This window comes from Thiosulfatihalobacter marinus, from assembly GCF_016019955.1.
Lineage (GTDB): Bacteria > Pseudomonadota > Alphaproteobacteria > Rhodobacterales > Rhodobacteraceae > Shimia > Shimia marinus_A.
Window position 1 is genome coordinate 46,892 of sequence record NZ_JAECRZ010000003.1, and the last position, 57,671, is coordinate 104,562.

Below are 57,671 nucleotides of genomic sequence, written 5' to 3' on the forward strand. Positions count from 1 at the left end.
GGGCGGGGCGGCAGAGCCGCCGGTGCCTTACTCGATGATCTTCGACACGACGCCCGAACCCACGGTGCGGCCGCCTTCGCGGATGGCAAAGCGCAGGCCCTGCTCCATCGCGATCGGGGCGATCAGTTCAACGTTGAACTTCAGGTTGTCGCCCGGCATCACCATCTCGGTGCCCTCGGGCAGCTGAACCGTGCCCGTCACGTCCGTCGTGCGGAAGTAGAACTGCGGGCGATAGTTCGCGAAGAACGGCGTGTGGCGACCACCTTCATCCTTCGTCAGGATATAGGCTTCGGCTTCGAACTTGGTGTGCGGTGTCACCGAGCCCGGCTTGCACAGAACCTGACCACGCTCAACCGCCTCACGGTCGATCCCGCGCAGCAGCGCGCCGATGTTGTCGCCCGCCTCGCCGCGATCCAGCAGCTTGCGGAACATTTCAACACCCGTACAGGTCGTGGTCTGCGTGTCCTTGATGCCAACGATCTCGATGTTGTCGCCAACATTGATCACGCCGCGCTCCACACGACCGGTCACAACCGTGCCACGGCCCGAGATCGAGAACACGTCCTCGATCGGCATCAGGAACGGCTCGTCAACCGCGCGCGGCGGCTGCGGGATGAACTCGTCAACCGCTTTCATCAGCTCGGCAATCTTGTCCTTGCCAATCGCGTCGTCGCGGTCTTCCAGAGCCGCCAGAGCCGACCCGGCGATGACCGGAATGTCGTCGCCCGGATAGCCGTACTCGGTCAGAAGCTCGCGGATTTCCATCTCGACAAGCTCCAGAAGCTCTTCGTCGTCAACCTGGTCAACCTTGTTCATGAACACGACCATCGCGGGAATACCCACCTGGCGACCCAGAAGAATGTGCTCGCGCGTCTGCGGCATCGGGCCGTCGGCCGCGTTCACAACCAGGATCGCGCCGTCCATCTGCGCCGCACCCGTGATCATGTTCTTCACATAGTCCGCGTGGCCGGGGCAGTCCACATGCGCATAGTGGCGCGCGTCGGTTTCATACTCCACATGCGCCGTCGAGATCGTGATCCCGCGCGCTTTCTCTTCCGGCGCGCCGTCAATCTCGTCATAGGCCTTGAAGTCACCGAATTGCTTGGTGATCGCCGCCGTCAGAGTCGTCTTGCCATGGTCAACGTGACCGATGGTGCCGATGTTGCAGTGCGGTTTGCTGCGTTCAAACTTTTCCTTGGCCATGAATAGGCTCCTCTTTTCCTGATCGGATGGTGCGTGCCTGCACGCACCCTGCGGGGTGTAGGGTGCGTGGTTGCCCACGCACCTGTTTTTTATGCGTATTTCGCCTGAATCTCGTCCGAGATATTCTGCGGAACCGGATCGTAATGGTCGAACTGCATCGTGAACTGGGCGCGGCCCGACGACATCGAACGCAAGGTATTGATGTAGCCGAACATGTTGGCCAGCGGCACGAACGCATCGATCGCCACGGCATTGCCGCGCGGTTCCTGCCCTGTCACCTGGCCCCGACGCGAGGTCAGATCGCCGATGATCCCGCCGGTATATTCTTCCGGGGTAATCACTTCGACCTTCATGATCGGCTCCAGCAACTTGGCACCTGCCAGCTTCATGCCTTCGCGCATACCCATGCGGGCCGCGATCTCAAAGGCCAGAACCGACGAGTCCACGTCGTGGAACTTGCCGTCGATCAGCGCCACCTTGAAGTCGATCACCGGGAAGCCAGCCAGCGGACCGGAATCCATGACCGATTTGATGCCCTTTTCGACGCCCGGAATGTATTCCTTGGGCACGGCACCGCCCACGATGCGGCTTTCGAACGAATAACCTTCGCCGGGCTCTGTCGGGGCGATCTCCAGCTTGACTTCGGCGTATTGACCGGACCCACCCGACTGTTTCTTGTGGGTGTAGGTATGCTCGATCTGACGCGAGATGGTTTCACGATACGCCACCTGTGGCGCGCCGATATTGGCTTCCACCTTGAACTCACGCTTCAGACGATCCACCAGAATGTCCAGATGCAGTTCGCCCATGCCCTTCATGATGGTCTGACCCGACTCGATGTCGGTCTCAACCCGGAACGAAGGATCCTCGGCGGCCAGACGGGCCAGACCCTGAGACATTTTCTCCTGGTCGGCTTTGGTCTTGGGCTCAACCGCAATTTCGATCACGGGATCGGGGAAGGTCATGGTTTCCAGAACCACCGGATCGTTGACCGCACACAGCGTGTCACCTGTCGTGGTGTCCTTCAGACCTGCCAGCGCAATGATGTCGCCAGCGAACGCTTCCGTGATTTCCTCACGGTTGTTCGAGTGCATCATCATCATCCGGCCAACGCGCTCTTTCTTGCCCTTGGTCGAGTTCAGGAGCGTGTCACCCTTGTTCAGAACGCCCGAATAGACGCGGGTAAAGGTCAGCGAGCCAACGAAGGGGTCGTTCATGATCTTGAACGCCAGGCCCGAAAACGCCATGTTGTCGTCCGCCCGGCGCGGAATGTTCCGGGTTTCGGTCTCGTCGCCGGGTTTGAAGCCCATGTAATCAACAACGTCCAGCGGGCTGGGCAGATAGTCGATCACGGCATTGAGCAGCGGCTGAACACCCTTGTTCTTGAAGGCCGAGCCGCCCAGAACCGGCACGAACGACAGCGACAGGCATCCCTTGCGCAGCAATTTGCGCAGGGTCGGCACGTCGGGCTCGTTGCCTTCCAGATATTCCATCATCGCGTCGTCGTCCATTTCGACGGCCGCTTCGATCATCTTACCGCGCCATTCGTCGGCCATGTCCTTCAGGCTGTCACGAATCGGGGCCTTGACCCACGATGCGCCAAGGTCTTCGCCCTGCCACAGCCATTCTTCCATGGTCACCAGGTCGATCAGGCCTTCCAGCTCGGTCTCGGCGCCGATCGGAATGCCAACCGGAACCGGAAGCGCACCGGTGCGGTCCTGGATCATGTTGACACAGTTGAAGAAGTCGGCGCCGATCTTGTCCATCTTGTTGACGAACACCATGCGCGGCACCTTGTAGCGGTCAGCCTGGCGCCACACGGTTTCGGTCTGGGGTTCCACACCGGCATTGGCGTCCAGCACACAGACTGCGCCATCAAGCACGGCCAGCGAACGTTCGACTTCAATGGTAAAGTCGACGTGGCCGGGGGTGTCGATGATGTTCAGACGGTGCTTGGGCGTGTCGGCGGTGGCGCCATCTTCGGTGCGTTCCCAGAAGGTGGTGGTCGCAGCCGACGTGATGGTGATGCCGCGTTCCTGTTCCTGCTCCATCCAGTCCATGGTGGCCGCACCGTCGTGCACCTCACCGATGTTGTGGGATTTGCCGGTGTAATACAGGATGCGTTCCGAACAGGTGGTCTTGCCTGCATCGATGTGCGCCATGATACCGAAGTTGCGGTATAGTTCGAGCGGATATTCGCGTGCCATTGGTCTAATGTCCTCTGGGGATTACCAGCGATAATGGCTGAAGGCTTTGTTCGCCTCGGCCATCTTGTGAGTGTCTTCCCGCTTCTTGACAGCGGTGCCGCGGGAATTCACGGCGTCCAGAAGTTCGCCGGCCAGGCGTTCTTCCATGGTGTTTTCGTTGCGGTTGCGCGACGCGGTGATCAGCCAGCGGATGGCCAGGGCTTCGCGGCGCTCGGGGCGCACTTCAACCGGAACCTGATAGGTGGCACCACCCACCCGGCGCGAACGAACCTCGACGCTGGGCTTGATATTGTCCAGGGCCTCGTGGAACACCTCGACGGGGGCGCGTTTGATCTTGTTCTCAACGCGATCCAGCGCATTGTAAACGATCGTTTCCGCGACCGACTTCTTGCCGTCGATCATCAGGTTGTTCATGAATTTGGTCAGAACCCGATCGCCATATTTGGCGTCGGGCAGAACTTCGCGTTTTTCAGCGGCGTGACGACGTGACATGTGTCGTACCTCATTTCTTGTCTCAACATGCTCCGGATCTGATCCGGGGCCTCATGGAATTCGATATTCCGGGTCAGGCCCGGAATGGTGCCGATTGCATCACTTGGGACGCTTGGCACCGTATTTCGAACGCCGCTGCTTACGATCCTTGACGCCCTGTGTATCCAGAACACCGCGCAGGATGTGGTAACGAACGCCGGGAAGGTCTTTCACACGGCCGCCGCGGATCAACACAACCGAGTGTTCCTGCAGGTTGTGGCTCTCGCCGGGGATGTACGAAATCACTTCGTAGCCGTTGGTCAGACGCACCTTCGCCACTTTCCGCATGGCCGAGTTCGGCTTTTTCGGGGTGGTGGTGTAAACGCGGGTGCAAACGCCGCGTTTCTGGGGGCACTGCTCAAGGTGCATCGACTTCGAGCGCTTGATTTTGGGCTGACGCGGTTTGCGGATCAGCTGCTGGATCGTTGGCATAGGGTCTCTTTCCCGTTTTCCTACATGTGCTGCATGAAGGCACACGGGCCCCATGCGGGTTTCAGTTCATGCGCCCGGCGTTGCCACAAGCGCAAAAACCGCAATCGTTCCCATTCCGAGGCGAACGACGCGGTGTGTTCTCAGAGGGTGCGGGCTTCAAAACAGCCCGGACCTTGACCACTACAGTTATGATATCGGCTCACGAGGCTTAACCCACTCGCCGGATAGGCGGGCGTATAGGCGGAGTCGCCCGCCTTGTCAACAGCACCCCCCGGTTGCACCCCGCCACACGCAATGCCATGCTCGAAACCGGGTAACAGGGGTGAAATTCTCATGCACAGCCGCGACATGCAGGTGATCGGCATCTGCCGTTTCTCCTACCCCGCCCTGGGCGGTTTCCAGGTCGATCACGCCTCCCCCGAAGAGCGCATGGCCTTTCTCTACGCGCCCGACCGGATGGAGGAACGCTTCCGCCTGTTCGAATGCTTCACCCTGCCCCCGCTGCGTGCCCAAAGCGATGCCGACTTCACCTTTCTGGTGGTGATCGGCGATGCCATGCCCGCGCGCTGGCGCGACAGGCTGATGGATCAACTGGCCGACATTCCCCAGGCGGTCGTGCAGGAACACGCCCCCGGCCCGCACCGCCAGGTGATGAAACAGGCCGTCAATGCGGTGCGCGATAACCGTGACGCGCCCTGCCTGCAATTCCGCATGGATGACGACGACGCCGTCGCCATCCGCTATGTCGAACGCCTGCGCGAGGCCGCCGACGACCTTGTCCCGCTGCTGCGCAAGAACCGCCATATCGCCATCGATTTCAACCAGGGCTATATCGCCGCGCCCAGCGCGCGCGGCATCCTGGGCAAACCCACGATCGAACATCTCTGGACCGCCGGTCTGGCCATGGCCGTGCGCCCGGGCGTCGATCTGTCGATCCTGAATTTCGGCCATTCCAAACTGGCCCGCTTCATGCCCGTCACCAGCTTCACGGGCGAGGACATGTTCATTCGCGGCCATTCCGACCACAACGATTCGCGCCAGAAAAAGAACGTGCGCCCGGTGCAACTGGACCTGCTCGACGCCAGGACCGAAACGCATCTGCGCCGCGTGTTCAACATCGATGCCGATCAGGTGCGCGCGCACTATGCCTGAGCCAGGCGCCGCCCCCGGATCAAGGTGAACACCCCGGCCACCACCACAACCGCGCTGCCAATCAGGGTGAGCGTATCCGGCCAATCGCCAAACACCACCAGCCCCAGAACCAGCGCCCATAACAAACCGGTATACCGGAACGGCGCGGTGAACGAGATATCGCCGCTGCGCATCACCAGCACCGAAAACAGATAGCCGCCCAGGATAAACACTGACGCGCCCGCCAACAGCCCTGCCTGCCGCCCATCCAGCGCCACCCAATCCACCCCCAGGCTGGCCACCCCGGAAAACACCGTCACCCCCAGCGACGCCGCCAATGTTACCGTCATCGACGGCACCTGCGCTGACATCCGCCGCGTCGACAGGTCCCGTACCGTCACCGCCCCCACCGCCGCCAGCGCATATACCGCATAAATGTCAAACCCGTCCGGCCCCGGCCGAACAATCAGCAACATGCCGAAAAACCCGGCCAGAATGGCGCTCATCCGCCGCCAACCCACCGCCTCGCCAAAAAACAGCGCCCCCCCCAGCGTCACGGTCAGCGGCAGCACCTGCAAAACCGCCGTCACATTGGCAATCGGCATGTGATACAGCGCCGTGATAAAGAAATAGGCCGCCGCGATCTCGGCGCCCGTGCGCAGCGACACAAGGCCCCAATCCCGCGCCGGAAACCAAAGCCGGATCGGCCCCAGCGCCCGCGCCAGCCCAAAGATCAGCACCGTCGAGGCAACGCCCCGCAGAAACAGCATCTGGAACAGCGGCACCTGCGGCCCCAACAGCTTCACGAACGTGTCGTTCAGCGTAAACGCTGCCATGGAGCACATCATCAACAGCGCGCCCTTTAAATTGTCGGACAGGTTCAACAGCCTCACCCCGGATTGATGCAACCGCGCGACCTTACGCGCTGGCAGGTTTGGCGAACAAGGCCGAACATGCCGCCGGGACGCGCCGTTATGGCGATACGACTACAACAACGTCAGACCGCACTCGTCGCTCGGCAAGGCGATCCCACCACGCCGGCTCCGAATCGGCGATCCTTTTTCCAATACCCCGGGCCCAGTTCATGCACATTGCTGTAACAGCGTTCATCACCAGGGCAGCGTCGGGATTGGGCGACCCGCGCAACCGCACGCCTCCCTTCGACTTCATTTTGCCACAAATACTCTCGCCAAAGGCAGAAAAGCCCCCGGCTCGATGCCGGGGGCTTTTCTTGTTCCTTCAGATCTGACGCTTAGTCCAGATCGCGGCTTTCGGGCGTCTCAACCAGCCCGCTGCCGAACACGTCATCCGCGTCAAGATCTTCCACCGGCGCTGCCAGGGCAGCGGCGGCTTCCGCCTCTTCGCGGCGTGCCTCGATCACGACATTGTCGCGCTCCTGGGCCACGCGGCGCACATTCTGCGTCGCGCCACCGGTGCCCGCCGGGATCAGACGGCCGACGATCACGTTTTCCTTCAGACCAACCAGCTTGTCCTTTTTGCCCTGCACCGAAGCTTCGGTCAGAACGCGGGTTGTCTCCTGGAACGAAGCTGCCGAGATAAAGCTGCGGGTTTGCAGCGACGCCTTGGTGATCCCCAGCAGGATCGGCTCGCCCTGGGCCGGGCGTCCGCCCTTGCTCAGCGCCTTTTCGTTGGCGGCGTCAAACTCGGACTTCTCGACATGCTCGCCTTTCAGCAGCGTCGTGTCGCCCGAATCCTGGATCTCCCACTTCTGCAACATCTGGCGAACGATCACTTCGATGTGCTTGTCGTTGATCTTCACGCCCTGAAGACGATAGACCTCCTGCACCTCGTTGATCATGTAATCCGCCAGCGCCTCGACACCCATGATCGACAGGATGTCATGCGGCGCCGGGTTCCCGTCCATGATATAGTCACCCTTCTGCACGAAGTCGCCTTCCTGCACCGGGATGTGCTTGCCTTTCGGCACCATGTACTCGACGGGTTCCATCGACTCGTCGCTCGGCTCGATCGAGATCCGGCGCTTGTTCTTGTAGTCGCGGCCGAACCGCACATAGCCATCGATCTCGGCGATGATCGCGTGATCCTTCGGACGGCGCGCCTCGAACAGTTCGGCCACACGCGGCAGACCGCCGGTGATGTCCTTGGTCTTGGCACCCTCGCGCGGAATACGCGCGACCACGTCACCGGCGCTGATATCCTGGCCTTCCTCGATCGACAGGATCGCATCCACCGACATCGGGTAATGCACCGGGTTACCGGACTCGTTGCGCACCGGCTCTCCGTCGCCATCGACCAGGATGATCTCCGGCTTCAGCTCGTTGCCACGCGGCGCCGCACGCCAGTCGGACACGATCTTCTGGGTCATGCCGGTGGCTTCGTCGGTCTCTTCACGAACAGAAACCCCCGAAACCAGGTCCACGAATTTCGCGGCGCCCGATTTCTCGGCGATGATCGGCAACGTGTAGGGATCCCATTCGAACAGCTTGTCGCCACGCGCCACGCTCTGCCCGTCCTTGACATGCAGCTTGGAACCATAGCCCACCTTGTGGCTGGCCCGTTCCTCACCATTCTCGTCAAGGATACGCAGCTTCATGTTGCGGCCCATCACCAACGGTTCGCCCGAAGCATTTTCCAGGATCGAGGCATTCTCGAATTCAACCTTGCCGTTCTGACTTGCCTCAAGGAACGATTGCTGGCCACCTTGCGCAACGCCGCCGATGTGGAAGGTCCGCATCGTCAATTGCGTGCCCGGTTCGCCGATGGATTGCGCCGCGATGATGCCCACGGCCTCGCCCGTATTCACCATCGTGCCGCGCGCCAGGTCGCGCCCGTAGCACTGGGCGCACACGCCTTCCTCGGCCTCGCAGGTCAACGGGCTGCGGATCCGCGCGATCGCAACGCCGGCCTCGTCGATCATGTCGGCCATACGCTCGTCAATCAACTGACCGGCAGACACGATCACCTCATCCGTACCCGGACGCAGGATGTCATCCGCCGCCACACGGCCCAGAACACGTTCCGCCAACGAGGCCACAACCTCGCCGTCATTCACGGCCGGTTCGGCGGTGATCGCATTGTCGGTGCCGCAATCACGCGACCGCACGATGCAATCCTGTGCCACGTCCACCAGGCGGCGTGTCAGATACCCCGAGTTCGCCGTCTTCAACGCGGTGTCGGACAGACCTTTCCGCGCGCCGTGGGTCGAGTTGAAGTATTCAAGAACGGTCAGGCCCTCCTTGAAGTTCGAGATGATCGGCGTTTCGATGATGTCGCCGTTCGGCTTGGCCATCAGGCCGCGCATCCCGCCCAACTGTTTCATCTGCGTAACCGAACCACGCGCGCCGGAATGCGCCATCATGTAAACCGAGTTCGGTTCCGACTCGGCGCCATTTTCGTCACGCTTGGCGGCCGAGATGGTGTTCATCATCGCGTCCGTGACCTTGTCGTTACATTTCGACCATGCATCGACGACCTTGTTGTACTTTTCGCCCTGGGTGATCAGGCCGTCCATGTACTGCTGTTCAAAGTCCTTCACCTGCTCGCGGGTCTCGTCCACGATGGTCCATTTGCCATCCGGGATCACCATGTCGTCCTTGCCGAACGAAATGCCCGCCTTGAACGCCTCGCGAAAGCCCATCGACATGATCTGGTCACAGAAGATGACGCTCTCTTTCTGGCCGCAATAGCGATACACGGTGTCGATGACGTTCTGCACGTCCTTCTTGCGCAACAGCTTGTTGACCAGGTCGAACGGCGCCTTGGCGTTCTGCGGCAGCAGCGCGCCCAGCCGCACGCGGCCCGGCGTGGTCTCGTAGCGCGTGAACACTTCCAGACCGTTCTCATCGATTTGCGGAACCCGCGCGGTGATCTTGGCGTGCAGATGAACGGCACCCGAGTCCAGCGCATACTGGACTTCCTCGATCGACGAGAACACCATGCCCTCGCCTTTCATGCCTTCGCGCATGATCGTCGTGTAATACAAGCCCAGGATCATATCCTGCGACGGCACGATGATCGGCGCGCCATTGGCTGGCGACAGCACGTTGTTGGTGGACATCATCAGAACACGCGCTTCCAGCTGGGCCTCAAGGCTCAGCGGCACGTGCACGGCCATCTGGTCGCCGTCAAAGTCGGCATTGAAAGCCGAACAGACCAGCGGATGCAACTGGATCGCCTTGCCTTCGATCAGGATCGGTTCAAAGGCCTGAATGCCCAGACGGTGCAGCGTCGGCGCGCGGTTCAGCATGACCGGGTGTTCGCGGATCACCTCGTCCAGGATGTCCCAAACTTCGGGACGTTCCTTTTCCACCAGCTTCTTGGCCTGCTTCACGGTGCTGGACAGGCCCTTGGCCTCCAGCCGCGAATAGATGAACGGCTTGAACAGCTCCAGCGCCATCTTCTTGGGCAGGCCGCATTGATGCAGCTTCAGCTCCGGACCGGTCACAATCACCGAACGGCCCGAGAAGTCGACCCGCTTGCCCAGAAGGTTCTGACGGAAGCGGCCCTGCTTGCCCTTCAGCATGTCGCTTAGCGATTTCAGCGGGCGCTTGTTGGCACCGGTGATGACCCGGCCGCGACGGCCATTGTCAAACAACGCGTCAACCGATTCCTGCAACATCCGCTTTTCGTTGCGCACGATGATGTCGGGCGCGCGCAGTTCGATCAGCCGCTTCAGACGGTTGTTCCGGTTGATGACACGGCGGTACAGATCGTTCAGATCCGAGGTCGCGAACCGGCCCCCGTCCAGCGGTACCAGCGGGCGCAGTTCCGGCGGGATCACCGGGATCACCGTCAAGACCATCCACTCCGGGCGGTTGCCGGATTCCAGGAAAGACTCGACCACTTTCAGACGCTTGATAATCTTCTTGGGTTTCAACTCGCCGGTGGCTTCGGCCAGATCGGCGCGCAGTTGGTCGGCTTCGCTCTCCAGGTCGATCGCGGCCAGCATCTCACGGATTGCCTCGGCACCGATATTGGCGGTGAACGCGTCCATGCCATAGGCATCCTGGGCGTCCATGAATTCTTCTTCGGTCAGCATCTGACCGTATTGCAGGTCGGTCAGGCCCGGCTCGATGACGACGTAGTTTTCAAAATACAGGACCCGCTCCAGATCGCGCAGCGTCATGTCCAGCATCAGACCGATACGGCTGGGCAGCGACTTCAGGAACCAGATATGCGCCACCGGCGCGGCCAGTTCGATATGGCCCATACGCTCGCGACGCACCTTTTGCAGCGTGACTTCCACACCGCATTTCTCGCAGACGACGCCGCGATACTTCATGCGCTTGTACTTGCCGCACAGGCATTCGTAATCCTTGATCGGGCCAAAGATACGCGCACAGAACAGGCCGTCACGCTCGGGCTTGAACGTGCGGTAGTTGATGGTTTCGGGCTTCTTGATCTCGCCATAGGACCAAGAGAGAATCCGCTCGGGCGATGCCAGCGAAACGCGGATCTCGTCAAAGACCTTGGGCGGGGTCAGCGGGTTGAACGGGTTGTTCGTCAGTTCCTGGTTCATTTTGATACCTCAAAGGTTAGAGGGTGCAGGGGGGACGGTGCGCAATGAATGCGCACCTGTGTAGGGTGTGCCCTTTCGGGCGCACCGTTACTCGTCCACCTCCGCATCCAGGAGTTCCATGTTCAGGCCAAGGCCACGGACTTCTTTGACCAGAACGTTGAACGATTCCGGTACGCCCGCTTCAAAATTGTCCTCGCCCTTGACGATGCTTTCATAAACCTTGGTCCGGCCCGCCACGTCATCCGACTTGACCGTCAGCATTTCCTGCAAGGTATACGCGGCGCCATAGGCTTCCAGCGCCCAGACTTCCATCTCACCAAAGCGCTGGCCACCGAACTGGGCCTTACCACCCAGCGGCTGCTGCGTGACCAGGCTGTAAGGTCCGGTAGACCGGGCGTGGATCTTGTCATCCACCAGGTGATGCAGCTTCAGCAGGTATTTCACACCCACCGTCACCGGGCGGCTGAACTGTTCACCGCTCCGACCGTCGAACAATACCGACTGGCCGCTGGTGTCGAACCCGGCCCGCGTCAGCGCGTCGTTCACGTCACCTTCCTTGGCACCGTCGAACACCGGCGTCGCGATCGGCACACCGCGGGTCACGTTGCCCGCTGCCTCGATCAGCTGGCCTTCGTCCATGCCGGTGATGCCTTCTTCATAGACATCCTCGCCATAGGCCAGCTGCATTGCCTCGCGCACCGGGGTCAGATCACCCGAGCGGCGATACTCTTGCAGCGCCTCGTCCACGTTCAGCCCAAGGCCGCGCGCGGCCCAGCCCATGTGGGTTTCCAGAATCTGCCCAACGTTCATGCGCGACGGCACGCCCAGCGGGTTCAGACAGAAATCCACCGGCGTCCCGTCAGCCAGGAACGGCATGTCTTCCATCGGCACGACCTTGGAAATCACACCCTTGTTGCCGTGACGGCCGGCCATCTTGTCACCCGGTTGCAGCTTGCGCTTCACCGCGATGAACACCTTGACCATCTTCATCACACCCGGCGGCAGGTCGTCGCCACGGCGCACCTTCTCCACCTTGTCTTCGAACCGGTGCTCCAGCGCGCGCTTCTGAACTTCGTACTGTTCGTTCAGCGCCTCGACAACCTGCGCGTCGGCCTCGTCGGCCAGTGCCAGCTGCCACCACTGACCACGGCTCAGGCTGTTGAGCAGCTCTTCGGTGATTTCCGAATTCGCCTTGACGCCCTTGGGGCCCTTCACAGCCACCTTGCCCAGGATCATGTCCTTCAGACGGGCATAGATATTGCGGTCCAGGATCGCCAGTTCGTCGTCACGGTCACGTGCCAGACGTTCGATCTCTTCCCGCTCGATCTGAAGCGCACGTTCGTCCTTTTCCACACCGTGGCGGTTGAACACGCGCACTTCCACGACCGTGCCGAAATCGCCCGGCTTCACCCGCAACGAGGTGTCACGCACATCGCTGGCCTTCTCGCCAAAGATCGCGCGCAGCAGCTTCTCTTCCGGGGTCATCGGGCTTTCGCCCTTGGGCGTGATCTTGCCCACCAGAATATCGCCCGGCTCCACATCCGCGCCGATATACACGATGCCCGCCTCGTCAAGGTTGCGCAGCGCCTCTTCACCGACGTTGGGAATGTCGCGGGTGATCTCTTCCGGCCCCAGCTTTGTGTCACGGGCCGCGACTTCGAATTCCTCGATATGCACCGAAGTAAACACGTCATCGCGCGCGATACGTTCCGAGATCAGGATCGAGTCCTCGTAGTTATAGCCATTCCACGGCATGAACGCGACGACCACGTTCTTGCCAAGCGCCAGTTCCCCCAGATCGGTCGACGGGCCATCGGCGATCACTTCGCCCTTGGTCACGGTGTCGCCCACCTTCACCAGCGGGCGCTGGTTGATACAGGTGTTCTGGTTGCTGCGCTGGAACTTGCGAAGGCGATAGATGTCCACACCCGCGTCACCCAGCTCCAGATCCGAAGTGGCGCGCACAACAATCCGCTGTGCATCCACCTGGTCGATGATCCCGGCGCGTTTCGCCTGAATCGCCGCGCCCGAGTCAATGGCAACCTTTTCCTCGATGCCGGTGCCGACCAGCGGCGCCTCGGCGCGCAACAGCGGAACCGCCTGACGCTGCATGTTCGAACCCATCAGGGCGCGGTTGGCGTCATCGTTTTCCAGGAACGGAATCAGCGAGGCCGCCACCGAAACCAACTGCTTGGGCGACACGTCGATCAGATCGACAGCGCCAACAGGGGCCATGGTGTAATCGCCCGACTGGCGGGTGTTGACCATCTCGTTCTCGAACCGGCCATTGGCGTCCAGATGCGCGTTGGCCTGGGCCACCGTGTGGCGCATTTCCTCGGTCGCGGACATGTACTGAACGTCATCCGTGACCTGCCCGTCCACAACCTTGCGATACGGGGTCTCGATGAATCCGTACTTGTTCACACGCGCAAAAGTGGCCAGCGAGTTGATCAGACCGATGTTCGGGCCTTCCGGCGTTTCAATCGGGCACATCCGGCCGTAATGGGTCGGGTGCACATCGCGCACTTCGAAACCGGCACGCTCGCGGGTCAGACCACCCGGCCCAAGCGCCGACAAGCGGCGTTTGTGGGTGACTTCCGAAAGCGGGTTGGTCTGGTCCATGAACTGCGACAGCTGCGACGAACCAAAGAACTCACGCACGGCGGCGGCGGCCGGCTTGGCGTTGATCAGATCCTGCGGCATTACCGTGTCGATCTCGACACTGGACATGCGCTCCTTGATCGCGCGCTCCATGCGCAAGAGACCAACGCGATACTGGTTTTCCATCAGTTCGCCAACCGAGCGCACCCGGCGGTTGCCCAGATGGTCGATGTCGTCGATGTCGCCCTTGCCGTCGCGCAGCTCCACCAGCGCCTTGATGCAGGCGATGATGTCTTCCTTGCGCAGCGTGCGCTGGGTGTCTTCGGCGTCCAGCGCCAGGCGCATGTTCATCTTCACGCGGCCGACCGCGGACAGATCATAGCGTTCGCTGTCAAAGAACAGCGTGTCAAACAAGGCGCTGGCGGCATCCACCGTGGGCGGCTCGCCCGGGCGCATGACGCGGTAGATATCCATGAGCGCGGTTTCGCGGTTCATGTTCTTGTCCAGCGCAAGGGTGTTGCGCATGTAGGGTCCGACATTGATGTTGTCGATGTCCAGAACGGGAATCTCGGTGATCCCGGCATCCACCAGATCCTTGGCCGTGCCGCCGATCAGCGTGCCGTCCTTGTCGTATTCCAGCGTCAGCTCGTCACCGGCTTCGACATAGATCGCGCCGGTTTCCTCGTTGATGATGTCCTTGGCCACGAACTTGCCCGCGATCATGTCGAACGGCACCAGCAGATCGGTGATCTTGCCTTCGTCGATGATCTTCTTCACCGCGCGCGGCGTCACCTTCTTGCTTGCTTCGGCAAAGACTTCACCGGTTGCCGCGTCCACCAGATCATAAGTCGGACGGGTGCCGCGTACACGCTCGGGGAAGAACTTGGTAACCCAACCCTTGTTCTTGTCCAGCTTGTAGTTCACCGTTTCGTAATAGGCATCCATGATGCCTTCCTGGTCCAGACCCAGCGCATACAACAGCGTCGTCACCGGCAGCTTGCGGCGCCGGTCGATGCGGGCGAACACGATGTCCTTGGCGTCAAACTCGAAATCCAGCCACGAGCCGCGATAGGGAATGATGCGGCAGGCGAACAACAGCTTGCCCGAGGAATGTGTCTTGCCCTTATCGTGATCAAAGAACACGCCAGGCGAGCGGTGCATCTGGGACACGATCACGCGCTCGGTGCCGTTCACCACAAAGGTGCCGTTGGGCGTCATCAGGGGCATGTCGCCCATGAACACGTCCTGTTCCTTGATGTCCTTGACCGATTTGGCCCCGGTATCCTCGTCCACATCAAACACGATCAGCCGCAGCGTCACCTTCAGCGGCGCGCTGTAGGTCATGTCGCGCTGCTGGCATTCCTCGACATCGTATTTCGGCTTTTCCAGCTCATAGGACACGAATTCCAGCACGCTGGTCTCGTTGAAATCCTTGATCGGGAACACCGACTGGAACACGCCCTTGATGCCCTCGCCGTCGCTCGGCGCGGGCGCGTCGCCCGAATTCAGGAACAGATCATACGAGGATTTCTGCACCTCGATCAGGTTCGGCATCTCCAGCACTTCGCGGATCTTGCCGTAATACTTGCGCAAACGTTTCTGGCCTAGGAAGGTCTGAGCCATGGTCGATGTCACCTTTCATTTCTCACCGGTCGCGGCTGCCGTCGGGTCCCCGGCACCACGCCCATACGAGAGGGTCGAAGCTTGAACAATTCCCGGCCACCGTCCCAAAGGCAGCCTCCCGTTTACAACCTCGCCTGAGAAAGGGCTTTCCTCAAAAGCCCTCTCTGAGACAGGTTCGGCTGGGCCCGGAAAAACCGGACCCAGCCTTGAAAATCACGCCCGGGGAAACCCCGGCACGGATTACTTGACCTCGACCTCGGCGCCAGCTGCTTCCAGCTTGCCCTTGATCTCTTCGGCTTCTTCTTTCGAAACGCCTTCCTTGACAGCCTTGCCACCGGCTTCGACCAGCTCCTTGGCTTCCTTGAGGCCCAGGCCGGTGATGGCGCGGACTTCCTTGATGACGTTGATTTTCGAAGCGCCGGCCGATTTCAGGATCACGTTGAATTCGGTCTGCTCTTCTTCAGCAGCACCACCGGCGTCGCCGGCAGGACCAGCCACCATCACAGCGCCGCCAGCGGCGGGCTCGATGCCGTACTCGTCTTTCAGGATGGTTTTCAGTTCTTGTGCTTCCAGCAGGGTCAGACCCACGATGCTTTCTGCGAGTGCTTTCAGATCAGCCATTTTAGACTCTTTCCGTTTACAGATATGTGTTCCAACGTCGGACGCTTGTCCTTACGCGGTCTCGTAAGTTGCTTTACGCAGCCTCTGCCTTTTCCTCGATGGTCGACAGGATGGATGCGATATTCGAAGCAGGTGCGCCAATGGCACCGGCGATGTTCGAAGCAGGTGCGCCGATCATGCCTGCGATGGTAGCAATAAGCTCCTCGCGCGACGGCATTTTCGACACGGCTTCGACGCCGGCACGGTCCAGAGCGTTCTCACCCATTGCGCCGCCAAGAATTTCGAATTTCTTGTGCGTCTTTGCAAAATCCTCGGCCACCTTGGCTGCTGCCACGGGGTCTTCGGAATAGGTCAGAACGGTCATGCCCGACAGAAGGTCAACCATGCTCTCGCAGGGCTTGCCCTCAAGGGCGATCTTGGCGAGCCTGTTCTTGGCGACACGCACGGCGCCACCCGCGTCACGGGCACGTGCGCGAAGGTCCTGCATGTCAGCAACCGTGAGGCCGGCGTAGTGGGCAACCACAACGACGCCAGAGCTTTCAAAGATCTGGCCGAGTTCCTCGACCACTTTCTCTTTCTGGGCTCTATCCACAGTTCTCTCCAAATTTGGGAAGCTCTCGCCCCCCGGCTCATGTTTGCGTCCCCGACGCGGGAACGCGTTCAGGTCCAGTCATACGGGTCCGGAGGCCAGGATCGCTCGAAGGTAGCCTTCAAAGAATTCTTGTCTCGTTTCCCATCTCAGGAAGGAATTATGAGAAACTACTCACCCTCCGTCTTGGACAGGCCACCGCCATAGGGAATCGATTGCTCGAATCCTTTTGAGGATGGGCAGGGCTGATTTAGCGGTCGGCGGAAATATTTGCAAGGGCGGAAATACGCAAACGCTGCCGCCGGGCAATCCCGCCAACAGTCATTTGATCTCTCTGCGGTAGACACCATAGCACGTTTTTGCGCCGCAAACAAATGCTACCCTTCGCCGGCCCCGCCCGCGCACCGCCCCGGACGGTCCGGCACCCGGCCCGCCCGGCCCGCGCGCCGGCACGATCCGCGACGAAAAAGGGCGCCCCAACCGGGGCGCCCCAAATCTCTTGCCATATACGCGGCTTACTGTGCGGCGGCGTTGTCGATCGAGATCGTCACGCCCGGGCCCATGGTCGAGCTTAGCGCGATTTTCTTGACATATGTACCCTTGGCGCCCGACGGCTTGGCCTTCAGAACGGCGTCCATGAAAGAGCGCACGTTTTCTACCAGCTTGGCATCGTCAAACGACACTTTGCCAACGCCCGCGTGCACAACACCGGCCTTCTCGGCCTTGAACTGCACTTCGCCGCCCTTGGCCTTGGCCACCGCATCCGCCACGTCCATCGTCACCGTGCCAACCTTCGGGTTCGGCATCAGGTTGCGCGGGCCAAGCACTTTGCCCAGACGGCCCACGACGGGCATCATGTCCGGCGTCGCGATGCAGCGGTCAAACTCGATGGTGCCGCCCTGAACGGTTTCCATCAGGTCTTCGGCGCCCACGATGTCCGCGCCGGCGGCCTGGGCTTCTTCAGCCTTCGGGCCACGGGCAAACACAGCCACGCGCACGGTTTTGCCGGTGCCGTTGGGCAGGCCCACAACACCACGAACCATCTGGTCGGCGTGGCGCGGGTCAACACCCAGCTGAACGGCGATTTCAACGGTCTCGTCGAATTTGGCCGAGGCATTGCCCTTGACCAGCGCAACAGCCTCTTCAACGGTCAGGTTTTCTTTGCCTGCAAACGCTTCGCGCGCCGCGGCAGTCCGCTTACCAAGTTTCGCCATCACTTCACCTCGATGCCCATGGAACGCGCCGACCCAAGGACGATCTGCATGGCAGCCTCGATGTCGTTTGCGTTCAGGTCTTTCATTTTCGCTTCGGCGATCTCTTTCACCTGCGCGGCGGTCACGGACCCGACAGTCTCACGACCGGGGGTGCTGGCGCCGGATTTCAGCTTGGCAGCCTTTTTCAGGTAATAAGACGCAGGCGGCGTCTTGATGTCCATGGTAAAGGACTTGTCCTGGTAATAGGTGATCACGGTCGGGCACGGCGCGCCGGGCTCCATGTCCTGCGTCTTGGCGTTGAACGCCTTGCAGAATTCCATGATGTTGATGCCGCGCTGACCCAGCGCCGGACCAACGGGCGGGGACGGGTTTGCCTGACCTGCAGGAACCTGCAGCTTCATCGTACCAGCAAGCTTCTTGGCCATTTGGTTTTCCTTTCAACGAGGACGAAACGCGTTCCGCCCGGTTTATGTTGCGTGGTCCGGCGCGACATCGCGATGCCCCAACCTCCCACGAGAGAATCTCGCCCAAAGACGATCCGCGCCGTTTACGCCGGATTGGGTGGGTTGGCAAGGGCTTCGGGACGCGGCACATGGCGGCCCTGTCCCGGCGGATACCGCGCACGCCACGCCCGATGCCGGCACCAACACCGCCCCGCAAGCGTTCACCCCTCGGCCCAGCACTTGATGAACATGGCAATTTCCCTAAAGTCGTGAAAGAAATTCTGCCCGAATCCAAAGGACAACCAGTGACCAGACTTACCGGACAATGCCTGTGTGGCGAAATCTCATTCGAAGCCGACGGTGACGTGCCGGTCATGGCGAACTGCCACTGTACCGCGTGCCGCCACTCCACAGGCAGCGCCTTTGCCACGCTCATGTTCATGAAAGAGGGCGATGTAAAGATCACCGGCACGCCAAAAACCTTTCAACACAAGTCGGATGCCGGCACCACGATGACCAAGCATTTCTGCGACACCTGCGGCACGCCGATGTTCACTCAGAACTCGGCCCGCGAAGGCATGCTCGGGCTGCGCGCCGGTAACGTCAACGAGCACGAGGAATTCACCCCGAAGGCAAATGTCTATGTCTCCTCCAGGATGAAAGCGACCCTTCTGGACGACAGCATCCCGGCCTTTGAAAAGATGCCCGGCTAAGGCATTGTCGACCTTCCGCGCCAACGCGCCGGATTGCGGCGCGTCACTCAATCCGCCGCATCAGCCGCAAACGAAAAACGCCGCGCCGGGTTGCCCCGCGCGGCGCCTCAGATCTCTGTGTCGCAGGCTCAGCCCTGCTTCGTGACCTGCGTGAATTCCAGCTCGACCGGGGTTTCGCGGCCAAAGATCGACACCGTCACCTTCAGGCGCTGGTTGTCGTCGTCCACTTCCTCGACCATGCCATCGAAATCCTCGAACGGGCCATCGTTCACCTTGACCCGCTCGCCCACTTCAAAGCTGATCATCAGCTTGGGCGCTTCCTCGCCTTCCTGCACGCGGCCCAGAATGCCCTGCACCTCGGCGTCGCGCATCGGCATCGGGCGGCCCTGCGGCCCCAGGAACCCGGTGACGCGGTTGATCGAGTTGATCAGGTGATAGCCGTGATCGCTCATTTCCATATGCACCAGCACATAGCCCGGCATGAAACGGCGCTCGGCCGTCACCTTCTTGCCACGGCGCACTTCGATCACTTCCTCGGTCGGCACCAGAACCTCGTCGATCTGATCTTCCAGACCCTGCTCTTCCACCGACTGGCGAATCTGCTCGGCGACCTTCTTTTCAAAGTTCGACAGCACGCTTACCGAATACCACCGTTTCGCCATGTGTTCGTCTTCCCGTTTTTCGCCGGCGCAGTGCCGGTCTCCTTGATCCGCGCCCCTTGGAAACGGGGCCTTTCGGGAACAAAAAAGCGGCGTGCAACTCGATTCGCCACACGCCATGTTCCAAAGCTGGCCGTGACCTACCGGCCCCGCCCGATGATTTCAAGAGGCAAACCCGCCCCCGGTCCGCGACCGGGATCAGCCGAACAGGGACAGAACGCCCTGCAAACCCGACCGGATCAGAATGTCGACCAGCGAGAAAAACGCCGCCGTCAGTGCGGCCATGATGAACACCATGACCGTCGTCAACACCGTCTCGCGGCGGGTCGGCCAGACAACTTTGGACACTTCCGCGCGGACTTGCTGAATGAACGTGATCGGATTGGTTTTCGCCATGACGCTTCTTCTTTGCCTTGATCAGAGGCTCACATACTTGGGCGCCGCGGCAAATTCAAGGCCCGTTTCACAACCGCTCACCGCAACCGGGCCAATCGTTCAGCAAATCTGGGGTCCACGGGGCCTTCCCATGCGTCATTCTCGCCCAGCGGCTTGTAGAGGAACGGATGCCAGCGCGCGGGCAAGACCTTCTGCCAGGCCGCGCCCCGCGCCGGATCGGCCCAGATATGGCGCCTGAGCAGGTACAGCGCGATCCGTCCAAGCCTGTCCTGCCCGATCAGCGCCCCGACAATCAGAACCGCAAACACCAGCGCCGCGAACAGGACCGGAATGAACCACGGCTCCCACAGCGTCACCGCCAGCAAAAACATCACCGCGATTCCCCGTGGCGTCGCCAGGCGCCGTCGCACCCAGCGCACCGGGGCGCGCTCGGTAATGGTCAGGCGGCGCCAACCGGATTGCCCAACCGCTTCGGACACGGTTTCCCGTTTCGGCGGCGCCGCCCTGTCGGCGTCGCTTGCCACAGGGGCGTCCTGCGCGGCAACCGGCCGAGTCTCGTCCGGCGCACATGCCGGGTCCTGGTCTCTGGAATCCGGACTGGCCGGCGCGGCAGCACATGCAGATGTGCCATGCTCGGCGACCAGGGCCCGGATCGTGCTCAGGGTATCCCCGTTAAAGGGTTCCCCAGGCTCTATGATTTCTTCTCCAAACTGGCGTGCCCCCAGGCGGTCCCGTTCGGTCAACTCGTTTTCGCTCATCTCCGATCCCTCAAAGACAAGACTCCGGCCCGCCCGGACGGCTCGCCGCCCGGCGCAGCTTTCGGCCGCGGCAGCGTCAGGCCGAGTCGATTCGCAGCATTGCAGTAAGGCATTTTGTAGAAACATATGGGAAATTCAGGGGCCATTTTCCGGCAAAAACATGGCGCCGCTCTTCCCCGGAAGCCGGCGTCCCAATCCCGGGCGCGAAACAGATTTCTGGAACACCGGTTCAGCGGGGCCGGCGCGCCCACCCCAGTTCCCGCCACTGGCACGCCCCAACCGACGATATATAAATCATTGTTATTTATTTATTGACAGAATCGCCTGTATCACCGAATTTGCCGCCAAATCCGCCCCAAAACACCTGCACAGGACTGTCATGTTGCTTGAAACGCGCCCGGACACAGATCGCGCAACCGAACACGGCAGTGTCGGCGGCGTCGGGCGTGGAACAAACCAAAGTGCGATGCGCGCCTCCAACGAACGTCTTGTTCTGTCGCTCATCCGACGGGCCGGTCCGATGTCCAAGGCCGAAATCGCCCGCATGACCGGACTGTCGGCACAGACAGTCTCGGTGATCATGCGTGCGCTGGAACAGGACGGCCTTCTGACCAGGGGCGCGCCCGTGCGCGGCAAGGTCGGGCAACCTTCGGTCCCGATGGGGCTGAACAGGGACGGGGCGTTCTTTCTTGGCCTGAAGGTCGGGCGCCGGGCGGCCGAGCTTGTGCTGATCGATTTTCTGGGCGACGTAAAGTTTCATCGCCGCCAGGCCCACCGCATCCCGACGCCGGACTATGTCGTGCAGTTCGCACAACAGGTGTCCGGCGATTTTCTGGACAAGCTCCCCAAGGCCCAGCGCAGCCGGGTGGCCGGTCTTGGCATCGCGCTGCCGTTCCGGCTTTGGGATTGGGCGGAAACCACAGACGTGGGCGACAATGGGCTTGCGGCCTGGCGGACGCGCGACATCGCGGCCGAGATCAGCGCCTCTCTGGATGTTCCAACCTACCTTTGCAATGACGCTTCCGCGGCCTGCGGTGCCGAACTGGCCTTCGGGGATCAGAACAAGCCCCGCGATTTTCTGTATTTCTACATCGGCGACTTCGTCGGGGGCGGCCTTGTGTTGGACAACGCGCTTTACACCGGCAAGTCCGGCAACGCGGCAGCGCTGGGGTCGATTCCCGTGACCACAGGAAACGGCACCGCCTGCCAGTTGGTCGATCTGGCCTCCCTGGTGGCGCTGGAAGCGGAACTTGCGAACCTGGGCAAGGACACCACCACGCTCTGGGACCGGCCAGACCACTGGCACCTGCCGCAAGGCGTGCTCGGGGCCTGGCTCGATCAGGCGGCAAACGGCCTGGCGCAGGCGATTGTATCGTCCACCTGCCTTGTCGATTTTGCAACCGTTCTGATCGACGGCGCGATGCCGCCGGACTTGCGCGCGGAATTGGTCCGGCGAACAACCGCAACCCTGCACACCCTCACGGTTCCGGGAATTTCATTTCCTGAAATCCGGCAAGGCACGATCGGATACCGCGCCAAAACGCTGGGTGCAGCCAGCTTGCCGTTATCCGACCGTTTCCTGGTCGACCGCGAAACAATCTAAAAGGGGCTGACAGATGATACTCTGCTGCGGAGAGGCTCTGATCGACATGATCCCCACCGCCACCAGGGCCGGGCCGGATGGGTTCGTGCCACATTGTGGCGGCGCGGTCTTCAACACTGCGATCGCCCTGGGCCGACTTGGGGTGCAGACCGGTATGCTGACAGGCGTATCGAACGACGTTTTTGGCCAGCAACTGGTCGACGGGCTGAAATCCAGCCATGTGGACGTGTCGCATGTGATCCCTGCCGAACGGCCCACAACACTTGCCTTCGTGCGCCTGGTCGACGGCCATGCCACCTATGATTTCTACGACGAGAATTCCGCCGGGCGTATGCTGACGGCAGAAGACATGCCCGCCCTGACCGACGAGGTGACGGCGCTTTACTTTGGCGGCATCAGCCTGGCCTGCGAGCCGGGAGCGGATGCCTACGCCGCCCTGTTGGACCGCAGCGCAGGATCTCGGGCCGTGATGCTGGACCCGAATGTCCGCCCTGGCTTCATCCGGGACATCGATCGCTATCGCCAAAGGCTGGACCGAATGCTTGCGCTGTCCGATATCGTCAAGGTCTCGGACGAGGATCTCAACTGGCTCACCCCCGAGCCGCTGTCGCTGCGTGAAAAGGTGGATCGCCTTCTGGAAAAGGGCCCGTCTTTGGTAATCCTGACGCGCGGCGGCGAAGGCGCCACCGGATTTCTGGCCAACGGTGAAGAGGTGCAGGTGCCCGCCCTGAAAGCCCAGATCACCGATACGGTCGGCGCCGGCGATACGTTCAACGCCGGTGTCCTGGCCAAACTGTCGGAACTGGGACAGCTTCACAAATCCGGCCTTGCCGCCCTGTCGCCCGGGCTCTTGCGCGAAACCCTTTCCCACGGCGCGCGTGTCGCGGCGATCACCGTATCGCGTGCCGGCGCAAATCCGCCCTGGGCCGGCGAGCTGTAACGCGCACCCCTGCAAACCGCCACTGGCCTCCTGCACGACCTGGGCGGCGCGCCCGGGGCGATCGCGGGCCGCGCGTCACCCCGAGCGTACATGCCGCCGCGCGATCCATCCGCGGATTTACCCCCGGGCCTTGGACGCACAGCACGGTTCGGCCGCCCCGCCGAATCGAGGCTTGATCTTTACCTGTTGCCGGTCATATCTTTCAGAAAGTTTACACGCGTAGCGTTCTTGAAAAGAGACCGAAAAATGGCTTTGAAGCAAATCCGCAATATGGAAGAATTCGCGGCCGTCAGCGGTATCTCGCGCCCGACCCTGTCCAAGTATTTCAATGACCCGGACAGCGTCCGCCGCTCAACGCGAGAGCGGATCGAACTGGCCCTGACGCAATACGACTATCGCCCGAATGTCTACGCGGTGAACCAGAACAGACGTAAAACCAGGAATATCGGCGTTGTTGTTCCCAACCTCGCCGACCCGTTCTTTTCGGAAATCGGGCGCGAGGTCGAACTGGCCTGTATCGCGGCCGGATACAGCCCGATCCTCCTCAGCTCGCACGGCAACCCGACTCAGGAACGCGACAATCTGGAATTGCTCCGCTCCCTGAAGCCCGCAGGCGTGCTCCTTGCGCCGTTCGGGCGAATCTCGGACCGGGACGATATCGCCAGCTTCAACAAGCATATTCCGGTGGTCCTGTTCGATGCCAATATCGAGGACGCCTGCGAGGCGTTCGTCGGTACGAACAACTTTCAAAGCATCGATCTCATGGTGGAATACCTGTGCCGCAGCGGCGAGCCGCCCTGCCTGTTCGAAATGAAGTCTCCAACCAACCCGAATGCCAACAAACGCCGCCAGGCCTATCTGGAAAGCATGCAGCGCCATGGATTTCAGCCGCATATCTTCCAGGCCGAGGGGGATGGCTGGAACTTCGAGGAAATCGGCAGCGCCGAGGGCGGGCGATTTATCTCGCAGAACGCATTCGCCACCAATACCGTACTGTGCAGCAACGACCGTCTGGCCATCGGCGTGTTGTCGGCGGCCTATCGGCTGGGCAAGAAAGTGGGGCGCGGGCCGGACTGCGCGTTGCGCATCGCCGGGCATGACGACCACCCGTTTTCGCGCTTTACCTGCCCGTCGCTGACCACGATCGCACAGGATTATTCGGCCATCGCGAATCGTGCCGCCAGCACTCTTTTCCGGGTCCTGGACACCGACGAACGCCCGGCAGAGCGCGCCGAAACCCTGTTCAACGGCAATCTTGTCATGAGAGACTCAGCCTAACTCATTGTTCTAAATAATATTACTGCATTTAGTTTACGCGCGTAAATTTTTTATTGACTGCGCGTCACCTTAATCTGTAATACTGAGCCATCATCCCGACCAAGAGGAGGAACTCTGGATGTCTCTCAGAAATTCGGTTCTCGCAGCGACCGCCATGTCGCTCGTCACCGCGAGCGGCGCGTTCGCAGAAACCGTTACCATTGCCACCGTGAACAACGGTGACATGATCCGCATGCAAGGCCTGACGGACGACTTCACAGCAAAGACCGGCCACGTTGTCGAATGGGTCACGCTTGAAGAAAACGTGCTTCGTCAGCGCGTGACCACCGACATCTCGACCAAGGGTGGCGCGTTCGACATCATGACCATCGGCATGTACGAAACCCCGATCTGGGGCGCGAATGGCTGGCTGGTTCCGCTGGACGATCTCAGCGCCGAGTATGATGCCGATGACATCCTGCCGGCCATGGCAGGCGGCCTGAGCTACGAAGGCACGCTGTATGCGGCGCCGTTCTATGGCGAAAGCTCGATGATCATGTACCGCACCGACCTTATGGAAAAGGCCGGTCTGGAAATGCCCAAGGCGCCAACCTGGACCTTCATCCGCGAGGCGGCGGCCAAGATGACCGACCGCGCCAATGACATCAACGGCATCTGCCTGCGTGGCAAGGCCGGTTGGGGCGAAGGCGGCGCCTTCATCACCGCGATGTCCAACTCGTTCGGTGCCCGCTGGTTCGACGAGGACTGGAACGCCCAGTTCGACACCGAAGCCTGGGCCAACACCCTGAACTTCTACAAGGGCATGATGGACGAAAGCGGCCCCGCCGGTTACGCCACCAACGGGTTCAACGAAAATCTGTCGCTGTTCCAGCAAGGCAAATGCGGCATGTGGATCGACGCCACGGTTGCAGCGTCCTTTGTGACCAACCCCAACGACTCGACAGTGGCCGACAAGGTCAGCTTCGCCCTGGCACCCGACAACGGCCTTGGCAAACGCTCCAACTGGCTCTGGGCCTGGGCTCTGGCGATCCCTGCCGGCACCCAGAAAGAAGCCGCGGCCAAGCTGTTCGTCGAATGGGCCACGTCCAAAAGCTACATCGAACTGGTTGCTGCCAATGAAGGCTGGGCCAACGTACCTCCGGGCGCGCGCAAGTCGCTCTACGAGAACCCGGAATACATGAAGGTGCCCTTCGCCCAGATGACCCTGGACTCGATCCTGTCGGCCAACCCCGAGAATCCGACGGTTGACCCGGTTCCCTATGTCGGCGTGCAATTCGCGGCCATCCCCGAATTTGCCGGCATCGCCACCGAGGTAAGCCAGGAATTCTCGGCGGCCTACGCCGGTCAGCAGACCGTTGAAGAGGCCCTCGCCAAGGCGCAGGCCCTGACCAACGACGCGATGGAAGCTGCGGGCTACCGCTAAGCTTCACCAATAATCGAGGGCGGCGCCCCGCTGTGCGCCGCCCTCGCCCCAAAGCAACCGCACATGTTATCTATCGTCTGCAACGGCCCTATGCCGTAAACAGAGGAGGTATGCCCGATGGCAACCCAACACTCCCGATCAGCGGCGCGCCTCATGATGGCACCGGCGGTGGTCCTGCTCCTGGGGTGGATGCTCGTCCCCCTGACCATGACACTCTATTTTTCATTCAAGAAATACCTGCCCCTGCGTGGCGGTGATCTGGGATGGGTCGGTTTCGACAACTACGTTCGTTTCGTGACATCCAGCGCGTTCTGGCCTTCTGTTCTCACCACCCTGACCATCGTTGGCGGCGTTCTGGCCATCACCGTGATCCTGGGCATCCTGCTGGCGGTTCTGCTGAACCAGCCGATGTGGGGCCAGGGCGTGGTCCGCATCCTGGTGATTGCCCCATTCTTTGTCATGCCCACCGTTTCGGCGCTGGTCTGGAAGAACATGTTCATGGACCCGAACTATGGGCTACTGGCCTATCTTTGGGAGTTTTTCGGCGCCGAGCCGGTGCAATGGCTCAGCCAGGCCTCGCTGACATCGATCATCATGATCGTCAGCTGGCAATGGCTGCCCTTTGCCACGCTGATCCTGCTGACCGCGATCCAGTCTCTTGACAGCGAACAGCTCGAAGCCGCCGAGATGGACGGCGCGCCCTCCACGAAACGCTTTGCCTTTATCACCCTGCCGCATCTTGGCCGCGCGATCACCGTCGTGATCCTGATCCAGACAATCTTCCTGTTGTCGATCTTCGCCGAGATCTTCGTCACCACCGGCGGCGCCTTTGGTACCAAGACATTGACTTACCTGATCTTCCAGCGCGTGCTGGAAAGCCAGAACGTCGGTCTGGGGTCTGCCGGCGGCGTCTATGCAATCATTCTCGCCAATATCGTTGCCATCTTCCTGATGCGCATCGTCGGCAAGAACCTGGACGCGTGAGGAGGGCATCATGGCACGCACCGTTACCCAAAAACGCAAGATCATCAACACAGCCGCAGCCTGGAGTGTGGGATTGCTGATCTTTTTCCCGATCCTCTGGACAATCCTCACAAGCTTCAAGACCGAAGCACAGGCAATTGCCGATCCGCCACTCTTCCTGGGCTTCGACTGGACACTCGAAAACTACGCGGCCGTGATGGAACGCTCGAATTATGGCCGGTTCCTGTGGAACTCGATCGTCATTGCCGGTGGCTCGACGATCCTGGGCATCATCATCGCGGTGCCGGCCGCCTGGTCCATGGCTTTCGTGCCTTCCAAACGGACCAAGGACATCCTGTTGTGGATGCTCTCCACCAAGATGCTGCCCGCGGTCGGCGTGCTTTACCCGATCTACCTGTTGTTCATCCGGCTGGGCATTCTCGACACCAAGATTGGCCTGGTGATCGTGCTCATGCTGATCAACCTGCCGATCATCGTCTGGATGCTCTACACCTATTTCAAGGAGATCCCGGGCGAGATCCTCGAAGCGGCCCGGATGGATGGGGCGACACTGAAGGAAGAGGTGCTCTATGTCCTCACGCCCATGGCCATTCCCGGCATTGCCTCGACGTTGCTTCTCAATGTCATCCTGGCCTGGAACGAGGCCTTCTGGACGCTGAACCTGACCGCGGCCAAGGCGGCCCCGCTCACGGCCTTTATCGCCAGCTATTCCAGCCCCGAGGGTCTTTTCTACGCCAAGCTCAGCGCGGCCTCGACCATGGCCATCGCGCCGATCCTCATCCTTGGCTGGTTCAGCCAGAAACAACTTGTCAGCGGCCTGACCTTCGGCGCTGTGAAATAGGAAGGAACAGACCTATGGGACAGATCAAACTCAACAAGGTGTCCAAAAGCTTCGGCGAGACCGAAGTCATCCCGCCCCTGGACCTGACCATCGAAGACGGCGAGTTCACAGTTTTTGTCGGCCCTTCGGGTTGCGGCAAGTCCACCCTCCTGCGCCTGATCGCCGGGCTGGAAGACATCACGTCCGGGGTGATCGAGATCGACGGCCTGGATGCAACCAACGTGCCCCCGGCCAAACGCGGCCTCGCCATGGTGTTCCAGTCCTATGCGCTTTACCCGCATATGTCGGTGCGCAAGAACATCGCCTTTCCGATGAAAATGGCGGGCGTTCCCGCCGACGAACAGGCGCGCCGCATCACCGCCGCCGCCGAGGCGCTGAACCTTACCGATTACCTCGACCGGCGTCCCGGTCAGCTTTCGGGCGGGCAGCGCCAGCGCGTGGCCATCGGCCGCGCCATCGTTCGCGAACCGGCGGCATTCCTGTTTGACGAACCGCTGTCGAACCTTGATGCGGCGCTGCGGGTCGGGATGCGGCTTGAAATCAGCGAAATGCACAAGCGGCTGGCCACCACGATGATCTATGTCACCCATGACCAGGTCGAAGCCATGACCATGGCCGACAAGATCGTGGTGCTGCGCGCCGGGGTGATCGAACAGGTCGGCACGCCGCTGGAACTGTATCACACCCCCTGCAACGAATTCGTGGCCGGCTTCATTGGCTCGCCCCAGATGAATCTTCTCAAGGGGGACGAGGCGGCGAGACACGGCGCGACAACCATCGGAATCCGCCCTGAACACACCGATGTCAGCCAGACCGAAGGCACCTGGAAGGGCGTCGTCGGCGTGGCCGAACATCTGGGCTCGGATACGTTCCTGCATGTCCACGGGGTTCCGGGCTGCGACCCGATGACGGTACGCGTGGACGGCGAATTGCCCGTCCGCCACGGCGACACGATCTACCTGACGCCGCAACTGGACAAGCTGCACAAGTTTGACACGCAGGGTCTGAGGATCGACTGATGCGTCTGGCGGGCAAGACAGCCTTGATAACCGGCGCCGCCCGCGGAATCGGGCGGGCCTTCGCCGCGGCCTACCTGGCCGAAGGCGCGCGGGTGATCATCGCCGACATCGACGAGCGGCGCGCGTCTGAAACGGCTTTGGCCCTGGGCGGCGACAACGCGTTGGCGATTGGCATGGATGTCACCGACCTGCACAGCATCGACAATGCGATCCGTCTTGCCGAAAAGCACGGCTTTGCGCCCATCGACATCCTGATAAACAATGCCGCGCTGTTCACGGCCGCGCCCATAGTCGAGATCGCCCCCCAGGACTACGCGCGCATCTTCGATGTGAACGTCAAAGGCACGCTCTTCACGATGCAAGCCGTAGCGCGCCACATGATCGCCCATGGTATCCGGGGCAAGATCATCAACATGGCCAGCCAGGCCGGACGACGCGGCGAACCGCTGGTCGCGGTCTATTGTGCCAGCAAGGCGGCGGTCATCAGCCTGACCCAATCGGCGGGGCTGAATCTGATCTCCCACGGCATCAACGTCAATGCCATCTCCCCCGGCGTCGTCGACGGCGAGCATTGGGATGGCGTCGATGCCTTTTTCGCAAAATACGAGGCCAAGGCCCCCGGCCAGAAAAAGGCCGAAGTGGGCGCGGCTGTCCCGTTCGGCAGAATGGGGACAGCCGACGATCTGACCGGTATGGCAATTTTCCTTGCCAGCACCGAAAGCGACTACGTCGTATCACAGACCTATAACGTGGACGGTGGCCAATGGATGAGCTGATCAAACTTTCGAATGCAACGCTCGCGCAACTGGCGATCGAACATCCGCGCTATGACCGCTCGGCGCTAAGACCCGGGATTGTTCATATCGGCGTGGGCAATTTCCACCGCGCCCATCAGGCCTGGTACCTGCATCGTCTGATGCAGGCAGGCAAGGCTCGGGACTGGGCCATCCTTGGGGCCGGGGTTCGCGCCTATGATGCCGCGATGCGCGACAAGCTGCTGGCACAGGATTGCCTGACCACGCTGATCGAACTCGACACCCGGCAAACCTCTGCCGAAGTGGTCGGATCGATGATCGGCTATCTCCCCATCGCCGAAGGCAACGGCCCCCTGATCGCCGCGCTGGCCGATCCGGCCATCCGGATCGTCGCCCTGACGATCACCGAAAGCGGGTACTATCTCGATCCTGTCACCAAGCATTTTGATGTATCCCACCCCGACATTCAGCACGATGCCGCGAACCCGCAGACACCGCGCACCGCCTTTGGCGCCATGGTCGCCGCGCTCCGCCTGCGACGCGACGCGGGCCAGGGCCCCTTTACCGGGCTCAGCTGCGACAACCTGCAAGGCAACGGCGCGATCCTGCGCCAGACCGTGGTGTCGCTGGCCCGGCTGTCCGACCCGGCACTGGCCGACTGGATCGAGACCAACGCGACATTCCCGAACTCGATGGTCGATTGCATCGCGCCCGCAACCGGCCCGGCCGAGATCGCCCTGGCGCACGCCTTCGGCATCGACGACGCCGCCCCTGTCACCCACGAGGCCTATCGGCAATGGGTCATCGAGGACAAGTTCTGCGCCGGCCGCCCCGGTTGGGACGAGGTTGGCGCAACTTTCTCCGACGATGTCCATGCCTATGAAACGATGAAAATCCGCATCTTGAACGCCGGACACCAGGTACTGGCCAATGTCGGCGACGTGCTGGGAATCGAAACCATCTCGGACTGCATGGCGCATCCCGGTATTTCGGCGATGTTTCGCAAGGTACAGTCCGAAGAGATCGCCCTGACCGTGGATCCGGTGCCGGGAATGACACCGCTCGCCTATCTGGACCTGATCGAGACACGGTTTTCCAACCCCCGGATCATCGACACCACCCGCCGCGTCGCCTTTGACGGTTCCGCCCGCCATACGGGTTTCGTGCTGCCCATCCTGCGCGATCAACTGGCCGGCAATCGGTCGGTTTCGGGCCTAGCCCTTGTCGAGGCCCTTTGGGCGCGGATGTGCGAAGGCACCCGCGAAAACGGCACGCGGATCGAAGCCAACGATCCGCTTTGGGCGGACCTCACCACAGCCGCCAGCGCGGCCAAATCCCGCCCCGCCGCGTGGCTGGAGCAGCATCGGTTCTACGGCGAACTCGCCCGGGATCGGCGGTTTTCGGAGGCGTTTGAAGGTTGGCTTGCACTGATCTGGGCCGAAGGATGCGAAGCCGCGCTGGAAAATTACAGCGCCGCCAGCACGTCAAACCGGCACTCCTCGGGAACCGGATAGGGGCACGCGTTGACCGGGATCACCGCAACAGACCTCCTTGGGATCATTCAGGCCCGTGCCGCGGAACAGCATCGCCTTCTGGTCGCGATCGCGGGTCCGCCCGGATCCGGGAAATCGACTCTGGCGGCCGATCTGGCGGCGCGGTTGGGCCCGACAGCCGTCATCCTGCCCATGGACGGATTTCACCTGGACAATGACCGGTTGCGCCAGTTGGGGCTCCTGCACCGCAAAGGAGCGCCCGAGACCTTCGATGCCATGGGATTCATCTCCCTCCTGCGTGACGTGCGCGCCAGGCCGGACGTACCCTTCCCGACCTTCGATCGGGACGCGGACAGCACCGTTCCGGACTCAGGCCACATCCGCGGGGATACCCGAATTGTCCTGGTCGAAGGCAACTATCTCCTTCTGAAAACGCCACCATGGACCGGCCTTTCCGGCCTCTTTGATCTGACCGTCCGAGTGGATGTCAGCAGAAAGGAGCTTGAAAAACGGCTTGTTGCGCGATGGCGTGACCAAGGGCTGCCGGCCGCCCAGGCCCGGGCGCGCGCCCTTGGCAATGACATGAAGAATGCCGATTTCATGATCGAAAATTCGCATTTGCCGGAATTCACACTGACAACCGAAGTCTGACTCGCGCGCCACGCGCCCCCGCGTGTGCCTGCCCCCCCTCATGTCCGTAAGAAAACCCGGCAACCGGATCACCATACCGGAAAACCCGCCCAACCGGTCGTACGCGTCTTGCGCGGATTGCAAAAAACGGCAATGAAAACAATGGCAGGGGCAGCAGGGTTCGAACCCGCGACCTACGGTTTTGGAGACCGTCGCTCTACCAACTGAGCTATACCCCTGTGGTGCGGCAGTTCCTAGTCCACCGCCGCGCCGGAGGCAAGAGGGAAATCGCCAGGCAGGCGCCCTCTCCACCCGGCAAAGCCCCGGGCTGGCGCCACGGGGGGCGCTGATCTATGAGAGGGTCGGAGAAATCGCAAAAAGGGATCGCGCCCGGTGAGCCTCAGAAAGAAATTAGCCGATACACCCTGGGTCAATCGCATGGTCGAAGCCGCGTTCGCCACCTGGCTGCGATTCGCCTTTTACACCTCTCGCTGGACACGCACGGGATGTGACGAGGTCGATGCCTGCCTGGCCCGGGGCGAAGCGGTCATTTTTGTCTCCTGGCACCAGCGCCTCATCATGGCGCCTTTCGTGATCCAGGCGCCCCGTGGCGCGCGTATCTGCGCCCTGACCTCCGCCGCGCGCGGCGGGCGGCTGGCCGGGCAGATCGTTGTCCGGCTGGGCTGGGAAACCATCCCCATGTCCAGCCACAAACGCCATGTCACGCTCTCGCGCGAAGTGCTGCGCCGCACCCGCGACGGCTGTTCCATCGGCATCGCCGCAGACGGCCCGCGCGGCCCGGCACGGGTGCTGTCCACCGTGCCCATCGTCTGGGCGCGCACCACAGGTTGCCGGGTGTTCATGGTGGCCTTTGCCGAACGCCGCGTGCTGCGCCTGCCCACCTGGGACAAACAGATGCTGCCCCTGCCCTTTTCCAAAGGCGTCCTGATGTGCCGCGAATGGACCGACTCGGTTCCGCGCAAGGCCAGCGACGCAGAGGCCGAGGCGCTGCGCCTCAGTCTCGAACAGGCGCTGGATGCCCTGACCGACGACGCCGATGCCGCCATCGGGCGCCACTCCGAAAAATTCTGACCCGACGACGCCGTTCCAGCCGCCCGAATGAGAACCGGACAGAAACCGGACAAAAAAGGCCGCCCCCTGGGGCGGCCTTTCGGTTTTGGGGCGGGGCGGCAGAGCCGCCGGTGCCTTACTCGATGATCTTCGACACGACGCCCGAACCCACGGTGCGGCCGCCTTCGCGGATGGCAAAGCGCAGGCCCTGCTCCATCGCGATCGGGGCGATCAGTTCAACGTTGAACTTCAGGTTGTCGCCCGGCATCACCATCTCGGTGCCCTCGGGCAGCTGAACCGTGCCCGTCACGTCCGTCGTGCGGAAGTAGAACTGCGGGCGATAGTTCGCGAAGAACGGCGTGTGGCGACCACCTTCATCCTTCGTCAGGATATAGGCTTCGGCTTCGAACTTGGTGTGCGGTGTCACCGAGCCCGGCTTGCACAGAACCTGACCACGCTCAACCGCCTCACGGTCGATCCCGCGCAGCAGCGCGCCGATGTTGTCGCCCGCCTCGCCGCGATCCAGCAGCTTGCGGAACATTTCAACACCCGTACAGGTCGTGGTCTGCGTGTCCTTGATGCCAACGATCTCGATGTTGTCGCCAACATTGATCACGCCGCGCTCCACACGACCGGTCACAACCGTGCCACGGCCCGAGATCGAGAACACGTCCTCGATCGGCATCAGGAACGGCTCGTCAACCGCGCGCGGCGGCTGCGGGATGAACTCGTCAACCGCTTTCATCAGCTCGGCAATCTTGTCCTTGCCAATCGCGTCGTCGCGGTCTTCCAGAGCCGCCAGAGCCGACCCGGCGATGACCGGAATGTCGTCGCCCGGATAGCCGTACTCGGTCAGAAGCTCGCGGATTTCCATCTCGACAAGCTCCAGAAGCTCTTCGTCGTCAACCTGGTCAACCTTGTTCATGAACACGACCATCGCGGGAATACCCACCTGGCGACCCAGAAGAATGTGCTCGCGCGTCTGCGGCATCGGGCCGTCGGCCGCGTTCACAACCAGGATCGCGCCGTCCATCTGCGCCGCACCCGTGATCATGTTCTTCACATAGTCCGCGTGGCCGGGGCAGTCCACATGCGCATAGTGGCGCGCGTCGGTTTCATACTCCACATGCGCCGTCGAGATCGTGATCCCGCGCGCTTTCTCTTCCGGCGCGCCGTCAATCTCGTCATAGGCCTTGAAGTCACCGAATTGCTTGGTGATCGCCGCCGTCAGAGTCGTCTTGCCATGGTCAACGTGACCGATGGTGCCGATGTTGCAGTGCGGTTTGCTGCGTTCAAACTTTTCCTTGGCCATGAAGGGCGCCTTCTATCTGATTGGGGGCGTTGCAGCCCGATTTCCTCTACGGCGCGCGACATATTGGGTTGCGCGGCAAAAATCAAGCGGGGTTTCGCGCTATCGCAACTCTTCCAAGGCCTTGCGTCGCGCGGCCCGCTCTTCGTCACTGTCCAGCCAGCAGGTGGCCAGCACATCCGCTGGCACGTCATCCACCAGACAGGCCCGGTTTTCATACATCCATTTCTCGATCGCCCTGGCCGCGTTGTAGGTCAGGTTTGCCATCTGCTCGTCGGCATCCTGGCTCAGCCCCGATCCCACGATCGACGCCCCCGTCAGGGTCTCGATCACCACGATTTCCTTGGCTTCTTCGTTGAACCTGGTGCCGGCACGATCATCCCAGGCCGTGACCGTGATGATCAGCGCGCTCTTGGGGGAATAGATCAGCGGCACGCCAGGCTGCGCCAGCACATAGCCCGACAGATTCACCCCAAAATGCACCAGCCGCGTGCCATCATACCGACCGAACCGCGCATCGATCGCCTGCTTCATCGAGGCGATCCATTTCTCGTCGCTGGCCTCGCGCGACAGCGGGCCTTTCTGCAATTGCGGCGCCACCACGATATTGTGGCCCAGCTTGAAATCGCCCAGGTCCACCGGCGGTTCCTCCACGGTCCCGGTTGGCACTTCACAGGCCGAAAGGGCCAACAGGGTCGTCATGATCAGGGCCAGGCGCTTCATGGGTCACTCACATCGGTGAAAACTGCCAGAACCGATAGCCCAAGCCGTGCCTACATTCAACGCCAGCCTTTCGCCGCGCTCCCGCAGCCCCTATCTTGTGACAAAAGGAACCCCGATGTCCGAAACCGCCCTGCCCGTTCACGTCGCCCTTGCCACCCAGCCTCTGGGGGTGATGGGCTCGCTTCGGGCCGCGCGCTCCAACCTCCTGTCGATCCTGCCGGAAATCGCCGTGCGACAGCCCATGGTTTCGGGACGCACCGGTATCCGCTGGCACATGGTCATGGATCCGGGCGCGATTCGCCGGGTTTTGCTGGAAAAGGTGGATGACTACCCCAAGTCCAAAGCCACCAAGAACATTCTGCGCCCCGCAATCGGCGACAGCCTGTTCATCGCCGAAGACGCCCATTGGCGCTGGCAACGCCGCGCCGCCGCGCCGGTGTTCTCGCATCGCAACGTGATGAACCTCGCCCCCGTCATGAGCGCCGCCGCCGGGCGCTCGGTCAGCCGGATCGCCGCCGCGAACGGCACCCGCGCCGTCGATTTCCTGGACGAGATGGTCCGCACCACCTTTGACGTGATCTCCGAGGTGACGTTTTCGGGCCAGGGCAGTTTCGACAGCGACGCGGTGCACCGCGCGATTGATGCCTATATCGCCGAGGCGGGCAAGATATCCCTGCTCGACATGCTTGGCCTGCCCGACTGGATCCCGCGCCCGGGGCGGCTGTTGTCGGGCAAGGTGGTGGGACAGATGAAACAGGTTGCCGACGAAGCGATCGACGCCCGCCGCGCCCGTGGCCCCGGCGACATCCCCGACCTGCTCGATCTTCTGCTGGCCGGGGAAGATCCCGAAACCCGGCGCCGCATGAACACGTCCGAACTGCGCGACAACCTGCTCACCTTTATTGTGGCCGGGCACGAAACAACCGCCCTCACCCTGGCCTGGTCGCTTTATCTCTGCGCCTTTGATCAGGGCGTGCAGGATCGCGCCCGCGCCGAGGCACAATCGGTCATGGCCGGTGACACCGCCACCGGTGAAGAGGCCCAGAACATGCCCTTCATCCGCCAGATCGTGGACGAGGCTCTGCGCCTTTATCCGCCCGCCGGGATCATCTCGCGCACCGCGCAAAAGCCCGACATGCTTTGCGCCCGCGAGATCCGGCCCGGCGATACGGTGATGATCCCGATCTACGCCCTGCACCGCAATCACATGCTCTGGGACAGCCCGGACGCCTTTCGCCCGGACCGCTTTGCAAACCGCAAGGCGGTGGAACGGTATGCCTACCTGCCCTTTGGCGACGGGCCGCGCATCTGCATCGGCGCGTCCTTTGCCATTCAGGAAGCGGTCATCATCCTTGCCACCCTGCTCGCCGGTTTCCGCTTTCGCCTTGTGCCGGGGCGTGATCCCGAACCGGTGATGATCCTCACCTTACGGCCCGACACCGGTGTCTGGCTCACGGCGGAACCGGTCTGACCGTTGTTCCACGTTTGCCGAGCCTGATCGTCTGACCGATCACGCGCCGTCTGTTCCGGCCGTTTTCAAGTTCGACTTCTCACAAACGGAATATCCCGACGAACGGCCCGCGCGGCCTTTTGATCGCCAGCCCCCGCCACCCGTTATCAAATCGTCAATTCCGCGCCTGCCTCCGCGCCCAAACCCTTGCTCTGATCGTAACCAATTCTGCCCGGCCTGCTCCAAGACCAAACGCTCAGGCCTTGATAACACGCCAATCTTAACAAACCCTTGCGCACGGTCCGTTAACGGGCGGGCCGCATAGCCCCCTCACCAACGTGATACCGTTGGAATACCGACGCAATACCGACATGCACCCCCCCAGCAAAACAAGGCTGTTAACCCTTTGAGTCGGACAAAGGCCGGCCCTCGAACCCGAACACCGGCCTTTTCTGCCTGTCGCGATCCCTCAGGAAAACTTGTAGTCGCGCGGGAACCCATAGGGCGGCTTTTTGCCCACCCCGGCGCGTTTGCCCAGCCATTCGCTCAGGTCCGGCTCGGTGCGGGTCTTGCCGCCGCCCATTTCCCAGCTCAGCCCCTCGGCCCAATTGAACGTGGTCAGGTCGCTCAGCCCGCCATCCAGTTCAAGCGTGCCCTGCCGTCCGCGCGCCATGTTGTATTTCTGTATGCGCACGCCTTTGCCGCGCCCCATCTCGGGCAGGTCGCTGACCGGAAACACCAGGAATCGCCCGTTCCGGGACACCACCGCCACGTGATCCCCCGCCACCGGCTTGCAAACCATCGCTCGCGCGTCATCCTTGACGTTCAGCACCTGTTTTCCCGAGCGTGTTTGCGCGATAACATCCTGTTCGGGAACAACAAATCCGTCACCTGCACTGGATGCCACCAAGAGCTTGCGCTCTGGCTGGTGGATAAAGAAATCCACGATCTCGGCCTCGTTGGGCAGGTCCACCATCAGCCGCAGCGGCTCGCCCATGCCGCGCCCTCCGGGCAGGTTGGCTGCGCTGACGGTATAGAACCGCCCGTTACTGCCAAACACCAGCAACCGGTCCGTGGTCTCGGCATGAAAGGTGAAACGCGGCCCGTCGCCATCCTTGAATTTCAGCTCGCGGTTCAGGTCGATATGGCCCGACATCGCCCGCACCCACCCCATCTGCGAGCAGACCACGGTGATCGGCTCGCGCTCGATCATCGCCTCCAGCGGCACCTCTTCCACTTCGCCCGCCTCGGCAAAGACGGTGCGCCGCGCGCCGCCCTCATATTTCTTTCCGAACAATGCCTTAGCCTCTTTCAACTGCTCGGAAATCCGGTCCCATTGCAGGCTGTCGCTGTCCAGCAGATCTTCCAGACCGGCGCGTTCCTCCATCAGCGCATCGCGCTCGCGCACCAGTTCCAACTCTTCCAGGCGGCGCAAACTGCGCAACCGCATGTTCAGGATCGCTTCGGCCTGCACCTCGCTCAGCTCGCCCTCGCCCCTGACCAGCAAGGGCGACACGTAATCCCGCTCGGACGTGGCCCGCACGTGGTCCTGCCCCCAATCCTCGGCCATCAAGGCCTGTTTGGGTGCGTCGTCATAGCGGATGATGTCGATCACACGATCCAGGTTCAGGAACGCGATGATGAACCCTTCCAGCACCTCCAGCCGGTGGTCGATCTTTTCCATCCGGTGAGTCGAGCGGCGGATCAACACTTCGCGGCGGAAATCCAGGAAGGCACGCAGCACGTCCTTCATGCTGCACACCCTGGGCGTCACGCCATCGATCAGAACGTTCATGTTCAGGCTGAACCGCACTTCCAGATCCGAGTTGCGGAACAGCGTACCCATCAGGATGTCCGGGTCCACATTCTTGGAGCGCGGCTCCAGGATCACCCGGATATCATCGGCACTTTCATCGCGCACATCGGCCAGGATCGGCACTTTCTTGGTCTGGATCAGCTCGGCCAGCTTTTCGATCAGCTTGGATTTCTGCACCTGATAGGGGATTTGCGTGACCACGATCTGCCACTGGCCCCGCCCAAGATCCTCGCGCTCCCATTTACAGCGCAGCCGGAACGACCCGCGCCCGGTGCGATAGGCCTGCGCGATGCTGTCGCGCGGCTCGACAATCACGCCGCCGGTGGGAAAATCCGGCCCCGGCACATAGTTCAGCAACGTGTCGTCGCGCACATCCGGCACCTTGATCATATGCAGGCAGGCGTCGCACAGCTCGGCGATATTATGCGGCGGAATATTGGTGGCCATACCCACCGCGATGCCGCTGGACCCGTTCGCCAGCAGGTTGGGAAAGGTTGCCGGCAACACCACGGGTTCGCTCAGCGTACCGTCGTAATTCTCCCTGAAATCAACAGCGTTCTCGTTCAGCCCGTCCAGCAACGCCTCCGCGACCGAGGTCATGCGCGCTTCGGTGTATCGGCTGGCCGCCGGGTTGTCGCCGTCGATATTTCCGAAATTTCCCTGCCCGTCGACAAGCGGGTAGCGCACGTTGAAATCCTGCGCCAATCGCGCCATCGCGTCGTAAATCGCCGCGTCGCCATGCGGGTGGTAATTGCCCATCACATCGCCGGAAATCTTGGCTGATTTGCGGAACCCACCGGTTGAATTCAGCTTCAACTCGCGCATGGCATACAGAATGCGGCGATGGACCGGCTTCAGCCCGTCGCGCGCATCCGGCAAGGCGCGGTGCATGATCGTGCTCAGCGCATAGGTCAGGTAGCGCTCGCCAATGGCACGGCGCAGCGGTTCTGTCAGGTCTGGCAGCGGAAGGTCGTCGTCTATCATGTCGGTCATGACGTGGTGATACCGATTGGCCGTGACAGGGTAAAGCGGCAGCATGGGGATTGGCCGCGAAATTTTCCCCCTGCGCCGAATCCCCTGTTTGTGTTATCTTGGTCGGCGCCCGAAAGGGTTTTGTTTTCAATTTCTTGACTTCTGGTGAGGCGTTTCTTGTGTCGCGGTTTGTTTTTCTGAGCTTCGTATTTATTGGCTGGGGGTTCTATGAACTCAGCGGCGGGTCCGATTTCGAGCCGCGCCCACGCATCACGGAAGAAACCACCGCCGTGCCCACCGCAACACGGCCCAAGCCACCTCCTGCCGTGCCCGCCCCTGTCACGCCCGAACCGCAAGCACGGACCGCCGCTGCCCCCACCACCGTGCCGATTGCGCGGCGCGATCTGACCACACTTGTCACCGCGCCGGTTCCCACCCCCGTCACCCGCGCCGCCCTGACACCATCTCCTTTGGTCGCGCCTCAACCGGCACCGCCCACGGCGCCCACGGCCATCCTGCCCGCCCCGTCGCAACCGCCAGAAGACCTCCGTCAGGTCACCGGCCGGCGCGTCAACATGCGTGGCGGCCCCGGCACGGCCTATAGTGTGCTGGCCACGTTGACGCGTGGTTCCCAGGTGATCGTGCTGCGTGAACCCGGCAATGGCTGGGCCAAACTCAGGGTTGTCGAGACCGGCCGGGTCGGCTGGATGTCGGCCCGCCTTCTGGCGCCGGTCGAACCAACCCGTTAAGTGGTCCTTGCGGGGGCTTGCGCCACGGCAAACAGCCCCTAGTCTGGCCCGGCACATGAAACGCGACGGGTCAGACAGGCATGACAGGCAAATCCATCCTCATCACAGGCTGTTCTACCGGGATCGGGCACGACGCGGCGCATTGCTTGCGTGCCGCGGGCTGGCGCGTCTTCGCCTCCTGCCGCAAGCAAACCGACTGTGACCGCCTGAATGCCGACGGGTTCGACAGCCCCCGGATCGACTATTGCGACACACAGTCCATCGCGGATGGGCTGGCGCAGGTGCTGGACGCAACCGGCGGCAGTCTGGACGCGCTGTTCAACAACGGCGCGCGCGGCCTGCCCGGCGCGATCGAGGACGTACCGACAGAGGCGCTGCGCGACCTGTTCGACAGCAATCTGATCGGTTGGCACGATCTCACCCGCCAGGTTCTGCCGGTGATGCGCGCCAAGGGCCAAGGGCGCATCGTCAACTGTTCTTCGGTCCTGGGCTATGTGCCGATGCGGTATCGCGGCGCCTATGTGGCCACCAAATACGCCCTGGAAGGCTGGACCGACAGCCTGCGTATCGAACTGCGCGGCACCGGCATCCATGCGGTCCTGATCGAACCCGGCCCCATCACCACCGCGCTGCGCCGCAACAACGCCGCGCAATTCTTTCACTGGATCGATTGGGAGAACTCGCCCTTTGCCGGGGATTACCGCGCCACGCTGGTCAAACGCTTTTCCGAGACCGGGCGCGGCCCCGATCCGTTCGAACTGCCCGCCTCAGCCGTCAGCGCCCGGCTCGTGGCCGCCCTGACGGCACGCCGTCCCAAGGCGCGCTACCGTGTGACCACACCCGCCCATGTCATGAACGGGCTGCGCCGGGCGTTGCCCACAAGGCTGCTTGATTGGGTGATCGCGAAAGGGTGACACGTCGCATCGCAATAGACAGTTCAGTTTTCGGCCCCAACCGTCTACATCAGGGCATCTTCAGCTAACGGGAGCAGAATCATGGCAAACGATCCCTTGTTCTGGGTCGCCGCCGCCGCGTCCTTCGCCGTCCTGATCATCCTGTTGATCGGCATCGGCGGCTTTGCAAAAGGTGGCGAATTCAACCGAAAATACGGCAACAAACTGATGCAGTTGCGTATCGCGGCACAGTTTCTGGCCGTGGTCCTGATCGTGCTGTTCGCCTGGCTAAGCACCAGAGGGTAATCGCATGGTGGTTTTGAGCAAGATCTACACCCGCACCGGCGACAAGGGGACAACCGCGCTTGGCAATGGCGACCGGGTCGCCAAATACGACGCACGCGTCACCGCCTATGGCACGTCGGACGAGTTGAATGCGACGCTGGGCATGGCCCGCCTTCATGCCAAGGGCACGCTGGACACACAGCTGGCCGCGATCCAGAACGACCTGTTCGATCTGGGCGCGGATCTGTGCCGTCCCGATATCGCCGCAGACGCCAGGGCCGACTATCCGCCGCTGCGCATGGTTGCAACCCAGGTGGCACGGCTGGAATCCGAGATCGACACCATGAACGATCATCTGGAACCGCTTCGCAGCTTTGTCCTGCCGGGCGGGTCGGCGCTGGCCGCGCATCTGCATCTGTGCCGCACCGTGGCGCGCCGTGCCGAACGGCTGGCCGTGGAGCTGGCGCAGGACGACGAGGTGAACCCGCATGTGATCACCTATCTCAATCGCCTCAGCGACTGGTTCTTCGTGGCCGCGCGCATCGCCAACAGCAACGGGCAGGACGATGTCCTGTGGGTTCCCGGCGCGAACCGCTGATCTCTTGCGCGGCGGTCCGCCCGGTCCCTGCCTCAGGCACAAGGCGGCGCGCTTTAGCGGCCTTTGAACACCGGGCGTTGCTTGGTGATGAACGCCGCCACCGCATTGGCGCTGTCTTCCGAATTGGCGCAGATGTTCTGATATTCGCTTTCCATCAGCGCGATCTGTTCGTGGCTTTGGGTATGCGCCGCCCGCATGATCCGTTTGCCATAGGCCAGGCTCAGCGGCGCCCGTTCCGCCAGTGACGCGGCCCATTCCGCCGTTTCCCGCTCCAATACATCATCCGCCACAACCCGGTTCACGATCCCGAAGTCCAGACAGTCTCGCGCATTGATATGCGTGGCTTCGGCAATCGCGGCAAAGGCCCGCTTGGACCCCATATGCTGCAACAGCAGCCAGCTCAGCCCGCCATCCGGCACCAGCGAGATATTCGAGAAGGGCGCGAAACAGGTCGCCCCCTGCCCCATCACCGCCAGATCGCAGCTTAGCCCGATCGACAGCCCCACGCCCCCTGCAACCCCGTTGATCGCCGCGATCCAGATCTTGTCGCTTCTGGTGATCGCATCGATGATCGGCTTGTAATCGCGCACCGAAATATCGAACATCCCGTGTCTGGTGCGAAACTCGGCCAGCTCCTTGAGATCCGTGCCCGAGGTAAAGGCCCGCCCGGTGCCCGTCAGGATCACCACGCGCACCTCCGGGTCGGCCTCGGCCTGTGCCTGAGCCGCCCGCAGGCCCGCGCGCGTGGCCGCATCCAGCGCATTCATCGCCTCAGGGCGATTGATCCGTATGGTCGCCACATGCCCCTCGGTGCTGTAGGCAACGGTCTCGGTCTCGGTCATCTGCGTGTCCTCCTGTTATTGCCACCATAGAAAACCAGAAGCGGCGACAGGCATAGCCCCGGCCCCTTGCGACGTGGGGGCATCACGCCGTTTCGTGGCGTCAAACGGCCGTGACTTCGCAACACTCCTGCAACAACCTCGCGTCACATTCCGCCAGACGCGGCGTCGCCGGGCCAAAACGTGACGTTTTTGCCCTGTAATCGACCCGCGCAAGATTATATCAACGCCACCGAGAGCGTTCAGCCCGAGTCGTGAAAGCGGCTCATTTATTTTGAAGGAGTCTTACGCCCATGAAGGTGCTTGTGCCCGTCAAACGCGTGATTGACTACAACGTGAAGGTCCGTGTCAAAGCGGATGGTTCCGGTGTCGATCTCGCCAATGTCAAGATGTCGATGAACCCGTTCGACGAAATCGCCGTCGAAGAGGCGATCCGTCTGAAAGAGGCCGGCAAGGCTGACGAGGTTGTCGCCGTTTCGATCGGTGTGAAACAGGCGCAGGAAACCCTGCGCACCGCGCTTGCCATGGGCGCCGACCGGGCGATCCTGGTTGTGGCCGCCGACGACGTTCATCAGGACATCGAGCCGCTGGCCGTCGCCAAGATCCTTGCCAAGGTTGTCGAAGAGGAACAGCCCGGGCTGGTTCTCTGCGGCAAGCAGGCGATCGACAATGACATGAACGCCACCGGCCAGATGCTGTCGGCCCTGCTGGGCTGGTCGCAGGCAACTTTCGCCTCCGAGGTGGACATCGACGGCGACAAGGCCGTTGTGACCCGCGAAGTGGACGGCGGCCTGCAAACCATCAAGGTCTCGACCCCGACCATCATTTCGGTTGATCTGCGCCTGAACGAGCCGCGCTATGCCTCGCTGCCCAACATCATGAAGGCCAAGAAAAAGCCGCTGGACGAGAAAACCGCCGCCGATTACGGCGTCGATGTCGCGCCGCGTCTTGAGATCGTGAAAACCGTCGAGCCTGCCGAGCGGGCCGCCGGGATCATCGTCGGTTCGGTGGACGAACTGGTTGCCAAACTCAAAGAAGCGGGGGCTGTGTAATGGCTGTTCTTCTTCTCGCAGAAGTCAACAACGGCGAACTGGCGATGGACGCCACCGCCAAGGCTGTCACCGCCGCGCGCGGCCTGGGTGACGTGACCGTGCTGTGCGCCGGTGCATCCGCCGCCGCCGCAGGCGAGGCCGCCGCCCGGATCGACGGTGTCGCCAGGGTTCTGGTCGCCGAGGACGCCTCGCTGGGTCATCGCCTTGCGGAACCCACTGCCGCGCTGATCGTGTCGCTGGCCGGGGACTATTCCCACATTGTCGCGCCCGCCACCACCGACGCCAAGAACGTGATGCCCCGCGTGGCCGCGCTTCTGGACGTGATGGTGATTTCGGATGCAAGCGCCGTGATCGATGCCGACACGTTCGAGCGCCCGATCTATGCCGGCAATGCCGTGCAAACCGTGAAATCGTCGGATGCCAAGAAGGTCATCACCTTCCGCACCTCGACTTTCGATGCCGCTGGCGAAGGTGGTTCCGCATCGGTGGACACCATTGGTGCCGCCGACAATCCGGGCCTCTCGGAATGGGTCGAGGACAAGGTTGCCGCAAGCGACCGCCCCGAGCTGACCTCGGCCGGCGTGGTTGTATCCGGTGGCCGTGGTGTCGGATCCGAAGAGGATTTCGCCCTGATCGAGAAACTGGCCGACAAGCTGGGCGCCGCCGTAGGCGCATCCCGCGCCGCCGTGGATTCGGGCTATGCCCCGAATGACTGGCAGGTGGGTCAGACCGGCAAGGTAGTCGCGCCAGAGCTTTATGTCGCCGTGGGCATCTCGGGCGCTATTCAGCACCTGGCCGGCATGAAAGACTCGAAAATCATCGTCGCGATCAACAAGGACGAAGAAGCACCGATCTTCCAGGTGGCCGATTACGGCCTCGTCGCCGACCTGTTCCAGGCGGTGCCGGAACTGACCGAGAAGCTGTAAGCGCGCGCCGGGCCTGCGCCCGGCCTGCCACACCCACAGGATCAGGGCCCGCTTCTTGGCGGGCCTTTTTCATGCAAGATGGGGCCGCAGCGCGCGCGCCAGCGTGGCCGATGCCTCGCGATGGGCCACCGGCCCCAGCATCCTCTGGGCTGCGACCCGCTCCATCTGGGTGCAACTCATGCCATCCATGCCCCGGGCCTGCGCCGCCTCGCTGGCCACCACCTCGACGATATCCTCGACCAGGGGGCGCAGTTCCTCGATCATGAACCGGTCCACGAATAACGGGTCCGGTCCAAGCCCGCTTGTGCCCAGCGCCGTATCCGGGGCGTGGTCGGCAAACCACAACAGCACGATCTTGCCGCCGATCGTGTTCAACAACAGCTTCATCCGCGCAACCCAGGCCAGACGCAGTTCGTCCCGCACCATGCCATAGCGATCCGGCGCGCGGGCACAGACCGTGCCCAGCATGTGCCGCGTGAAATGGAACTCGCTGAAATCGATCTCGCGGAACACCATGCGCATCATGTTGGAGGCGCCGGTAAACCGGTCATTGCGGCGCGGATGCACCTTGTAATACCGGTTCGACATGTTCTGCGCGCCCATCACCTGCACCACCGTCACCCGCGCCCGTTGCGCGATTTCCAGCAGCGCCGGTTCGGCCATGAACACATCCACCCCGGCGTTCACGAATCCCAGGTTCACGCAGGTTGCCCCCGCCGCCTCTTCCACCAGTTGGGGAAACGGTTTGGGAATGAATTTCCCATAGGTTTCCGTCCCGCCCAGGAACGCGATAAAATCACCTTCCAGCGCTTTCTTCGGCCCCCGAAACAAGAGACGGGAAGTCCCGTATCTGCACGGCTCGTAATCGAGATCGCCATCGGCCATCTTTTCGTAAGACATGACTCTCACCACCTGAATTTTCACCCGTTGGAGAGATTCGCGCAAAGCTCTTGCAAAAACGCTAATGTGCCAACTTGTCTTGAATTTTCGGCAATCCCGGCCCTTGCGGCTGGTCGCGGCGGGCGCGTATGGTCGGCCCGAAGGTCACAAGGGATTGGGCATATGGACGTCAAGTCGATCGGAGTTGTTGGGGCGGGTCAGATGGGCAACGGCATTGCCCATGTCATGGCCGTTGCCGGGTACGAAGTGTTGCTCAACGATATCAGCCAGGATGCGCTGGACGCCGCCGTCGGGCGCATCGACAAGAACCTCGAACGCCAGGTCAGCCGCGAGATCATTTCCGCCAGCGACAAGGCCGCCGCGATGGGCCGCATCCGGACCACGCTCAGCCTGCCTGCGCTGGGGGGCACAGATCTGGTGATCGAGGCCGCGACCGAACGCGAAGAGATCAAGCACCAGATCTTTGACACGCTGCTGCCACATCTGAAACCCGACACGCTGCTGACCACCAACACCTCGTCGATTTCCATCACCCGGCTCGCCAGCCGCACCGACCGGCCCGAACGCTTCATGGGCTTTCACTTCATGAACCCGGTGCCGCTGATGAAACTGGTTGAACTGATCCGGGGCATCGCCACGGATGAAGAGACCTACCAGACCTGCCTTGGCATCGTCGAGCGTCTGGACAAGACCGCCGCCTCGGCCGAAGACTACCCCGCCTTCATCGTCAACCGTATCCTGATCCCGATGATCAACGAAGCCTGCTATGCGCTTTACGAAGGCGTGGGCAACGTGGCCTCGATCGACAATGCGATGAAGCTGGGCGCCAACCACCCGATGGGGCCGCTGGAACTGGGCGATTTCATCGGCCTGGATACCTGTCTGGCGATCATGCATGTGCTGCATGACGGGCTGGCCGACACGAAATACCGCCCCTGCCCGCTGCTCACCAAATATGTCGAGGCGGGCTGGCTGGGCCGCAAGACCAAGCGCGGGTTCTATGACTATCGCGGCGACACACCGGTCCCCACGCGCTGACACCCCGCCCCTAAACCGCGTTGCGGAACACCTCGCTCAGAATTGCCTGCAACCGATCCGCGTCTTCCTGCGTGAATGCGTCGGGCAGGTCGCTGTCGATGTCAAACACTCCCAGCAGCCGCCCAGCGCCATCGCGCACCGGCAGCACCAGTTCCGACCGCGTCGAACTGGAACAGGCAATGTGATCGGCGAACGCCTCGACATCCGCCACCCGCTGCACCTCGCCGGTGCGCGCCGCCGCGCCGCACACACCTCGCGAAAACGGGATCACCAGACAGCCATGCCCACCCTGATACGGCCCGATCTTGAGCAGTTCGGGCGCGACAACCCGGTAAAACCCGGTCCAGTCAAACCGGTCATCGGCGTGATGCACCTCGCAGGCCACCGTCGCCATAAGCGCAACCGCGTCGGTCTCGCCCTCGGTCAGCGCTGCGACGGCGCCTTGCAGGTCGTCATAATTCACGCCCATTCCCATTCCCCTTCAAACACGCCACGCAACCAATGCGCCGTTCGCTTTCCGGCAATCGTCAGGCTGGGCGTTACACCCGTTCGATGGCAATCGCCGTGCCTTCGCCGCCACCGATACAGATCGCGGCCACGCCGCGTTTCAGCCCGCGCTTTTCCAAAGCGTTCAACAACGTCACCATGATCCGCGCGCCGCTGGCGCCAATCGGATGGCCCAGCGCACAGGCGCCGCCATTCACGTTCACGATGTCACGCGACAGGCCCATTTCATGCATGAACGCCATGGGCACAACGGCAAAGGCCTCGTTCACCTCCCACAAGTCCACGTCGTCCTTGCTCCAGCCGATTTTCTCAAGCAGCTTCTGCGCCGCCGGAACCGGCGCGGTTGTGAACAACCCCGGCGCCTGGGCATGGCTGGCATGGCCCACGATGCGCGCGCGCACATTCATACCGCGCGCTTCGGCGGCCTCCTGCGAGGCAATGACCAGCGCCGCCGCCCCGTCCGAGATCGACGAAGAGTTCGCAGCCGTCACCGTACCATCCTTGCGGAAGGCCGGTTTCAGCTGCGGGATCTTCTCCGGGCGCGCATTGCCCGGCTGTTCGTCCGCGCCAATCTGCACCTCGCCCTTGCGGCCTTGCAGCGTGACCGGAAACACCTCGCCATCGAACGCACCGGATTCCTGCGCCGCCAGCGCGTTGGACAGCGATTTCAGCGCATATTCGTCCTGGGCTTCGCGGGTGAACTGAAACGCCTCGGCACAATCCTCGGCGAATGTGCCCATCAGACGGCCCTTGTCATAGGCGTCTTCCAGCCCGTCCAGGAACATGTGGTCCTGCACCTGCTGGTGCCCGATCCGCGCACCACCACGCATCTTGGGCAGAATATACGGCGCGTTCGTCATGCTCTCCATGCCGCCCGCGATCATCACGTCGCGATCGCCCAGCGCCACCGCGTCATAGGCCATCATCGCCGCCTTCATGCCCGAGCCGCACATCTTGTTGAGCGTGGTGGCGGGCACCTCTTCGCCCAGCCCGCCCCGAAATCCCGCCTGACGCGCCGGGGCCTGGCCCTGACCGGCGGGCAGCACACATCCCATCAGCACCTCGTCCACACTGGCCACACAAGCGTTGTCCAGCGCGGCGCGAATCGCAACACCGCCCAGTTCGGCCGCCTCGACCCCGTCAAAGACCCCCTGGAATCCCCCCATCGGGGTCCGCGCCGCGCCTGCGATCACCACGTTCTTCATGCCGGTTCTCCTTGGATTCTTCCGATTGCGCCAAAGCTCTGCCCTGAAATCGTTGCAGGGATATTGCAAACACTTGCCCCCTGCGCGCCGAAATCACAAGCCCCGGGGCGCTGCACACCGAATGGTAACGATTGGCCCCTAGTTTGGGTCCATCATCAAGGTCAAAGGAGCTGCGGGCATGGATCTGTCCAGCCAGGTCAATGGCGACACATTGGTCGTTACAGTGAACGAACCCCGGATCGACGCATCAGTGGCGATTCAGTTCAAGGATCGCATGCGCGAGGAAACAGAACAGGTCGCGGGCCGCGTCGTGCTTGATCTGGGGAAGGTCGATTTCATTGATTCCAGCGGGCTGGGGGCCATCGTGGCGGCCATGAAACAGCTTGGCGCGCAACATCGCCTGGAACTGTCCGACCTCAACGAAAACGTTGACAAGGTGTTCCGCCTGACCCGCATGGATACCGTATTCCGCATCCACACATCAGTGGGCGAGGCACTGGCGCAGTAACGGCATGACCACTCACACAGGGGCGCGGCGTGACGTGAGCCAACCGACATCTCCCATTCATATCGAACTGGAAGGCACCCCCCAGGAGGTGCGGCGCGCCCTGTTGCGCCTGCGCGCCAAGGTGGACGAAACCGCGCTGGCTCACCTGGACGCCGGCACGCTGGAGATTGTGCTGGGTGAGGTACTCAACAACGTGGTCGAACATGCGCTGGCCAAACGGACGGACGGGCGGATTGCACTGACCTGCGATTTTGCCAACCGGTGCTGGCGCGTTGTGGTGCGCGATAACGGCGCCGCCATGCCGGACGAGACCCTGCCGCGTGGAAATGCCCCGGATGTCGATATCGGCCTGGCGGACCTGCCCGAGGGCGGGTTCGGGTGGTCGATGGTGCGCATGTTGGCGCGCGACATCCACTATCACCGTGCCAACGGGTGGAACACGCTCTCATTCTGTATCGAAAGCTAGCCGGTCTTGGCATTCCCGGCCCGCGCCCATACTCTCCCGCCGCAAAGCTGGGGAGTGACCATGCGAGACTTTCAACTGCCGGGGCGATCCGCCGTGATGGCCACCAATGGGATGTGCGCCACGTCCCACCCGATTGCCGCCGAAGCGGCCGTCGACATTCTGAAGCGGGGCGGCACGGCCATGGATGCGGCAATTGCGGGCGCCGTGCTGCTGGGGATATGCGAGCCGCAATCCACCGGGATTGGCGGCGATTGCTTCGCGCTTGTCTCTCCCGCCGGCACCCATGACGTGCTGGCCTTCAACGGCTCGGGCCGCGCGCCGGCCGCTGCGGATGCCGCCACGTTGCGCGCGCGCGGCCAGTCACGGATACCGCTGAACAGCGCCGATGCCGTCACCGTTCCCGGCGCCATCGACATGTTCTGCACCCTGTCCGAGCGGTTCGGGCGCCTGGGTTTGGACGCCAGCCTTGCCCCCGCGATCCACTATGCCGATGCGGGCGTACCGGTTTCCGGGCGCGTTGCCTATGACTGGGCACGGATTGCCGATGTCCTGCAAGGGGCCGCGCGCCGCCATTACCTGATTGACGCCACCCCGCCGCCGCTGGGCGCGATCTTCCGCGCGCCGGGCCAGGCCGAAGTGCTGCGCCGGGTGGCGCGCGACGGGCGCGACGCGTTCTACACCGGCGAGATTGCCGACGACATGATCGCCACCCTGACCGGGCTGGGCGGCGTCCACACCGCCGAGGATTTCGCCGCTGTCAAAGGCATGGAAACCACGCCCGTCTCCGGCAGTTACAAGGGCACCGAACTGATCGAACATCCGCCCAATGGCCAGGGCGCCACGGCGATCCTGCTCCTTAACATCCTGTCGCATTTCGATCTGTCCGGGCTGGACCCTTACGGCGCCCAACGCGCCCATATCGCGGCCGAGGCGTCCAAGCTGGCCTATGACGCGCGCAACCGCTTTGTCGCCGACCCCGATCACACCACCCGGCTGGATCACATGCTCGCCCCGCAAACCGCGACGCGCCTTGCCGCCCTGATCGATCCCGATCGCGCCATGCCCGCGCCCGCGCCCCTGACCGAGGCGGTGCACAAGGACACGGTCTATATCACCGTGGTCGACAAGGATCGCATGGCGGTGTCGCTGATCTATTCCATCTTTCACGGCTTCGGATCGGGCATCGCCTCGGAAAAATTTGGCATTCTGATGCAGAACCGGGGCACCGGTTTCACCTTGCAACAGGGCCACCCGAACGAACTCAAGGGCGGCAAGCGCCCCATGCACACGATCATTCCCGGCATGACCCGGCGCGACGGCCGGATCGACATGCCCTTTGGCGTCATGGGTGGACAGTATCAGCCCGCCGGCCATGCGCATGTGCTGTCCAACATGCTGGATTTCGGGATGGACCCGCAAACCGCGCTGGACGCTCCGCGCGCCTTTGTGGACAATGGCAAACTGAATGTCGAACGCGGGTACAGCGATGCCGTGCGCCGGGCCCTGGCCGAAAAGGGGCACGATGTCGCAATCGCGCCCAATCCGATTGGCGGGGCGCAGGCGATCCGCATTCACGGCAATGGCGTGCTCGAAGGGGCCTCGGATCCGCGCAAGGACGGCTGCGCCATCGGGTACTGATCCTGCCGGGGCGTGCCGCCGGGCGCGCCCCTAGTTCAGATGGAAATGCAGTGGATAGGTGCCGTCCTCGAACGGCCCGAACATCTCTTCCAGGTCCGGGTGGCTTACCGGTTCGCCGGAATAATCGGCCACCAGGTTCTGCTCGGACACGTAAGCCACGTAATAGCTCTGATCGTTCTCGGCCAGCAGGTGATAGAACGGCTGCTCCCTGTCGGGGCGGCTGTCTTCGGGAATGGCTTCATACCACTCCTCTGTATTCGAGAATTCAGGATCCACATCAAACACCACACCCCGAAAGGGATGCTTGCGGTGGCGGACAACCTGACCCAGATGATATTTTGCGCGCGTCTTCAACATTACTTGCAGCCCCTACCCCCCAAAGGTAGACCCTTCAAGGGGTCTTTGTCCAATTTTTGCCACATTTTGACGGGAAACAGTCTGTGAACCTTCTCTTGACAGTGCTGGAAATCGTTGCGCCGGTCTTTCTGCTGGCAGGGCTTGGTTTTGGCTGGGTCAAGGCGGGTTTTGAGTATCGGATTCAATTCGTTACGCGCCTGTCGATGAACCTCGCCGTGCCCAGCCTGGTGTTCACCGCGCTGATGCAGACCCAGACGGATCCGGCCGCTCTGGGCCGGTTGGCGCTGGCCGGTCTGACCGGCTATGCCCTGATCGCCGTGGCCGGCGGGCTGCTGCTGGCGGGCGCGGGGCTGCACCAGCGCACCTACCTGGCACCGTTCATTTTCGGCAATACCGGCAATCTGGGCCTGCCGCTGGCGCTGTTCGCCTTTGGCCAGCCGGGGCTGGAACAGGGGGTCGTGATGCTGGCGCTGACCACGCTGCTGTCCTTTACCATCGGTATCCGTCTGGTGGCCGGGCGCGGGGCGCTGGGCAAGATGCTGCGCGAACCGATGGTCTGGGCGGCGCTGCTGGGCGGGTTGTTCCTGTGGCAGGGCTGGCAAACGCCGCATTTCCTGACCAACACGCTGGAACTGGTCGGGCAGATGGCCATCCCGCTGATGCTGATCACCCTGGGCGTCGCCGTCGCCCGCCTGACGCCCGGGCGCACCTTCACCGCCATCTGGCTGTCCGTGGCCAAGCTGGCCGTCTGTAGCATCATCGCCTGGGGCGTGGGGCGCGCCTTTGGCCTGTCCGGCATCACCTTCGGGGTGCTGGTGGTGCAACTGGCCACGCCGGTCGCCGTCACCGCCTATCTTCTGGCCGAGAAATACGAGGCCGACAGCAGCGCGGTGGCCGGTTTTGTCGTGATTTCCACACTGGTGTCGGTCATTGGCCTGCCAATCCTTCTGGCAATGGTCCTGTAACCCATAGAATGTGATTTCCCCCTGCCGGGATTTTCGGCTAAGCTGTGCAAAACAAAACAAGACCATAGCGAGAGGCCGATGAGCAGATCCCTTCGCACCCTGATGTTCATGTTACTGGTCGCGGTTGCGGCCTGTAGCGGCCGGGATCGTGCCCCGCCGCGTAATCTGGACAATGCGTGTTCAATACTGAAAGAGAAAAAGCACTTCAAACGCGCCTTCAAGGCCACCGAACGCCGCTGGGGCGTGCCGGTCAATGTGCAGATGGCCATACTCTATCAGGAGAGCAAGTTCATCTCGAACGCACGCACGCCGAACAAATACGTGCTGGGCGTTCTGCCCATGGGCCGCCAAAGCAGCGCCTATGGCTATGCGCAGGTTCTGGATGCCACGTGGGATCAATACAAGCGCGAAACCCGCAATCGCGGTGCGCGGCGCACCAACATCAAGGACGCGTCGGATTTCATGGGCTGGTACATGAACGAAACCCGCAGACGCAACGGCGTGGCGCTGTCGAATGCGCGCGGCCAGTACCTTGCCTATCACGAGGGGCAGTCCGGCTATGCCCGCGGCACCTACCGCAAGAAAAGCTGGCTCTTGCGCGTAGCGGACGAAGTCGATGCTCGGGCCGATCGCTACGGCGCACAGCTCAAGAAATGCAGTCGCGTCTGGTAATCACGGCACAGGCGTGGCGGCGGCCTATTTGTCGCCGCGCACCAGCCGCTGGATGTCGAAGATCCGGTTATTCAGGCTCACATCGGTTTTTGTGGCCCCCAGGATCACGGTCGTGCGCCCACCTGCATTGTCATTTACGATCCACTGGCGCAACTCCACCGGATCGGCCGTGAATTTCAGCTGGATATTGCCGTATTCCGGGTTCTCGGGATCCTGGGCCGTCACGATGGTTGCTGTGCCGTCGTAATCGTGCCCCACCACCATGTTGGCGCGCCCCAGATCAACCGTTCTGTCCAGTATGATCGACAAGGGCGTTCGTTTCAGCGGATAGGATTCGGGCGGCTGGTTCGACCGTCCGTCAAATATCGCCACGGTATTGTTGTTGGCCAGCACCAGCGCCCGGTCGGGCGGGCTGTATTCAAACCGCATCCGCCCCGGGCGCTTGATATACAGCTTGCCGGTCTGCACCGAACCGTCATCGGAAATCTGTGTAAACTCCGCCTCGACGGTTTTCATCCCGTTCAGATAGGCGGAAAGCGCATCCAGCGACAGCTTTTGGGCCGTCGCGGGCAAGGCAGTCAAGGCCACAAGGGCCGGTGCCAGAAAAAATCGTTTCAACATCATGGAATCTATCTAATCGACATAGGCCGGGATGCCAGTCCCGGCCGTGTTCACGTTCCCGCGCGGCGGCGGCTTATTGCTCGGGCACCAGAATTTCGCGCTTGCCCACGTGGTTGGCGGCACTTACCAGCCCCTCTTCCTCCATCTGCTCCACCAGCCGCGCGGCCTTGTTATAGCCGATCGCCAGCTTGCGCTGGATATAAGAGGTGGAGCATTTGCGATCCTTGATCACGATTGCCACCGCGGAATCATACAGCGCGTCTTCGCCATTGGTGTTGCCGCCGGTGTTCAGCCCCAGCACCGCATCAATATCGTCCGCCTTTTCGTCATCCGGCCCTTCAACGACACCGCTCATGTATTCCGGCGGGCCAAAGCTCTTGAGGTGGTTGACGATCTCCTCCACTTCCTCGTCGCTCACGAACGGACCATGGCAGCGCGTGATCTTGGCGCCCCCCGCCATGTACAGCATGTCACCCATGCCCAAAAGCTGCTCGGCCCCCATCTCGCCCAGGATCGTGCGGCTGTCCACCTTGGAAGTCACCTGAAACGAGATCCGCGTCGGAAAGTTTGCCTTGATCGTGCCGGTGATCACATCCACCGAGGGGCGCTGAGTGGCCATGACGATGTGGATGCCGCTGGCCCGCGCCATCTGCGCAAGACGCTGGATACAGGCTTCGATCTCCTTGCCCGCGACCATCATCAGATCGGCCATCTCGTCCACGACCACCACGATATAGGGCATCTTCTCGGGCATCAGCTCTTCGGTCTCGAACACCGGTTCGCCCGTGTCGTCGTCAAACCCGGTCTGTACCGTGCGGCTGAACATCTCGCCCCGGCCCAGCGCATCCGCCACACGGCTGTTATAACCGTCGATATTGCGCACGCCCATCTTGGACATCTTGCGATATCGCTCCTCCATCTCGCCCACCACCCATTTCAGCGCCACAACGGCCTTTTTCGGGTCGGTTACAACCGGCGAAAGCAAGTGCGGAATACCGTCATAAACGCTCAGTTCCAGCATCTTGGGATCGATCATGATCAGGCGGCATTCCTCGGGTGTCAGCTTGTACAACAGCGACAGGATCATCGTGTTGATCGCCACCGACTTGCCCGAACCGGTGGTCCCCGCGATCAGCAGATGGGGCATCTTGGCCAGGTTGGCCACCACCGGATCGCCGCCGATATCCTTGCCCAGCGCCAGCGGCAGCTTCATCGACGTGTCACCGAAATCACGGCTCGACAGGATCTCGCGCAGCACCACCTTTTCACGGTTCTCGTTGGGCAATTCGATCCCGATCACACTGCGCCCCGGCACGGTCGACACCCGCGCCGACAAGGCCGACATGGACCGCGCGATATCATCCGCCAGCCCGATCACCCGGCTGGCCTTCAACCCCGGCGCCGGCTCCAGCTCATACATCGTCACCACGGGGCCGGGACGAACCGAAACGATCTCGCCCTTCACGCCGTAATCGTCCAGCACGGCTTCCAGCATCCGTGCATTTTCTTCCAGCGCCTCGTCACTCAGGTGATGGCGCTGAATATCCATCGGATTGGACAACAGGTTAAGCGGCGGCAGATCGTATTCAATCCGGCGTTCTTCAAAGGCCAGCGACGGCTGCGCCTCGGCCTTGGCCCTTGTCGAGGGTTGCACCGTGGTGCGCGCCCGCGGCTGTACCACCTTTTTCGGCTCCGCCACCGGAATCGTCTGCGCCACAGAGGTTTGCGGCGCGCGCAGCGGCAATGCCGCGGCCTCGGGCGGCGGCGCGGCGCGCGCGGCCGTCAGCGGCGGCTCGGGCGGCAACGACCGGTGCACGGGCTCCGGCTGGGCCTCCAGAACCAGCGGGTCCGGTCCACGCCCTAATCCCCGGGTCAACGGCTTGTCCTGGTTCAGTTCCGGTGGAGACACAGGTGCTCCGCGCCGCGCGCGGCTGCGCACGACATCTGCGATCTTGGCCTTGATCCGGTCATCGCCCGGCGCGTCCTGGATTTCATCGACAAAAATATTCTCGACCAGTTCCTGTTCCGGCAAAGACTCGGGCGCCGGGTCGGCCCGACGGATCAGCGAAGGCATCCGCAGGCGCGGCTTGGGCGCGGGCGCCCATGTCTCTTCGGGGATGTCTTCGACAACCGCGTCCTGCCAGCCCGTTTCGGCGGCGGCATGAACCCGCGCCTCCGCCTCGGACCGGCGCGCGTCACGCCGCGCCCTGGCAATCCTTGCAGCCTGCACCGCGCCAGAGGCCCCGCGCCCCATTGCGCTCAGCAACCCTGCATAGGCCAGCACGATCCCAAGCACGATCATCCGCGCGGCCCAACGCAGTTCGGCCCGCGTCACGCCCAGCACGAACAACGTCATCGCGACAAAACCCAGCCCAACCAGCAGCGACATCAGCTTGACCCCGGTCGAGGCCCCAACCGGCAACACCGTCAAAAGCGCACCCGTCACCGTGTCACCAAACATCCCGCCCAGCCCGAAGCTGTGCGTCCAGGCGTCGCCCGGCGTCATGGTCGAGGCATACACCGCCCCCAACGCCAGCATGATCGGCGCCAGGATCAGGCGGTTGATCGCCCGTTCCTCGCCCAGGTGCAGCGCAAAACGCAACCCCCAGGCGCCCAGAACCAACGCCAACCCCCAGCTGGCCCAGCCGATGATCATGAACAGCGGCGCCGCGATCGAGGCCCCGATCCGCCCCATCCAGTTCTGCACCGGCGCATCTGTCACCGAAATCCAGCTCGGATCGTCAGGCGAATAGGACGCGATCATCGCCGCGGACATCAGCGAGAGCACGATCAGCACGATACCGATCAGCTCCTTGCCCCGTTTCTCGATCGCCGCCTGCATGTTGCGATCCAGCAGCGGATCCCGCCCTCGTGCCTGATATGCCATCTCGTTCCCTCGTTCTTATTCCTGGCCGTAAAGACAATCGCGCAGCTTGATCAGCGCGTCCGTCACCTCGGCCTTTGGGGCCACCAGCGCGACCCGTATATATCCCTTGCCCGGGTTATCCCCGGCCACATCCCGGCTCAGATAGGCGCCCGGCAACACCCGCACACCCGTTTGCGTCCAGGCCTTCACCGCCGCCGCTTCCCCGTCCGCGACAGGCAGCCACAGAAAAAATCCGCCCCTCGGGCTGTCATAGCCCGGCACCCCCGCGAATATCCCGTCCGCCGCCTCGAACTTGGCCGCATAAAGCGCGCGGTTCTCGACCACATGCGCCTCATCGGCCCACACTTTCTCGGCCGCCCGTTGCAAAGGCAACGGCAGCGGCGCCCCCGAATAGGCGCGCAATTGTTTGATCCGCGCCATGTTGTCCGGCCCCGACGCCACAAAGCCCGACCGAAGCCCGGGCAGGTTCGACCGCTTGCTCAGCGAATGAAAGATCACCACCCGATCCGGGTCGGCCCCCATCTCACCGGCCACCTGCAACGCACCCACAGGGGCGTCACCGCGATAGATCTCCGAATAGCATTCATCGGCAAAAATCCGGAAATCATACCGCTCTGCCAGCGCGATCAACGCCTGCCAATACGTCCGGTCCGCCACCGCGCCCTGCGGATTTGACGGCGAACAGACATAGGCAATCGCCGTACGGTTCAGCACATCCGCCGGCAGCGCCGTGAAATCCGGCAGGAACCCGTTCCCGGCGCGCGCGGGGACATAAACCGGCTCCGCCCCGACCGAGATCGCCGCCACCGCATAAACCTGATAAAACGGGTTCGGTGTCAAAACCACCGGCACCCCGCCCGCACGGGTTTCAGGGCACAGCGCCATCGCCGCGTTATACAGCCCCTCCCGCGTGCCGTTCAGCGCCACCACCTGGCTGGCGGCCTCCACCTTCACCCCATACCGCCGCGCGATCCAGTCCGCGATCGCCTGCTGCAATTCGGGCGTGCCGTCATTGGGCGGATACCGGTTGAACCCCTCCGCATGGGCGGCAATTTCATCCGCCACCCAGGCCGGAAAGGCGTGTTTCGGCTCCCCAATGGTCATATGCACAGCCGGGCCACCTGGCTCCAGATGGTCCAGCAACGCGCGCAAACGCGGAAATGCATAGGCCGGTAGGTCCGAAAACCGCTCGGGGAACACCATGTTTCTACTGCCTCAATGTCGGGATCATTTCGCCCCGTTTGATCCCAAACTACCCAAGCCGCGCCCGTTCGTCCAGAAAAATGCCGCCAAATCGTGCGCTTGTGGCCAACGCGCCACCCTTCAAAGGGCCCGCATCCGCCGGGCTTCTTTTGGCCCCAAATATCCCGGGGGAATCGCCGCAGGCGATGGGGGCAGCGCCCCCTCTACAACACCGCCTCGGCCGCCGCCGCCACCCGCAACAGACGCTCTTCGCCCATCGGGTGCCCCATCATCATCAGCCCACAGCTCGGCACCCCGGTCGGCAGGCTGATCCCGCATGTCCCCATCAGGTTGCCGATCCGCGTATTGCGCAACGCCAGCAGGTTTTCCCGCACGTAGTAGGCCTGATCCGACAACAGCCGCCTGACATCCGGCGGCAGGATCGGAGAGGTCGG

Annotated in this window: 52 protein-coding genes and 1 tRNA gene (1 of these 53 cut by a window edge); 26 read left to right on the plus strand and 27 right to left on the minus strand. The window is 62.2% G+C overall.

The features are described from left to right. Nucleotides 1-27 precede the first annotated feature (27 nt). From tuf (I3253_RS05575) to rpsL, 4 genes are all read right to left on the minus strand, one after another. Nucleotides 28-1,203, minus strand: coding sequence for an elongation factor Tu (tuf, locus tag I3253_RS05575; RefSeq protein WP_197916661.1), 1,176 nt, complete (start codon nucleotides 1,201-1,203; stop codon nucleotides 28-30). A gap of 89 nt (nucleotides 1,204-1,292) precedes the next feature. Beyond that, entirely contained in the window at nucleotides 1,293-3,410 is a 2,118-nt protein-coding gene (gene fusA / locus I3253_RS05580; RefSeq protein ID WP_197916662.1) for an elongation factor G, read from the minus strand. Nucleotides 3,411-3,431: 21 nt separating this feature from the next. Then, entirely contained in the window at nucleotides 3,432-3,902 is a 471-nt protein-coding gene (rpsG, locus tag I3253_RS05585; RefSeq protein ID WP_197916663.1) for a 30S ribosomal protein S7, read from the minus strand. 99 nt (nucleotides 3,903-4,001) lie between these two features. Beyond that, nucleotides 4,002-4,373, minus strand: coding sequence for a 30S ribosomal protein S12 (rpsL, locus tag I3253_RS05590; protein ID WP_050931498.1), 372 nt, complete (start codon nucleotides 4,371-4,373; stop codon nucleotides 4,002-4,004). A 333-nt stretch (nucleotides 4,374-4,706) separates the two neighbouring features. Here rpsL and I3253_RS05595 point away from each other — a divergent pair, with 333 nt between their 5' ends. Then, nucleotides 4,707-5,525: a putative rhamnosyl transferase gene (locus I3253_RS05595; RefSeq protein ID WP_232236930.1), complete on the plus strand. Its 819-nt coding sequence runs from the start codon at nucleotides 4,707-4,709 to the stop codon at nucleotides 5,523-5,525. On the opposite strand, the gene I3253_RS05600 is transcribed toward I3253_RS05595, so the two are convergent. From I3253_RS05600 to rplK, 7 genes are all read right to left on the minus strand, one after another. Then, a complete protein-coding gene (locus I3253_RS05600) occupies nucleotides 5,516-6,397 on the minus strand; it encodes a DMT family transporter (protein ID WP_408647779.1) in 882 nt (293 codons plus the stop codon). The two genes, I3253_RS05595 and I3253_RS05600, sit on opposite strands and share 10 nt — an antisense overlap. A gap of 359 nt (nucleotides 6,398-6,756) precedes the next feature. Further along, nucleotides 6,757-11,004, minus strand: coding sequence for a DNA-directed RNA polymerase subunit beta' (gene rpoC, locus I3253_RS05605; RefSeq protein ID WP_197916664.1), 4,248 nt, complete (start codon nucleotides 11,002-11,004; stop codon nucleotides 6,757-6,759). An 87-nt stretch (nucleotides 11,005-11,091) separates the two neighbouring features. Next, a complete protein-coding gene (rpoB, locus tag I3253_RS05610; RefSeq protein ID WP_197916665.1) occupies nucleotides 11,092-15,228 on the minus strand; it encodes a DNA-directed RNA polymerase subunit beta in 4,137 nt (1,378 codons plus the stop codon). Nucleotides 15,229-15,468: 240 nt separating this feature from the next. After that, a complete protein-coding gene (rplL, locus tag I3253_RS05615) occupies nucleotides 15,469-15,849 on the minus strand; it encodes a 50S ribosomal protein L7/L12 (protein ID WP_197916666.1) in 381 nt (126 codons plus the stop codon). 73 nt (nucleotides 15,850-15,922) lie between these two features. Further along, a complete protein-coding gene (gene rplJ / locus I3253_RS05620; RefSeq protein WP_197916667.1) occupies nucleotides 15,923-16,441 on the minus strand; it encodes a 50S ribosomal protein L10 in 519 nt (172 codons plus the stop codon). 512 nt (nucleotides 16,442-16,953) lie between these two features. Beyond that, complete coding sequence (gene rplA, locus I3253_RS05625; RefSeq protein WP_197916668.1) at nucleotides 16,954-17,652, minus strand: 50S ribosomal protein L1; 699 nt, start codon at nucleotides 17,650-17,652, stop codon at nucleotides 16,954-16,956. After that, nucleotides 17,652-18,077 (minus strand): 50S ribosomal protein L11, encoded by a 426-nt coding sequence (rplK, locus tag I3253_RS05630; protein ID WP_197916669.1) that lies wholly within the window; start codon nucleotides 18,075-18,077, stop codon nucleotides 17,652-17,654. The genes rplA and rplK overlap by 1 nt, the downstream gene beginning before the upstream one ends. Before the next feature lie 167 nt (nucleotides 18,078-18,244). Here rplK and I3253_RS05635 point away from each other — a divergent pair, with 167 nt between their 5' ends. Beyond that, complete coding sequence (locus I3253_RS05635) at nucleotides 18,245-18,808, plus strand: GFA family protein (RefSeq protein WP_197916670.1); 564 nt, start codon at nucleotides 18,245-18,247, stop codon at nucleotides 18,806-18,808. A 128-nt stretch (nucleotides 18,809-18,936) separates the two neighbouring features. On the opposite strand, the gene nusG is transcribed toward I3253_RS05635, so the two are convergent. The 3 genes from nusG to I3253_RS05650 all read right to left on the minus strand — a co-directional run bounded on the left by nusG (nucleotide 18,937) and on the right by I3253_RS05650 (nucleotide 20,387). After that, nucleotides 18,937-19,470 (minus strand): transcription termination/antitermination protein NusG, encoded by a 534-nt coding sequence (gene nusG, locus I3253_RS05640; protein WP_197916671.1) that lies wholly within the window; start codon nucleotides 19,468-19,470, stop codon nucleotides 18,937-18,939. A 195-nt stretch (nucleotides 19,471-19,665) separates the two neighbouring features. Next, nucleotides 19,666-19,863, minus strand: a complete 198-nt coding sequence (gene secE, locus I3253_RS05645) for a preprotein translocase subunit SecE (RefSeq protein WP_197916672.1) — start codon at nucleotides 19,861-19,863, stop codon at nucleotides 19,666-19,668. Nucleotides 19,864-19,940: 77 nt separating this feature from the next. Beyond that, nucleotides 19,941-20,387 (minus strand): hypothetical protein, encoded by a 447-nt coding sequence (locus I3253_RS05650; protein ID WP_197916673.1) that lies wholly within the window; start codon nucleotides 20,385-20,387, stop codon nucleotides 19,941-19,943. A gap of 700 nt (nucleotides 20,388-21,087) precedes the next feature. Between I3253_RS05650 and I3253_RS05655 the strand changes: the two genes are divergently transcribed. From I3253_RS05655 to I3253_RS05700, 10 genes are all read left to right on the plus strand, one after another. Next, nucleotides 21,088-22,224: an ROK family transcriptional regulator gene (locus I3253_RS05655; protein WP_197916948.1), complete on the plus strand. Its 1,137-nt coding sequence runs from the start codon at nucleotides 21,088-21,090 to the stop codon at nucleotides 22,222-22,224. Nucleotides 22,225-22,237: 13 nt separating this feature from the next. Next, nucleotides 22,238-23,164 carry a carbohydrate kinase family protein gene (locus I3253_RS05660; protein ID WP_197916674.1) on the plus strand — a complete coding sequence of 309 codons (927 nt, stop codon included), beginning with the start codon at nucleotides 22,238-22,240 and terminating at the stop codon, nucleotides 23,162-23,164. A 246-nt stretch (nucleotides 23,165-23,410) separates the two neighbouring features. Further along, nucleotides 23,411-24,442: a LacI family DNA-binding transcriptional regulator gene (locus I3253_RS05665; protein WP_197916675.1), complete on the plus strand. Its 1,032-nt coding sequence runs from the start codon at nucleotides 23,411-23,413 to the stop codon at nucleotides 24,440-24,442. A gap of 118 nt (nucleotides 24,443-24,560) precedes the next feature. Beyond that, nucleotides 24,561-25,865, plus strand: a complete 1,305-nt coding sequence (locus I3253_RS05670) for an ABC transporter substrate-binding protein (protein WP_197916676.1) — start codon at nucleotides 24,561-24,563, stop codon at nucleotides 25,863-25,865. Between the two features lie 117 nt (nucleotides 25,866-25,982). Next, on the plus strand, nucleotides 25,983-26,849 hold the full coding sequence (locus tag I3253_RS05675) for a carbohydrate ABC transporter permease (protein WP_197916677.1): 867 nt from the start codon (nucleotides 25,983-25,985) through the stop codon (nucleotides 26,847-26,849). A gap of 10 nt (nucleotides 26,850-26,859) precedes the next feature. Further along, nucleotides 26,860-27,690 (plus strand): carbohydrate ABC transporter permease, encoded by an 831-nt coding sequence (locus I3253_RS05680; protein ID WP_197916678.1) that lies wholly within the window; start codon nucleotides 26,860-26,862, stop codon nucleotides 27,688-27,690. Between the two features lie 14 nt (nucleotides 27,691-27,704). Continuing rightward, nucleotides 27,705-28,709, plus strand: a complete 1,005-nt coding sequence (locus I3253_RS05685) for an ABC transporter ATP-binding protein (protein ID WP_197916679.1) — start codon at nucleotides 27,705-27,707, stop codon at nucleotides 28,707-28,709. Then, a complete protein-coding gene (locus I3253_RS05690; RefSeq protein WP_269648318.1) occupies nucleotides 28,706-29,485 on the plus strand; it encodes an L-iditol 2-dehydrogenase in 780 nt (259 codons plus the stop codon). The genes I3253_RS05685 and I3253_RS05690 overlap by 4 nt, the downstream gene beginning before the upstream one ends. Further along, nucleotides 29,473-30,978 (plus strand): mannitol dehydrogenase family protein, encoded by a 1,506-nt coding sequence (locus I3253_RS05695; RefSeq protein ID WP_197916681.1) that lies wholly within the window; start codon nucleotides 29,473-29,475, stop codon nucleotides 30,976-30,978. The genes I3253_RS05690 and I3253_RS05695 overlap by 13 nt, the downstream gene beginning before the upstream one ends. A gap of 9 nt (nucleotides 30,979-30,987) precedes the next feature. Continuing rightward, nucleotides 30,988-31,608: a nucleoside/nucleotide kinase family protein gene (locus tag I3253_RS05700; RefSeq protein WP_232236933.1), complete on the plus strand. Its 621-nt coding sequence runs from the start codon at nucleotides 30,988-30,990 to the stop codon at nucleotides 31,606-31,608. 142 nt (nucleotides 31,609-31,750) lie between these two features. Here the strand turns inward: I3253_RS05700 and I3253_RS05705 are convergent. Next, nucleotides 31,751-31,826, minus strand: a tRNA-Trp gene (locus tag I3253_RS05705). 154 nt (nucleotides 31,827-31,980) lie between these two features. Between I3253_RS05705 and I3253_RS05710 the strand changes: the two genes are divergently transcribed. Then, nucleotides 31,981-32,679: a lysophospholipid acyltransferase family protein gene (locus I3253_RS05710; RefSeq protein WP_332255672.1), complete on the plus strand. Its 699-nt coding sequence runs from the start codon at nucleotides 31,981-31,983 to the stop codon at nucleotides 32,677-32,679. Nucleotides 32,680-32,794: 115 nt separating this feature from the next. On the opposite strand, the gene tuf (I3253_RS05715) is transcribed toward I3253_RS05710, so the two are convergent. Then, the gene (tuf, locus tag I3253_RS05715; protein WP_197916661.1) at nucleotides 32,795-33,970 is read right to left on the minus strand and encodes an elongation factor Tu; all 1,176 of its coding nucleotides are present in this window, start codon (nucleotides 33,968-33,970) and stop codon (nucleotides 32,795-32,797) included. A gap of 99 nt (nucleotides 33,971-34,069) precedes the next feature. Further along, the gene (locus I3253_RS05720) at nucleotides 34,070-34,690 is read right to left on the minus strand and encodes a hypothetical protein (protein WP_197916682.1); all 621 of its coding nucleotides are present in this window, start codon (nucleotides 34,688-34,690) and stop codon (nucleotides 34,070-34,072) included. A 115-nt stretch (nucleotides 34,691-34,805) separates the two neighbouring features. Between I3253_RS05720 and I3253_RS05725 the strand changes: the two genes are divergently transcribed. Next, complete coding sequence (locus I3253_RS05725; RefSeq protein ID WP_197916683.1) at nucleotides 34,806-36,161, plus strand: cytochrome P450; 1,356 nt, start codon at nucleotides 34,806-34,808, stop codon at nucleotides 36,159-36,161. Nucleotides 36,162-36,609: 448 nt separating this feature from the next. On the opposite strand, the gene I3253_RS05730 is transcribed toward I3253_RS05725, so the two are convergent. After that, nucleotides 36,610-38,949 carry a DNA topoisomerase IV subunit A gene (locus I3253_RS05730; protein WP_197916951.1) on the minus strand — a complete coding sequence of 780 codons (2,340 nt, stop codon included), beginning with the start codon at nucleotides 38,947-38,949 and terminating at the stop codon, nucleotides 36,610-36,612. 158 nt (nucleotides 38,950-39,107) lie between these two features. Between I3253_RS05730 and I3253_RS05735 the strand changes: the two genes are divergently transcribed. The 4 genes from I3253_RS05735 to I3253_RS05750 all read left to right on the plus strand — a co-directional run bounded on the left by I3253_RS05735 (nucleotide 39,108) and on the right by I3253_RS05750 (nucleotide 41,453). Continuing rightward, nucleotides 39,108-39,677 (plus strand): SH3 domain-containing protein, encoded by a 570-nt coding sequence (locus tag I3253_RS05735; RefSeq protein WP_197916684.1) that lies wholly within the window; start codon nucleotides 39,108-39,110, stop codon nucleotides 39,675-39,677. A gap of 80 nt (nucleotides 39,678-39,757) precedes the next feature. Further along, on the plus strand, nucleotides 39,758-40,591 hold the full coding sequence (locus I3253_RS05740) for an SDR family NAD(P)-dependent oxidoreductase (protein ID WP_197916685.1): 834 nt from the start codon (nucleotides 39,758-39,760) through the stop codon (nucleotides 40,589-40,591). Between the two features lie 81 nt (nucleotides 40,592-40,672). After that, complete coding sequence (locus I3253_RS05745) at nucleotides 40,673-40,876, plus strand: twin transmembrane helix small protein (RefSeq protein WP_197916686.1); 204 nt, start codon at nucleotides 40,673-40,675, stop codon at nucleotides 40,874-40,876. A gap of 4 nt (nucleotides 40,877-40,880) precedes the next feature. After that, the gene (locus I3253_RS05750; RefSeq protein WP_197916687.1) at nucleotides 40,881-41,453 is read left to right on the plus strand and encodes a cob(I)yrinic acid a,c-diamide adenosyltransferase; all 573 of its coding nucleotides are present in this window, start codon (nucleotides 40,881-40,883) and stop codon (nucleotides 41,451-41,453) included. 53 nt (nucleotides 41,454-41,506) lie between these two features. Here the strand turns inward: I3253_RS05750 and I3253_RS05755 are convergent, their stop codons facing one another. Then, a complete protein-coding gene (locus I3253_RS05755; RefSeq protein ID WP_197916688.1) occupies nucleotides 41,507-42,295 on the minus strand; it encodes an enoyl-CoA hydratase/isomerase family protein in 789 nt (262 codons plus the stop codon). A gap of 290 nt (nucleotides 42,296-42,585) precedes the next feature. Here I3253_RS05755 and I3253_RS05760 point away from each other — a divergent pair, with 290 nt between their 5' ends. Together I3253_RS05760 and I3253_RS05765 are read left to right on the plus strand one after the other, a co-directional pair. Next, entirely contained in the window at nucleotides 42,586-43,344 is a 759-nt protein-coding gene (locus I3253_RS05760) for an electron transfer flavoprotein subunit beta/FixA family protein (protein ID WP_197916689.1), read from the plus strand. Next, nucleotides 43,344-44,270: an electron transfer flavoprotein subunit alpha/FixB family protein gene (locus I3253_RS05765; RefSeq protein WP_197916690.1), complete on the plus strand. Its 927-nt coding sequence runs from the start codon at nucleotides 43,344-43,346 to the stop codon at nucleotides 44,268-44,270. Before I3253_RS05760 ends, I3253_RS05765 begins: the two co-directional genes overlap by 1 nt. A 69-nt stretch (nucleotides 44,271-44,339) precedes the next feature. Here I3253_RS05765 and I3253_RS05770 read toward each other — a convergent pair whose 3' ends face one another. Continuing rightward, a complete protein-coding gene (locus I3253_RS05770; protein ID WP_197916691.1) occupies nucleotides 44,340-45,170 on the minus strand; it encodes a DUF6473 family protein in 831 nt (276 codons plus the stop codon). Between the two features lie 162 nt (nucleotides 45,171-45,332). On the opposite strand from I3253_RS05770, the gene I3253_RS05775 reads away from it, so the two are divergent. Further along, nucleotides 45,333-46,208 (plus strand): 3-hydroxybutyryl-CoA dehydrogenase, encoded by an 876-nt coding sequence (locus I3253_RS05775; RefSeq protein WP_197916692.1) that lies wholly within the window; start codon nucleotides 45,333-45,335, stop codon nucleotides 46,206-46,208. Between the two features lie 10 nt (nucleotides 46,209-46,218). Here the strand turns inward: I3253_RS05775 and I3253_RS05780 are convergent, their stop codons facing one another. Further along, a complete protein-coding gene (locus I3253_RS05780) occupies nucleotides 46,219-46,677 on the minus strand; it encodes a GAF domain-containing protein (protein WP_197916693.1) in 459 nt (152 codons plus the stop codon). Nucleotides 46,678-46,747: 70 nt separating this feature from the next. Beyond that, a complete protein-coding gene (locus tag I3253_RS05785; RefSeq protein ID WP_197916694.1) occupies nucleotides 46,748-47,920 on the minus strand; it encodes a thiolase family protein in 1,173 nt (390 codons plus the stop codon). Between the two features lie 178 nt (nucleotides 47,921-48,098). Between I3253_RS05785 and I3253_RS05790 the strand changes: the two genes are divergently transcribed. Genes I3253_RS05790 through I3253_RS05800 form a run of 3 tightly spaced genes read left to right on the plus strand, consistent with a single transcriptional unit; the run spans nucleotide 48,099 to nucleotide 50,532 of the window. Beyond that, nucleotides 48,099-48,428, plus strand: coding sequence for an STAS domain-containing protein (locus tag I3253_RS05790; RefSeq protein WP_197916695.1), 330 nt, complete (start codon nucleotides 48,099-48,101; stop codon nucleotides 48,426-48,428). A 4-nt stretch (nucleotides 48,429-48,432) separates the two neighbouring features. Next, complete coding sequence (locus tag I3253_RS05795; protein WP_197916696.1) at nucleotides 48,433-48,894, plus strand: ATP-binding protein; 462 nt, start codon at nucleotides 48,433-48,435, stop codon at nucleotides 48,892-48,894. 60 nt (nucleotides 48,895-48,954) lie between these two features. Then, nucleotides 48,955-50,532 carry a gamma-glutamyltransferase family protein gene (locus I3253_RS05800; protein WP_197916697.1) on the plus strand — a complete coding sequence of 526 codons (1,578 nt, stop codon included), beginning with the start codon at nucleotides 48,955-48,957 and terminating at the stop codon, nucleotides 50,530-50,532. A 30-nt stretch (nucleotides 50,533-50,562) separates the two neighbouring features. Here I3253_RS05800 and hspQ read toward each other — a convergent pair whose 3' ends face one another. Further along, the gene (gene hspQ, locus I3253_RS05805) at nucleotides 50,563-50,889 is read right to left on the minus strand and encodes a heat shock protein HspQ (protein WP_197916698.1); all 327 of its coding nucleotides are present in this window, start codon (nucleotides 50,887-50,889) and stop codon (nucleotides 50,563-50,565) included. Nucleotides 50,890-50,972: 83 nt separating this feature from the next. On the opposite strand from hspQ, the gene I3253_RS05810 reads away from it, so the two are divergent. Together I3253_RS05810 and I3253_RS05815 are read left to right on the plus strand one after the other, a co-directional pair. After that, a complete protein-coding gene (locus I3253_RS05810) occupies nucleotides 50,973-51,854 on the plus strand; it encodes an AEC family transporter (protein ID WP_197916699.1) in 882 nt (293 codons plus the stop codon). Between the two features lie 78 nt (nucleotides 51,855-51,932). Continuing rightward, nucleotides 51,933-52,526 carry a transglycosylase SLT domain-containing protein gene (locus I3253_RS05815; protein WP_197916700.1) on the plus strand — a complete coding sequence of 198 codons (594 nt, stop codon included), beginning with the start codon at nucleotides 51,933-51,935 and terminating at the stop codon, nucleotides 52,524-52,526. A gap of 24 nt (nucleotides 52,527-52,550) precedes the next feature. Here I3253_RS05815 and I3253_RS05820 read toward each other — a convergent pair whose 3' ends face one another. From I3253_RS05820 to I3253_RS05835, 4 genes are all read right to left on the minus strand, one after another. Then, on the minus strand, nucleotides 52,551-53,144 hold the full coding sequence (locus I3253_RS05820) for a LolA family protein (protein ID WP_408647781.1): 594 nt from the start codon (nucleotides 53,142-53,144) through the stop codon (nucleotides 52,551-52,553). Nucleotides 53,145-53,220: 76 nt separating this feature from the next. Then, on the minus strand, nucleotides 53,221-56,034 hold the full coding sequence (locus tag I3253_RS05825) for a DNA translocase FtsK (protein WP_197916702.1): 2,814 nt from the start codon (nucleotides 56,032-56,034) through the stop codon (nucleotides 53,221-53,223). A 15-nt stretch (nucleotides 56,035-56,049) separates the two neighbouring features. After that, a complete protein-coding gene (locus I3253_RS05830; RefSeq protein ID WP_197916703.1) occupies nucleotides 56,050-57,237 on the minus strand; it encodes an aminotransferase class I/II-fold pyridoxal phosphate-dependent enzyme in 1,188 nt (395 codons plus the stop codon). 203 nt (nucleotides 57,238-57,440) lie between these two features. Then, nucleotides 57,441-57,671, minus strand: the final stretch of a protein-coding gene (locus I3253_RS05835) for an amidase (protein ID WP_197916704.1). 1,095 nt of this gene lie beyond the right edge of the window; the window shows 231 of its 1,326 coding nt (coding positions 1,096-1,326); its start codon lies off the right edge, out of view; it ends in the stop codon at nucleotides 57,441-57,443.

Excerpts from the sequence above, each read along its gene's own strand:
- tuf (WP_197916661.1), bottom strand. The coding sequence starts at position 1,203 with ATGGCCAAGGAAAAGTTTGAACGCAGCAAACCGCACTGCAACATCGGC.
- fusA (WP_197916662.1), bottom strand. The coding sequence starts at position 3,410 with ATGGCACGCGAATATCCGCTCGAACTATACCGCAACTTCGGTATCATG.
- rpsG (WP_197916663.1), bottom strand. The coding sequence starts at position 3,902 with ATGTCACGTCGTCACGCCGCTGAAAAACGCGAAGTTCTGCCCGACGCC.
- rpsL (WP_050931498.1), bottom strand. The coding sequence starts at position 4,373 with ATGCCAACGATCCAGCAGCTGATCCGCAAACCGCGTCAGCCCAAAATC.
- I3253_RS05595 (WP_232236930.1), top strand. The coding sequence starts at position 4,707 with ATGCACAGCCGCGACATGCAGGTGATCGGCATCTGCCGTTTCTCCTAC.
- rpoC (WP_197916664.1), bottom strand. The coding sequence starts at position 11,004 with ATGAACCAGGAACTGACGAACAACCCGTTCAACCCGCTGACCCCGCCC.
- rpoB (WP_197916665.1), bottom strand. The coding sequence starts at position 15,228 with ATGGCTCAGACCTTCCTAGGCCAGAAACGTTTGCGCAAGTATTACGGC.
- rplL (WP_197916666.1), bottom strand. The coding sequence starts at position 15,849 with ATGGCTGATCTGAAAGCACTCGCAGAAAGCATCGTGGGTCTGACCCTG.
- rplA (WP_197916668.1), bottom strand. The coding sequence starts at position 17,652 with ATGGCGAAACTTGGTAAGCGGACTGCCGCGGCGCGCGAAGCGTTTGCA.
- rplK (WP_197916669.1), bottom strand. The coding sequence starts at position 18,077 with ATGGCCAAGAAGCTTGCTGGTACGATGAAGCTGCAGGTTCCTGCAGGT.
- I3253_RS05635 (WP_197916670.1), top strand. The coding sequence starts at position 18,245 with ATGGCGGCCCTGTCCCGGCGGATACCGCGCACGCCACGCCCGATGCCG.
- nusG (WP_197916671.1), bottom strand. The coding sequence starts at position 19,470 with ATGGCGAAACGGTGGTATTCGGTAAGCGTGCTGTCGAACTTTGAAAAG.
- secE (WP_197916672.1), bottom strand. The coding sequence starts at position 19,863 with ATGGCGAAAACCAATCCGATCACGTTCATTCAGCAAGTCCGCGCGGAA.
- I3253_RS05655 (WP_197916948.1), top strand. The coding sequence starts at position 21,088 with ATGCGCGCCTCCAACGAACGTCTTGTTCTGTCGCTCATCCGACGGGCC.
- I3253_RS05660 (WP_197916674.1), top strand. The coding sequence starts at position 22,238 with ATGATACTCTGCTGCGGAGAGGCTCTGATCGACATGATCCCCACCGCC.
- I3253_RS05665 (WP_197916675.1), top strand. The coding sequence starts at position 23,411 with ATGGCTTTGAAGCAAATCCGCAATATGGAAGAATTCGCGGCCGTCAGC.
- I3253_RS05670 (WP_197916676.1), top strand. The coding sequence starts at position 24,561 with ATGTCTCTCAGAAATTCGGTTCTCGCAGCGACCGCCATGTCGCTCGTC.
- I3253_RS05675 (WP_197916677.1), top strand. The coding sequence starts at position 25,983 with ATGGCAACCCAACACTCCCGATCAGCGGCGCGCCTCATGATGGCACCG.
- I3253_RS05680 (WP_197916678.1), top strand. The coding sequence starts at position 26,860 with ATGGCACGCACCGTTACCCAAAAACGCAAGATCATCAACACAGCCGCA.
- I3253_RS05685 (WP_197916679.1), top strand. The coding sequence starts at position 27,705 with ATGGGACAGATCAAACTCAACAAGGTGTCCAAAAGCTTCGGCGAGACC.
- I3253_RS05695 (WP_197916681.1), top strand. The coding sequence starts at position 29,473 with ATGGATGAGCTGATCAAACTTTCGAATGCAACGCTCGCGCAACTGGCG.
- tuf (WP_197916661.1), bottom strand. The coding sequence starts at position 33,970 with ATGGCCAAGGAAAAGTTTGAACGCAGCAAACCGCACTGCAACATCGGC.
- I3253_RS05720 (WP_197916682.1), bottom strand. The coding sequence starts at position 34,690 with ATGAAGCGCCTGGCCCTGATCATGACGACCCTGTTGGCCCTTTCGGCC.
- I3253_RS05725 (WP_197916683.1), top strand. The coding sequence starts at position 34,806 with ATGTCCGAAACCGCCCTGCCCGTTCACGTCGCCCTTGCCACCCAGCCT.
- I3253_RS05730 (WP_197916951.1), bottom strand. The coding sequence starts at position 38,949 with ATGACCGACATGATAGACGACGACCTTCCGCTGCCAGACCTGACAGAA.
- I3253_RS05740 (WP_197916685.1), top strand. The coding sequence starts at position 39,758 with ATGACAGGCAAATCCATCCTCATCACAGGCTGTTCTACCGGGATCGGG.
- I3253_RS05745 (WP_197916686.1), top strand. The coding sequence starts at position 40,673 with ATGGCAAACGATCCCTTGTTCTGGGTCGCCGCCGCCGCGTCCTTCGCC.
- I3253_RS05750 (WP_197916687.1), top strand. The coding sequence starts at position 40,881 with ATGGTGGTTTTGAGCAAGATCTACACCCGCACCGGCGACAAGGGGACA.
- I3253_RS05755 (WP_197916688.1), bottom strand. The coding sequence starts at position 42,295 with ATGACCGAGACCGAGACCGTTGCCTACAGCACCGAGGGGCATGTGGCG.
- I3253_RS05760 (WP_197916689.1), top strand. The coding sequence starts at position 42,586 with ATGAAGGTGCTTGTGCCCGTCAAACGCGTGATTGACTACAACGTGAAG.
- I3253_RS05765 (WP_197916690.1), top strand. The coding sequence starts at position 43,344 with ATGGCTGTTCTTCTTCTCGCAGAAGTCAACAACGGCGAACTGGCGATG.
- I3253_RS05770 (WP_197916691.1), bottom strand. The coding sequence starts at position 45,170 with ATGTCTTACGAAAAGATGGCCGATGGCGATCTCGATTACGAGCCGTGC.
- I3253_RS05775 (WP_197916692.1), top strand. The coding sequence starts at position 45,333 with ATGGACGTCAAGTCGATCGGAGTTGTTGGGGCGGGTCAGATGGGCAAC.
- I3253_RS05780 (WP_197916693.1), bottom strand. The coding sequence starts at position 46,677 with ATGGGCGTGAATTATGACGACCTGCAAGGCGCCGTCGCAGCGCTGACC.
- I3253_RS05785 (WP_197916694.1), bottom strand. The coding sequence starts at position 47,920 with ATGAAGAACGTGGTGATCGCAGGCGCGGCGCGGACCCCGATGGGGGGA.
- I3253_RS05790 (WP_197916695.1), top strand. The coding sequence starts at position 48,099 with ATGGATCTGTCCAGCCAGGTCAATGGCGACACATTGGTCGTTACAGTG.
- I3253_RS05795 (WP_197916696.1), top strand. The coding sequence starts at position 48,433 with ATGACCACTCACACAGGGGCGCGGCGTGACGTGAGCCAACCGACATCT.
- I3253_RS05800 (WP_197916697.1), top strand. The coding sequence starts at position 48,955 with ATGCGAGACTTTCAACTGCCGGGGCGATCCGCCGTGATGGCCACCAAT.
- hspQ (WP_197916698.1), bottom strand. The coding sequence starts at position 50,889 with ATGTTGAAGACGCGCGCAAAATATCATCTGGGTCAGGTTGTCCGCCAC.
- I3253_RS05815 (WP_197916700.1), top strand. The coding sequence starts at position 51,933 with ATGAGCAGATCCCTTCGCACCCTGATGTTCATGTTACTGGTCGCGGTT.
- I3253_RS05825 (WP_197916702.1), bottom strand. The coding sequence starts at position 56,034 with ATGGCATATCAGGCACGAGGGCGGGATCCGCTGCTGGATCGCAACATG.
- I3253_RS05830 (WP_197916703.1), bottom strand. The coding sequence starts at position 57,237 with ATGGTGTTCCCCGAGCGGTTTTCGGACCTACCGGCCTATGCATTTCCG.